The 57,212-nt window shown below is 53.8% G+C and carries 51 protein-coding genes; 5 read left to right on the top strand and 46 right to left on the bottom strand.

The genetic code is table 11. The features are described from left to right. Window positions 1-132 precede the first annotated feature (132 nt). The 7 genes from EDC14_RS21970 to EDC14_RS21945 all read right to left on the bottom strand — a co-directional run bounded on the left by EDC14_RS21970 (window position 133) and on the right by EDC14_RS21945 (window position 6,846). A complete protein-coding gene (locus EDC14_RS21970) occupies window positions 133-573 on the bottom strand; it encodes a hypothetical protein (RefSeq protein ID WP_132016466.1) in 441 nt (146 codons plus the stop codon). A gap of 277 nt (window positions 574-850) precedes the next feature. Then, on the bottom strand, window positions 851-1,927 hold the full coding sequence (locus EDC14_RS21965) for an efflux RND transporter periplasmic adaptor subunit (RefSeq protein ID WP_132016465.1): 1,077 nt from the start codon (window positions 1,925-1,927) through the stop codon (window positions 851-853). 24 nt (window positions 1,928-1,951) lie between these two features. Next, on the bottom strand, window positions 1,952-4,327 hold the full coding sequence (locus tag EDC14_RS21960; RefSeq protein ID WP_165908227.1) for an ABC transporter permease: 2,376 nt from the start codon (window positions 4,325-4,327) through the stop codon (window positions 1,952-1,954). Next, window positions 4,327-5,037, bottom strand: a complete 711-nt coding sequence (locus tag EDC14_RS21955; RefSeq protein WP_132016463.1) for an ABC transporter ATP-binding protein — start codon at window positions 5,035-5,037, stop codon at window positions 4,327-4,329. The genes EDC14_RS21960 and EDC14_RS21955 overlap by 1 nt, the downstream gene beginning before the upstream one ends. Window positions 5,038-5,062: 25 nt before the next feature. After that, on the bottom strand, window positions 5,063-5,695 hold the full coding sequence (locus tag EDC14_RS21950) for a TetR/AcrR family transcriptional regulator (RefSeq protein WP_132016462.1): 633 nt from the start codon (window positions 5,693-5,695) through the stop codon (window positions 5,063-5,065). Window positions 5,696-6,081: 386 nt separating this feature from the next. Continuing rightward, window positions 6,082-6,222, bottom strand: a complete 141-nt coding sequence (locus EDC14_RS26925) for a hypothetical protein (RefSeq protein WP_165908226.1) — start codon at window positions 6,220-6,222, stop codon at window positions 6,082-6,084. Between the two features lie 120 nt (window positions 6,223-6,342). After that, window positions 6,343-6,846: a hypothetical protein gene (locus EDC14_RS21945; protein ID WP_132016461.1), complete on the bottom strand. Its 504-nt coding sequence runs from the start codon at window positions 6,844-6,846 to the stop codon at window positions 6,343-6,345. Between the two features lie 257 nt (window positions 6,847-7,103). Between EDC14_RS21945 and EDC14_RS21940 the strand changes: the two genes are divergently transcribed. Then, window positions 7,104-7,412, top strand: coding sequence for a hypothetical protein (locus EDC14_RS21940; RefSeq protein ID WP_132016460.1), 309 nt, complete (start codon window positions 7,104-7,106; stop codon window positions 7,410-7,412). A 255-nt stretch (window positions 7,413-7,667) separates the two neighbouring features. Here the strand turns inward: EDC14_RS21940 and EDC14_RS21935 are convergent, their stop codons facing one another. From EDC14_RS21935 to EDC14_RS21920, 4 genes are all read right to left on the bottom strand, one after another. After that, window positions 7,668-7,895 (bottom strand): heavy-metal-associated domain-containing protein, encoded by a 228-nt coding sequence (locus EDC14_RS21935; protein ID WP_243663074.1) that lies wholly within the window; start codon window positions 7,893-7,895, stop codon window positions 7,668-7,670. A gap of 70 nt (window positions 7,896-7,965) precedes the next feature. Continuing rightward, entirely contained in the window at window positions 7,966-9,213 is a 1,248-nt protein-coding gene (locus tag EDC14_RS21930; protein WP_243663073.1) for an MFS transporter, read from the bottom strand. Window positions 9,214-9,386: 173 nt separating this feature from the next. After that, window positions 9,387-12,002: an ATP-dependent chaperone ClpB gene (clpB, locus tag EDC14_RS21925; protein WP_132016459.1), complete on the bottom strand. Its 2,616-nt coding sequence runs from the start codon at window positions 12,000-12,002 to the stop codon at window positions 9,387-9,389. A 48-nt stretch (window positions 12,003-12,050) separates the two neighbouring features. Next, the gene (locus tag EDC14_RS21920; protein WP_132016458.1) at window positions 12,051-13,001 is read right to left on the bottom strand and encodes a DnaJ C-terminal domain-containing protein; all 951 of its coding nucleotides are present in this window, start codon (window positions 12,999-13,001) and stop codon (window positions 12,051-12,053) included. Between the two features lie 600 nt (window positions 13,002-13,601). Here EDC14_RS21920 and EDC14_RS21915 point away from each other — a divergent pair. Then, window positions 13,602-14,015 (top strand): Hsp20/alpha crystallin family protein, encoded by a 414-nt coding sequence (locus EDC14_RS21915; RefSeq protein ID WP_132016457.1) that lies wholly within the window; start codon window positions 13,602-13,604, stop codon window positions 14,013-14,015. Window positions 14,016-14,035: 20 nt separating this feature from the next. On the opposite strand, the gene EDC14_RS21910 is transcribed toward EDC14_RS21915, so the two are convergent. The 14 genes from EDC14_RS21910 to EDC14_RS21850 form a co-directional block, all read right to left on the bottom strand. Beyond that, on the bottom strand, window positions 14,036-14,827 hold the full coding sequence (locus EDC14_RS21910) for a TIGR03915 family putative DNA repair protein (protein WP_132016456.1): 792 nt from the start codon (window positions 14,825-14,827) through the stop codon (window positions 14,036-14,038). 15 nt (window positions 14,828-14,842) lie between these two features. Further along, window positions 14,843-16,111 carry a putative DNA modification/repair radical SAM protein gene (locus EDC14_RS21905; protein WP_132016455.1) on the bottom strand — a complete coding sequence of 423 codons (1,269 nt, stop codon included), beginning with the start codon at window positions 16,109-16,111 and terminating at the stop codon, window positions 14,843-14,845. Between the two features lie 585 nt (window positions 16,112-16,696). Further along, window positions 16,697-16,945 (bottom strand): AbrB/MazE/SpoVT family DNA-binding domain-containing protein, encoded by a 249-nt coding sequence (locus EDC14_RS21900; RefSeq protein ID WP_132016470.1) that lies wholly within the window; start codon window positions 16,943-16,945, stop codon window positions 16,697-16,699. A gap of 210 nt (window positions 16,946-17,155) precedes the next feature. Then, entirely contained in the window at window positions 17,156-17,728 is a 573-nt protein-coding gene (locus tag EDC14_RS21895) for a TetR/AcrR family transcriptional regulator (protein ID WP_132016454.1), read from the bottom strand. 244 nt (window positions 17,729-17,972) lie between these two features. Then, entirely contained in the window at window positions 17,973-19,067 is a 1,095-nt protein-coding gene (locus tag EDC14_RS21890) for a serine hydrolase domain-containing protein (protein ID WP_165908224.1), read from the bottom strand. 430 nt (window positions 19,068-19,497) lie between these two features. After that, the gene (locus EDC14_RS21885; RefSeq protein ID WP_165908223.1) at window positions 19,498-20,538 is read right to left on the bottom strand and encodes an SIS domain-containing protein; all 1,041 of its coding nucleotides are present in this window, start codon (window positions 20,536-20,538) and stop codon (window positions 19,498-19,500) included. A gap of 25 nt (window positions 20,539-20,563) precedes the next feature. Then, window positions 20,564-21,715: a carbohydrate kinase family protein gene (locus EDC14_RS21880; protein ID WP_132016451.1), complete on the bottom strand. Its 1,152-nt coding sequence runs from the start codon at window positions 21,713-21,715 to the stop codon at window positions 20,564-20,566. 61 nt (window positions 21,716-21,776) lie between these two features. Continuing rightward, on the bottom strand, window positions 21,777-22,970 hold the full coding sequence (locus EDC14_RS21875) for an ROK family transcriptional regulator (protein ID WP_165908222.1): 1,194 nt from the start codon (window positions 22,968-22,970) through the stop codon (window positions 21,777-21,779). A 16-nt stretch (window positions 22,971-22,986) separates the two neighbouring features. Continuing rightward, entirely contained in the window at window positions 22,987-24,372 is a 1,386-nt protein-coding gene (locus EDC14_RS21870) for an FAD-dependent oxidoreductase (RefSeq protein WP_132016449.1), read from the bottom strand. Further along, window positions 24,359-24,928 carry a hypothetical protein gene (locus EDC14_RS21865; RefSeq protein WP_132016448.1) on the bottom strand — a complete coding sequence of 190 codons (570 nt, stop codon included), beginning with the start codon at window positions 24,926-24,928 and terminating at the stop codon, window positions 24,359-24,361. The genes EDC14_RS21870 and EDC14_RS21865 overlap by 14 nt, the downstream gene beginning before the upstream one ends. 31 nt (window positions 24,929-24,959) lie before the next feature. Next, complete coding sequence (locus EDC14_RS21860) at window positions 24,960-27,104, bottom strand: hydantoinase/oxoprolinase family protein (RefSeq protein WP_132016447.1); 2,145 nt, start codon at window positions 27,102-27,104, stop codon at window positions 24,960-24,962. A gap of 105 nt (window positions 27,105-27,209) precedes the next feature. Then, entirely contained in the window at window positions 27,210-28,589 is a 1,380-nt protein-coding gene (locus EDC14_RS21855; protein ID WP_243663072.1) for a C4-dicarboxylate ABC transporter, read from the bottom strand. A 521-nt stretch (window positions 28,590-29,110) separates the two neighbouring features. Next, window positions 29,111-29,248, bottom strand: a complete 138-nt coding sequence (locus EDC14_RS26920) for a hypothetical protein (RefSeq protein WP_165908221.1) — start codon at window positions 29,246-29,248, stop codon at window positions 29,111-29,113. A 340-nt stretch (window positions 29,249-29,588) separates the two neighbouring features. Continuing rightward, entirely contained in the window at window positions 29,589-29,816 is a 228-nt protein-coding gene (locus EDC14_RS21850; protein WP_132016446.1) for a hypothetical protein, read from the bottom strand. Window positions 29,817-30,453: 637 nt separating this feature from the next. Here EDC14_RS21850 and EDC14_RS21845 point away from each other — a divergent pair. The 3 genes from EDC14_RS21845 to EDC14_RS21835 all read left to right on the top strand — a co-directional run bounded on the left by EDC14_RS21845 (window position 30,454) and on the right by EDC14_RS21835 (window position 33,670). After that, window positions 30,454-31,755 carry an ABC transporter substrate-binding protein gene (locus tag EDC14_RS21845; protein ID WP_132016445.1) on the top strand — a complete coding sequence of 434 codons (1,302 nt, stop codon included), beginning with the start codon at window positions 30,454-30,456 and terminating at the stop codon, window positions 31,753-31,755. A gap of 129 nt (window positions 31,756-31,884) precedes the next feature. Further along, on the top strand, window positions 31,885-32,814 hold the full coding sequence (locus tag EDC14_RS21840; protein WP_132016444.1) for a carbohydrate ABC transporter permease: 930 nt from the start codon (window positions 31,885-31,887) through the stop codon (window positions 32,812-32,814). Window position 32,815: 1 nt separating this feature from the next. Further along, window positions 32,816-33,670, top strand: coding sequence for a carbohydrate ABC transporter permease (locus EDC14_RS21835; protein ID WP_132016443.1), 855 nt, complete (start codon window positions 32,816-32,818; stop codon window positions 33,668-33,670). Window positions 33,671-33,759: 89 nt separating this feature from the next. On the opposite strand, the gene EDC14_RS21830 is transcribed toward EDC14_RS21835, so the two are convergent. From EDC14_RS21830 to EDC14_RS21740, 21 genes are all read right to left on the bottom strand, one after another. Next, window positions 33,760-35,349, bottom strand: a complete 1,590-nt coding sequence (locus EDC14_RS21830; RefSeq protein ID WP_132016442.1) for a glycoside hydrolase family 43 protein — start codon at window positions 35,347-35,349, stop codon at window positions 33,760-33,762. Window positions 35,350-35,436: 87 nt separating this feature from the next. Beyond that, window positions 35,437-37,500, bottom strand: a complete 2,064-nt coding sequence (locus EDC14_RS21825) for a glycoside hydrolase family 65 protein (RefSeq protein ID WP_132016441.1) — start codon at window positions 37,498-37,500, stop codon at window positions 35,437-35,439. A gap of 116 nt (window positions 37,501-37,616) precedes the next feature. Beyond that, window positions 37,617-37,760, bottom strand: a complete 144-nt coding sequence (locus EDC14_RS26915) for a hypothetical protein (RefSeq protein WP_165908220.1) — start codon at window positions 37,758-37,760, stop codon at window positions 37,617-37,619. Next, a complete protein-coding gene (locus EDC14_RS26910; RefSeq protein WP_165908219.1) occupies window positions 37,761-37,925 on the bottom strand; it encodes a hypothetical protein in 165 nt (54 codons plus the stop codon). A gap of 703 nt (window positions 37,926-38,628) precedes the next feature. Further along, window positions 38,629-38,868, bottom strand: coding sequence for a hypothetical protein (locus EDC14_RS21820; RefSeq protein ID WP_132016440.1), 240 nt, complete (start codon window positions 38,866-38,868; stop codon window positions 38,629-38,631). 168 nt (window positions 38,869-39,036) lie between these two features. Beyond that, complete coding sequence (locus tag EDC14_RS21815; protein WP_132016439.1) at window positions 39,037-39,363, bottom strand: hypothetical protein; 327 nt, start codon at window positions 39,361-39,363, stop codon at window positions 39,037-39,039. A 1,528-nt stretch (window positions 39,364-40,891) separates the two neighbouring features. Continuing rightward, complete coding sequence (locus tag EDC14_RS21810) at window positions 40,892-41,134, bottom strand: AbrB/MazE/SpoVT family DNA-binding domain-containing protein (protein ID WP_132016468.1); 243 nt, start codon at window positions 41,132-41,134, stop codon at window positions 40,892-40,894. A 68-nt stretch (window positions 41,135-41,202) separates the two neighbouring features. After that, on the bottom strand, window positions 41,203-43,371 hold the full coding sequence (locus EDC14_RS21805) for a patatin-like phospholipase family protein (protein WP_132016438.1): 2,169 nt from the start codon (window positions 43,369-43,371) through the stop codon (window positions 41,203-41,205). 43 nt (window positions 43,372-43,414) lie between these two features. Beyond that, the gene (locus tag EDC14_RS21800) at window positions 43,415-44,707 is read right to left on the bottom strand and encodes a TolC family protein (RefSeq protein ID WP_207930771.1); all 1,293 of its coding nucleotides are present in this window, start codon (window positions 44,705-44,707) and stop codon (window positions 43,415-43,417) included. Between the two features lie 92 nt (window positions 44,708-44,799). Next, on the bottom strand, window positions 44,800-47,880 hold the full coding sequence (locus tag EDC14_RS21795; protein WP_132016436.1) for an efflux RND transporter permease subunit: 3,081 nt from the start codon (window positions 47,878-47,880) through the stop codon (window positions 44,800-44,802). Beyond that, window positions 47,877-48,854 carry an efflux RND transporter periplasmic adaptor subunit gene (locus tag EDC14_RS21790; protein ID WP_243663071.1) on the bottom strand — a complete coding sequence of 326 codons (978 nt, stop codon included), beginning with the start codon at window positions 48,852-48,854 and terminating at the stop codon, window positions 47,877-47,879. The genes EDC14_RS21795 and EDC14_RS21790 overlap by 4 nt, the downstream gene beginning before the upstream one ends. 332 nt (window positions 48,855-49,186) lie before the next feature. Beyond that, window positions 49,187-49,780 carry a TetR/AcrR family transcriptional regulator gene (locus EDC14_RS21785; RefSeq protein WP_132016434.1) on the bottom strand — a complete coding sequence of 198 codons (594 nt, stop codon included), beginning with the start codon at window positions 49,778-49,780 and terminating at the stop codon, window positions 49,187-49,189. Between the two features lie 254 nt (window positions 49,781-50,034). Continuing rightward, on the bottom strand, window positions 50,035-50,919 hold the full coding sequence (locus tag EDC14_RS21780; RefSeq protein ID WP_165908218.1) for a DMT family transporter: 885 nt from the start codon (window positions 50,917-50,919) through the stop codon (window positions 50,035-50,037). Window positions 50,920-50,933: 14 nt separating this feature from the next. After that, a complete protein-coding gene (locus tag EDC14_RS21775) occupies window positions 50,934-51,224 on the bottom strand; it encodes a TIGR04076 family protein (RefSeq protein ID WP_243663070.1) in 291 nt (96 codons plus the stop codon). Window positions 51,225-51,236: 12 nt separating this feature from the next. Beyond that, on the bottom strand, window positions 51,237-52,037 hold the full coding sequence (locus tag EDC14_RS21770; RefSeq protein WP_132016432.1) for a TrmB family transcriptional regulator: 801 nt from the start codon (window positions 52,035-52,037) through the stop codon (window positions 51,237-51,239). Window positions 52,038-52,320: 283 nt separating this feature from the next. Next, window positions 52,321-52,761 (bottom strand): hypothetical protein, encoded by a 441-nt coding sequence (locus EDC14_RS21765; protein WP_132016431.1) that lies wholly within the window; start codon window positions 52,759-52,761, stop codon window positions 52,321-52,323. Between the two features lie 234 nt (window positions 52,762-52,995). Beyond that, entirely contained in the window at window positions 52,996-53,427 is a 432-nt protein-coding gene (locus EDC14_RS21760; RefSeq protein ID WP_132016430.1) for a hypothetical protein, read from the bottom strand. Between the two features lie 401 nt (window positions 53,428-53,828). Next, window positions 53,829-54,479, bottom strand: coding sequence for an amino acid ABC transporter permease (locus EDC14_RS21755; RefSeq protein ID WP_132016429.1), 651 nt, complete (start codon window positions 54,477-54,479; stop codon window positions 53,829-53,831). Then, the gene (locus tag EDC14_RS21750; RefSeq protein ID WP_132016428.1) at window positions 54,476-55,147 is read right to left on the bottom strand and encodes an amino acid ABC transporter permease; all 672 of its coding nucleotides are present in this window, start codon (window positions 55,145-55,147) and stop codon (window positions 54,476-54,478) included. Before EDC14_RS21750 ends, EDC14_RS21755 begins: the two co-directional genes overlap by 4 nt. A gap of 1 nt (window position 55,148) precedes the next feature. Continuing rightward, window positions 55,149-55,940: a transporter substrate-binding domain-containing protein gene (locus EDC14_RS21745; RefSeq protein ID WP_132016427.1), complete on the bottom strand. Its 792-nt coding sequence runs from the start codon at window positions 55,938-55,940 to the stop codon at window positions 55,149-55,151. Between the two features lie 195 nt (window positions 55,941-56,135). Then, window positions 56,136-56,861: an amino acid ABC transporter ATP-binding protein gene (locus tag EDC14_RS21740; protein ID WP_132016426.1), complete on the bottom strand. Its 726-nt coding sequence runs from the start codon at window positions 56,859-56,861 to the stop codon at window positions 56,136-56,138. Between the last annotated feature and the right edge of the window lie 351 nt (window positions 56,862-57,212).

Genomic DNA, 57,212 nt, shown 5'->3' with positions numbered 1-57,212 from the left:
GCTTTTGCGGGCTCTGCGGAGCCCGCAATTTCTTTGTAAGCAAAAAAAGGGGCTGTTGGAAATGAACTTACATGTTCATTTTGCAACAGCCCCTTGCTTCGAAACACTATTTTCGCGGCGCTGAGGATCCGTTCAAGAGTTCGCCGCCAGGATTCCGCCCGCGACCACCAGCACCGCGGCGATGGACAGCCTGAACCCGTTGACGACCGACCATTCTTGAAAAAACACCAGACCCAGGCCCACGGCGACCAGTGTGTTCATGTTGAACAGCGGCACCAGTTTGCTGACGGGCATCTGAAAATGGTACATCGCCACCTGAATCAAGGTCGTCGCCAAAGCCCAGCAGACCCCGGTCAACAGCCCGATCCCGGCGTTGGGCAACGTAAGGGTGGACTCGCGGGTGATCCCCGAGTATACCAGACCCACCAGAATGGAACCGATCCCGATGAAGATCAACAGGGTTCCCGGACCGACGCCGCGCTCCGAGGCGTATTTTTGAATGATGCTGTAAATCCCCAGCAGGATGGCTGGAATAATTCCACCGATGATATAACCGAGCGATGATTGGGACACGCGTTTCACTCCTCAACCGGTTCGCCCCCAAGCAGAACGGCATAAGATGGAAAGATTCTCTGCGCTCGGTTTTCCTCCGAAACCCCGGCTTCCAAAGCGAAGCCGCGCCAATCTTTTGATCTTACGAACCGACAATCAAGCTACGGCTTTGAGAGTTTTTTGAAAAACTCCCTCCGCCATCGGCAACCCGCTGCAATGCAAGGACGTTTTCGAAATGCTTTTGCTGTTATTGTAGCAAAAAGCATTGTCGCTGTAAAGCTTCCCGGCCTTTACCCCATCACATTTTCACTGCCGCGACAGGCTGCTGGATCTTGACTTTCATCCCCTCTTTCAGCGCATTATCCGGTTTGGCCAGAACCCACTCCCCGGGTTTGAGGCCCGCGCGGATTTCGATCGCCTCATCGTTTTCGATCCCGGTTTGGACCGGCCGCAACCGGGCGCGCTCCTTTTCGATGACAAAGACGCAATTCTTCCCTCTCAAATCAAAAACGGCGCTGAGCGGAACCGCCACCGTCCCCGTCCGGGTCCGGGTCGTGATCCGCACATCCACATCGTAGCCGGGTTTCAACGGACCGGTGGCGCCGGTGAAGGCAATGGTCACGGTGGCCCGTTTCTGGTTGACCCCCAGCGAGGAGACGATGTTTTTAGCCATGGGAGCCACCTTGGTCACCACCCCCGGCAGCTTGGCGTCCCCGGCGGCCTGGCCGCTGATGGTCACCGCGTTCCCGGGTTGTACCTTCACCACGTCGTCGGCCAGGATATCCACCTCGACCTCCAAACGCTGCGGTTCTCCGATCACAAAGGCGGCATCGCCGGTGGCCACCACCTGGTTGGGATCGACCATCTTTTGGAGGACCATTCCCTGGAGGGGCGCACGGACGATCAGGTTCTGGCGTTGCCTGCCCAGGGCCAGTTGCGCCGATTCCCGAGAGGCGGCGGCCGTTTGATAGGCGGCTTGGGAATCGTCGCGTTCCTTTTTACTGATCGCGCCGAGCCGGTAGAGCTTCTCCGACTTCTCCCAGTCCCGCCGGGCCGTGTCAAAGGCGATTCCGGCCTGCTGGGCGGCGACCTCGGCCAAGCGGATATCGGTCGGATCTATGCGCAGCAGCAGATCGCCGGGACGGACCCGGTCGCCTTCCTTCACGAAGATGGCGGCGATCCGGCCCCCGTTTTCCAGATACACGCTCTGGCTCCCTTGCGATTTGACCACGCCGGTGTCCTCCACGTACTGCCGGATGATACCGTGCCGGATCCGCAGGGCCTCTACGGGAACGCTCTGGTTGAGCTGATAGAATAAAGCCAGGGCTAAGACGGCAACCCCCAAGCAGGAGAGCAGAATTTTCTTTTTGGTCATGCCAAGCACCTTCTCCGTTCGCAATTATTCGCTGCTTTTCAGGGCCTCCACCATGTTGACGGCATGCACTTTGCGCATGAGAATCAGGTTGGCGGAGACGGTAAAAGCGAAGATCAGCACCAGGGCCACGAGATAACTGGATTGATTCAATATCGCCGGAAAGCTCATATTGTCGGTGGCGGACTCCACCACGATCCAGTTCAGCAAGGACCGGCCCAGCAGCAAGCCGGCCCCGGCCGCCAACGCTGTAATGATCAGATTTTCATTGAAGATTAACTGCCGCATTTCGGGGTTGGTAAAGCCAAGAACCTTCAAGGTGGCCAATTCGCGGCGGCGTTCAAAAATGTTAATGGTCGTGATATTATAGATCACCGCGAAAGCCAGCGCGCCGCTGGCCAGGATCATAAACCCGATCGAAAAGGCCGATTGTTGCAGCGCTTCCTGGAGATTGGCCACGGCGTCGCTCCGGGATTGGATCGCGGCCACGGTCGGCATCTCTTTCAGTTTGGCGATGACTTTGGCCTGCTCGCCGGGGTGATCCAGTTGCAGCATGACCCCGTTGGCGATCTGGTCCTCCTCCAGCAGCCTCCCGCAAAAATCCGGCAGGCTATAGACGCTCTGCCCGACATATTGGGAGACGACCCCCTTGATCCAGACCTCTTTCTGATACCGTTCCTCGTTGCGGCCCGGCCATAAGGGCCGGAGCTGCACCACATCGCCCAACCCGGCGCCCAGGATCTGCCCCAGCTTTTCGGGGATTAAGACGCCGCCGGCCGGGATCGTCACCGGCGCGCCGCTGCGGTCCACCACCCGGTAGAGCCGGGAGTCCCGGATGAGGCCGGTCAGTCCGGCTTTCTTCGTCCGCCAGCCATGGCGGATTTCAACGCCGATCTCCGTCACCGGCTCCATCCGGGTGACATGCGGCAGGCTCCGGATATAACTCAGCTCAGCCGGGGCCAGCATGGTGTCAAAGGTCGCTTTCAGATCGTAGCGTTGAATGGTCGAATACTGTTGGTCCACCAAAAAGCCGATGGAGTCATTCAGGCCGACCGCGGTCAATAAAAGCGCGGTGGCGCAGATGATCCCGATGGAGGTGAGCAACGCCCGCCTTTTGTAGCGGAACAGGTTTCGCAGGATGATCTTCCAGCTGAAACTGAAATTCCGCCATAGCGGGCCGATCCGCTCGATCCAGGTTTTGGTTCCCGACTTTGGCGCTTTCGGCCGCATCGATTCGGCCGGCGGCAGCTTGAGCTCGTTTTTGCAGGAATTGTACCCGGCCAGCAGGCAAAAGCACAGTGTGAGCAGGGATGCCGGCAGGATCAGATCGTAATGAATCTTCATCTGTTCCAGGGGCAATTGATAGACTTCGTTATAGACCTGCATCAGCAGTCCGCCGAGGTAGATACCGGCCCCCGAACCCAAAATGCTGCCCGCCAGCCCGACCAGCACCGCATAGGACAGATAATGGACCATGATCGCTCCGTTTCCGTAACCCAAAGCTTTCATGGTGCCGATCTGCAGCCGCTGGTTCTCGATGATCCGGGTCATGGTGATGTAAATAATCGCCGCCGCCACCAGCAGGAAGATCATCGGGAAGACTCCGCTGAGCGCGGTCAACTGTTCGATCTCACCGGAAAACGTATTATAACTGAGTTGATCCTTTTTTAAGGTCGTCTCGATCAAGCCGTAACGCTCCAAGGTCTTCTCGAGCTTGCGCCGGACCGGCTCGGGGTCGACCCCGTCTTTTAGGAGCACCGACACTTCGTTTAAGGAGCCGTTAAAATCCAGCATCGCCTGACCGTAGGACTGCTTCAGATAGACGATGCCAAAACGGTCCGGATCGGGGATCATCTCGCTGCCGTCCCGGAGTTCGTAAACATACTCGGGACTCTTGACCACGCCGATCACTTTCAGTTTGACCCGGTTGCCGTTGATGATCGGTTCCAGATAGGAGCCGAACCGCAAGCGCTGCGCCCGGAAGAAAGCCTCGGAAACCAGGCACTGATTGCTCTCGCCTTCCGAGAAATAACGGCCGGCTTTGAGCATGACATCGTTCACGACCTCGCTGCGGCGATCCGGCAGGGTGATGATCCGGATGATGGCGTCATGTCCGGCGATCTCGATCTGCTGGTCCTTCACCACCCGGCCACTGGCCAGCTTCACTCCGGGCAGGCTGCGGATCCGCCCTGCCACGTTTTCCGGGGCTTTTTGAAAGCTGATCCAGAGATCGGCCAGACGGTAGGCTGTAAAATAGCGTTCACTGGTGAAACGCAGATTGCGCAAGGTCGAGTTCAGACTGGTGTAAAACAGCACGCCGATGACGATCACGACTAGGATCGAGACGAACTGGCCTTTGGCTTCCTTGACGTCACGCCATAATTTTTTGAACAGCAGTCCCATCACCATTCGATCCTTTCCACCGGCTCGGGATGGTCATTGCGGGCCACCCCTTCGACCCGGCCATTCTTGATCCGGATCACCCGGTGGGCCATGGCCGCCAATGCGGCGTTGTGAGTGATGAGCATCACCGCCTTGTTCATTTCCCGGTTGACTTTGGCGAGCAGTTTGAGAATGGATTTGCCGGTTTGGTAGTCCAAAGCGCCGGTGGGTTCATCGCAGAGCAACAATAACGGGTTCTTGGCCACGGCCCGGGCGATGGCCACCCGCTGCTGTTCGCCGCCGGAGAGCTGCGCCGGGAAATTGTCCAGCCGCTGCCCCAGTTCCACCGCTTCCATCACTTCTTTGATATTCAACGGCTCATCGCTGATCTGGGCCGCCAGCTCCACATTCTCCAGCGCGGTCAGGTTGGGCATCAGATTGTAGAATTGAAAAACAAAGCCGATCTGCTTGCGCCGGTAGAGCGTCAATTCCCGGTCGGAATAGGCGGCGATATTCTTGCCGTCGACCCAGATGGCGCCGGAGGTCGGACGGTCCATTCCGCCGATGATATTCAAGACGGTGCTCTTCCCGGCGCCGCTGGGCCCGAGCACCACCGTCAGTTCGCCCCGGTTGACCGCGAACGAAATCCCGGCGGCAGCCCTGATCGACACCTCGCCCACCCGGTATTCCTTGGTCACGTCGTCCAACCGAATGATTTCATTTTCATCCATGGATCAGCACCTGCTTCATGAATTGTTACAGTTCAACCTGCAAACTGCCGGGCGCCGCGCCCAACGCTTTCTCCAGTACCGCCAGACCGGCGTGAATTTTTTCTTGAAATAACTCCGGGTCAGTGCGGGAGACTTCAAGAAGACCATGAAAATATTGGCCCAGTCCGGGCAGGATGATCGCCAGGGTTTCACCGGGATACTTCAGATCGAGGAGTTGTTCCCGGATTCCCTGCTCCAAGATTCTCAAATATAACGGGACCAGTTTATCCAATGTCTTATGCTCCACCCGGTGATGCAACAATTCGTTGCTCTTTTCATGGACTACATAAATGATCTCCTCATTTTGCTTTTGAAACTGAAACATCGCTGCCAAGATGGTCTGGAATTTTTGAAGGGCGTTCAGCTGAGGTTCGGCCGCGATTTGTTCCATTGCGACGAGATAATCCTCGGCAAAATGCTCCACCACCGCGTCCAGGAGTTCATTCTTGGACTTGAAATAGTAATAAAACAGCCCCTGCGCCACTCCGACCTTTTTGACAATGTCACTGACCGCGGTCGCTTCAAAACCTTGGGTCAAAAAGAGTTCCCGCGCGGCATCGATGATCTCTTGCTTGCGGGTCTCCGGATCCTTGGGGATCGAATGGGGATTTCGGGTCATGTTTTTTCGCTCTCCTTTGGCAGACACTTGCTGTTATTCCTATTATAAACATCGACTGACTATCAGTCAATTGCCAAAAACACGGTAAGTCAGAGAGTAAACCGTAAATTCCCAACGGAACCGTAAAAAGAAAAATGCTTGAAAAAGTCTTTTCAAGCATTCATCCCGGTACCAGCCAATAGCTGAATTGAGTTCCCTTCGACCCGTGATAAAATCGGCACCTTACCAAAACAAATTCAACAGGATTCGCAACATTCGGGTTGAAGGAAGATGATTTGCGCCCACTTGACGCCGGCGCAAGAAATTTACCAGGCTTTCAAAAAAAGTCATGGCCAGTGCTCTATGGACTGATTGTTCAACCATGGGATCACATCCCTATCACAGCATTAAATCAGCGAATTTAACAGCGCCTTCAAAAATTTCAGCCCCGGTTTCCGCTTGAATTCCTGCCAACGCTCCACCCATCTCATAATGTTTTCCATGAAGGAAATAATCATTCGTTCCATCTCAACCATCGAATCGGCCATTCACTCGCACCCCTTCGCCTTCTCCCGTTTCGTGAAAAAGGTTAGCGCTTCAAGTCACTGATATCATACAGGTTTGGCGGTTAAGATGTTCAGAGATTTCGGCAGATTCTCGCTCCGATACTACTGATTAATGTCCAGCCCCAGCTTTAAACGGACTAATTTCAGCTCATCGCCTACTTTGGCGAAGTCCAGCTTGATATCGAGCTTATCTTTTTTAGGCGCATTCTGACTGTAACGGCGTTCGGTCTCATTCAGGAACAATTCCCGCCTGGGACGTTCCCGGTTTGCCTGGATGACTTGGACCGCGAAATCCCTGGCTCGCAGGGAGTGGTAGATCGCGTCCTGGTACCACCCATCATCATACAGTTGCCGGGCGCGTTGCTGATGACCGATGGCCCACCGCAAACCGTCATAGCGGCGGCCAAATTCAGCCGCGCGTTGTGCGTCGTAGATCGTTTGGGCCGTCCGGTGAATGACATAGCGGGCGTCTTCCCGGACCCGATGGTTGCGGCCGGCATAAGGTTTCTCCGGCCTCCCGTAAAATCGATGCGGTTTGGCCAAAACACTCAAAGAACCGGTCATCACCAAAGCGGCCACCAACAATCCCATCAGCCATTTTTTCATCCTTAATCCGCTCCATTCCATCATGAATTCGGCTTGGACCAAATGCTCTCGAAAAGTCCGGGTCGAAGCCGCGATAGTTATCACTATTTTACTCCATAGGATAAGGGTGAGAAAACCGGAAAAAACAGCCATTTTATGCCCCGGGCCAATTTTCCGGGGCCGGTTGTGCCTTTCGCACGAAAAGCATGGACTTCGAACCTTTGACATGAAAGGGTAATATTTATGAAACAAGGACTTTTGAATGAGGGGGTGAATGGATGTTGATTACCGGAGAAGAAGTAATGTTGAAAGTAGGCCACATTAAGTCCCGCTGCATTCTAACCGAGGTTTACCTTCGGTTTATGGGAACCGATGAACTGGGATTACGAATGAAAGGTAAAATTCCGGTATTATGGGTCAAAGATGAGCACGGGGTTTCCGGGCCGGATCTCTTCGATGATGTGCATATTTTTAAAGTGACTGACCTCGATTACGACCGGGGGGTCCTTTGGATTCGAGAACTTGTGATGGACTTCGGCAATATCGAGAATTCTTTAAAATTGGGCATGGTATGCTGTTCCGCTTAAAAGCGTTGTGATAAACCCTGTCCGAAGGCCAGAGTGAACACAAAAGCTCAGAGAAGCAAGGGATAAAGTCGTTTTAATTCCTTTTGCAAGCTGATTCCCGTTTCGAAAGACTTTATCACATGGCTTTTAAAAGAGCTGTGATAAACCCGGCTTAAAAAGCCGGAAGGATCACAGCGATTGGACCAATTGGAAAGAGATTTTATCACATGGCTTTTGACACGAAAAAAATAGAAGAGAGGCTGATCCCTCTCTTTATTAATCGTCGCCGCGGTCGGATACGTCGCACCCCTGACTCTCAATGGCTTCTTTCATCCGCTGGATGGTTACAAGTCCCGGAGTGTAGTCCACGCTGACATGGTTTTGCTCGGAGTCCACCCTTACTTTTTGGACTCCCGGCAATTCTTGAACCGCTTGTTCGATACTGGCAATTTGTTCACTCCGAATCTTGCCGACGATGGGAAAGTCCATGTTGAGATTGGCCACGGTGATCACCTCCTGTTTCTTGGATTAACAGAGTCCGAGGCATGAAATAGGAAACCTCAGCATCCCCGAATCAACCCTTTGACTGCGACGAACTTTGCTGTTGAATCTCTTTGGGGATGATTTTGGCCGGGTTTACGAAGAACAGAAACAGCAACCCCAACAAGACACACACTCCGGCGGTACTCCAAAAGACCGGCGGCTTTGAGATCTTTTCGGCATACCCAAACAGTGGAGGGCCGATCGCCACGCCGAAGAAACGCACGGTCCCATAAAGGCAGGTGATTAAACCCCGCTCCGTCTTGGGCGCGGCGGAGGTGATCAACGTATTCAGGGAAGGAAGAACCGCTCCGGTTCCCAACCCTAAAACCGCGGCGGTCGCGGTATACCAAACGACGCTTTTGGCCGTACAAAACAAGACGAGCCCGGCTCCTATCAAAAACAGACCGGTCACCGCCGCCCATTTAAGAATTTTCGCCAGTTGCTTTTGCATGACCGTTCCCAAAACATAGGCGGTGATCGCCATCACCAGGACCGGTATGGCCAGGATCAAACCTCTGGAAAAGACGTTCATTTTGAATTGTTTCTCAAGGATATCCGAATAAAAGCTCAGCAGCCCAAAAAGGGAAAAAAGCGCCAATAGCCCGCTTCCGAAGGAGACCGACAGCGGCAGCCATTTCTGTTTCAGGATCGTCAGCAAGTTTTTTAAATACTCCGGAATCGGCTGTACCTTCTCTTTGAGCTTCTGGGTGTCCTCCTTCACCAGCAGCAGGATGAGGAAGGCAACGGGAATGGCCAAAACTCCGTATACAAAAAATGGAGTATACCAGCTAATCAGAGCGACTGCCGCTCCGGCCAGGGGGCTGACGACTTTTCCAATGCCGTTGGCGGCCTCCAACAGACCCAATACTTTGGACCGCTCATTGGATTGGATCAGATCCCCCGCCAAGGCCATGCTCAATTGATAGGTTCCTCCAGCGCCCATGCCCTGTATCACCCGGGCCACCACAATCCAGGCGAATGCCTGCTCCTTGAACCATATCGCGAATAAGCCCGCCAGGATTCCGCCTGCCCCATAGACCAACAGCGCCGGAAACATCACCTTTTTGCGGCCGATTCGATCCGAGAGCATCCCGGCAAAGGGAATCACCATTCCCGCGGGTATGGAGAAGACGGTAATCAGCAGTCCCACCTGAACCAGATTCACATGAAGTTCTTTTTGAATGCTGGGCAATACCGGAATGAGCATGGAATTGCCTAAAACCATGATGAAAGGCACCAAACATAAAATCGCAATGGTGAGAGAGACCTTTTTGTCCAATCATTTCACCCCTACAGGTCGCCTAATGGACCTCTCCCCATTATTCTCCCGCTACTCCCCATTTATTCGACGGGTAATTCGTAATATCTGCCAGGCTGCAAGGGTGTCGTCCCCGGTAGAACCGGACCCGGAATCGCTCTGCCTCCGGGCCCGGAGCGTTTCAATTTTTCTGTTTATTCCGAACGAAAGGTCAGCTCCTCCCGGCCGGTGTCGTAATCCGCCACGACCCGCTGGCCGCTCAGGACCGTCCCTTGTAAGAGCAACCGGCCGAGCGGAGTCTCGATCTCTTTTTGAATGGCCCTTTTTAACGGGCGGGCCCCATATTGCGGGTCGTAACCGGTTTTGACCAAATACGTTTTGGCCGCCTCGGTCAGTTCCAGACGGATCTGGCGTTCGACCAGCCGTTGCCGCAGGTTTTCCAAATGAATGTCCACGATCGCTTTCAAATGTTCTGGACTGAGCGAATGGAAAACAATGGTCTCATCGACCCGGTTCAGAAATTCCGGCCGAAAATGATGGCGCATCTCTTCCAGAACCGCTTGCCGCATCCCTTCGTAACCGGTCCCCGCAAACGCTCCCTCATACTCCAGAATTCGCTGGCTGCCGATATTCGAGGTCATGATGATAATGGTATTCTTAAAATCAACGGTCCGGCCTTGCCCGTCGGTGAGCCGTCCGTCATCCAGCAGCTGCAGGAGAACGTTGAAGACATCGTAATGGGCCTTTTCGATCTCGTCAAACAGGACCACTGCATAGGGGCGGCGGCGGATCGCCTCGGTCAGCTGGCCGCCCTCTTCATAGCCGACATATCCGGGAGGCGCTCCGATCAGGCGCGCCACGGTATGTTTCTCCTGGTACTCGGACATGTCGATCCGGACCATGGTGCTGGCGTCATCGAAAAGGAACTGAGCCAAAGCCCGGGCAAGTTCCGTCTTGCCCACGCCCGTGGGACCGAGAAAGATGAAGGAGCCGATGGGCCGGTTGGGATCCTTCAATCCGGAGCGGGCCCGGATTACGGCCTCGGCGACCGCGGTCACCGCTTCATCCTGGCCGACCACCCGGCGGTGTAATTCTTCCTCCAGATTCAACAATTTTTGAACCTCGCCCTCCATGATTTTGGCCACCGGGATCCCGGTCCAGCGACTGACCACCTGGGCGATGTCTTCCTCGTCGACCTCCTCCTTGATCATCCGGGCCACGCCTTGTTCCTGGGAGAGCTGTCCCTCCGCGGCCTGAAGTTGCTTTTCCAAACCGGCCAGCTTGCCGTATTTCAACTCGGCGGCGCGGTTCAGATCGTATTGCAGCTCGGCCTGCTCCACCGCTGCCTTGGTGCTCTCGATGGCCTCGCGCAACTGCCGCAGCCGGTGCACCCCTTCCTTCTCCGTCTGCCACCGCGCCTTCAGCGCATCCGATTCCGACTTCAGATTGGCCAGTTCCCTTTCGAGCCGTTCCAGCCGCTCCCGGGAAGCCGGGTCCGTCTCTTTTTTCAGCGCTTCCCGCTCGATTTCCAATTGCATCACCCGGCGCAGCAATTCGTCCAACTCGGTCGGCATCGAGTCGATCTCCGTCCGAAGCTTGGCGGCGGCTTCGTCCACCAGGTCGATGGCTTTGTCGGGCAGAAAACGATCGGAGATATAGCGGTTGGAGAGTACCGCCGCCGCCACCAGTGCCGCATCTTTGATCCGGACGCCGTGATGGACTTCGTAACGTTGGTTCAAACCGCGCAGAATGGAAATGGTGTCTTCGACGGTCGGCTGATCGACCAGCACGGTCTGAAACCGCCGTTCCAGCGCGGCATCTTTCTCGATATGCTTCCGGTACTCGTCCAAGGTGGTCGCTCCGATACAATGCAGCTCGCCCCGGGCCAGCATCGGCTTGAGCAGGTTCCCGGCGTCCATCGCTCCTTCGGTCCTACCGGCCCCGACGACCGTATGCAGCTCATCGATGAAAAGGATGATTCCCCCGTCCGATTGCTGAACTTCTTTCAAGACCGCCTTGAGCCGTTCCTCAAATTCGCCGCGGTACTTGGCGCCAGCGATCAGGGCCCCCATATCCAGGGAGACAACCCGTTTCTTCTTGAGGCCGTCGGGGATGTCGCCGCGGATGATCCGCTGGGCCAGCCCCTCCACGATCGCGGTCTTGCCGACCCCCGGTTCTCCGATGAGCACCGGGTTATTTTTGGTCCGCCGGGAGAGCACCTGAACGACCCGGCGGATCTCGTCATCACGGCCGATCACCGGGTCCAGTCTGGATTCGGCCGCCAACTGCGTAAGATCCCGGCCGTATTTTTCCAAGGCTTCATAAGTGGCTTCCGGGTTTTGGGTGGTGACCCGTTGATGGCCCCGGACCTCTTTCAAGGCCCGCTCCAACCGGTCGCGACTGAGGCCGAATTCTTTGAGGAGCCGTCCGCTGGTCCCGCCGTCGGCAGTCATGGCCAACAGCAGGTGTTCCGCGGAGATGTACTCATCATTCAGCCGTTTGGCCTCGCTCTCCGCGGATACGAAGAGCCGGTTCAGGCGGCCGGTGATATAGACATGTTCAGCGCTGCCGCTCGTACCGCTGACAGTCACCTTCGGCAACCTGTCCAATTCCTGGCGGACCCGGCGGTTCAGCGCCGCCGGGTCGACCCCGGCCTTATTGAAAACCGCGGGCACCAAGCCGCCGTCCTGGTCCAGTAAGGCTTGAAACAGGTGTTCCACATCCACCTGCTGATGGCTGAGGCGGACCGCCATATTTTGCGCATCACTTATCGCTTGTTGCACTTTTTCAGTCATGCGGTTGATATCCATTGGTTCGAAACCTCCTTAAGGCTGCTGCTATCCACTTCCTGCTTTCAGTTACGGTCCATTGGGCCGCGGCTGGAACAGGGATTCCGCCGCCAGCCTGGTGAAAAGCTCTTGCTCCCGCGCGGTCGGATGGGTTGGCACCACGATCTTCAATTTCACGTATTGATCACCCCGTCCGCCCTGCCCGCGGCTCAATCCCTGGCCCCGCAAACGCATCCGCTGCCCGGCCTGGGAGCCGGCCGGAACGGTCAGTTCGACCCGTCCTTCAATGGTCGGCACCGCCACCTTAGCCCCCAAAACCGCTTCCCACGGGGCGACAGGCAGCTCGACCTGCAGATCGTCCTGCCCGCTCAGCGTGAAGCGGGGATCCGGTTGCACCTTCACCCGCAAATACAGATCACCCGCCGGGCTTCTTCCCAGCCCAGGCATTCCCATGCCGGCCAAACGGATGGTGGTTCCATCCCGGACGCCGATGGGAATATTAACCTCCACGGACTGGCGTTTCTCCCCGGTTTGATAGATGAAAGGGTGTGGTCCGCCGCGATGGATCTGCTGAAGAGTCAAAGGCAGTTCCGCCTCGAGGTTTTGGCCTCTGGCTGTGGGCCGGGCGCTGCCGCGGCGGCCGTCGCCCCTGCCCCCGAATACTCCGCCCCCAAACAGGGAGTTAAAAAAATCGCTAAAATCATATGTCCCGCGGCCGGAACCGAAGAAATCGTTCATATTTTCATACCGGACATCAAAACCTTCCCACCCCGGCGGCGGAGTAAAGTCGGCCCCGTTCTGCCAGTTGGGGCCCAATTGATCATAACGCCGCCGCTTTTCGGCATCGGACAGGACCGTATAGGCTTCATTGACCTCCTTGAACTTTTCTTCCGCCGATTTGTCGCCGGGATTCACATCCGGGTGATATTTGCGAGCCAGGCGGCGAAAAGCTTTCTTGATCTCATCATCCGAAGCCGTGCGCGGTACTCCCAAGACCTCATAATAATCACGAAACTTCATGACCGCTCACCTCAGTTCTCATTGCTTCATTCCGTCCCGGACACCCGCGGCCCATCGTCGTATCCTACCCGATGCTTCCCGGCCGGAACTGAATGAAGCAAAACTCCTACTCTTATATATGACGCGTTCCCGTCATAAGTTGAATTCAATTCCTAATGTCTCTAAAAGCATTGTGATAAGCCCTGTCCAAAGGCCAGGGTGAATACAAAAGCTCAGAGAAGCAAGTGATAAAGTCGATTTTCAAACCTTTTCGTACTGAATCGGTTGGAAAGAGACTTTATCTCATGGCTTCTAAAGCCGGTCGAGGAATGCAAATCTTTCGTCCAAAAATTTATTTTATCCTATATAGCATACGGATTGCATGCTCCGAACAAAAAACCTGGATCGATTTCCTTTATTTATGTAAACGTTCGGAAGCCTCTAGAGGTTCCGCCGGTCCGGTTACAAACTGGTTAATTTAGGGGCGAATGGTACCGGCTTCGTCGAAGCGCACTCCGCCTTCCGCAAACTGCCAGAATAGCGTATTCCGCAATGAAAAAGCTATAGACGTCAAAGACGGCCCATGGCTTAGGATTCCCCCAATTTCCAGAGGAGGCTCCGATGGAGTACAAAGACTGGTTCACCCGTCATCATGATATTTGGAACAGCCATGCCTTGCATTCTTTCACACCGCGCTTCTTCAACGACCTGCTCCAACGGGATGTCGCGCCGTTCATCGATTTGCACGAAAATGAGCGGGAAGTGGTGCTGATTGTGGATATTCCCGGAGTCCGGCGGGAGGATCTGGAGCTGTCGGTCAGCCCCTGGCAGGTCATTCTACAAAGCAGAATCAACGCATTTGAAAACCGCCCTTCGGAAGGCTTTTATCAGGCAGTGCAACTCCCGGCCCCAGTGGTTGCCGACCAGGCGGCACTCCGGTATCACGACGGCTTTCTGGAAGTCCGTTTGCCCAAAGTCCATTCCGAAGCCGGCCGCCGCGCCGGGCGGCGCGACAGCGCCGACCCGCTCCACTGAGGCGGGAACCGGGGCCCGGGTCAGTGCTCCACCACGTTTTCCACCAGACAGCGACAGTAGCGCGCCGGCATTCGCTGCCGCTGCAGTTTTTTATTGCGCCGTTCGGCGATGGCGATATGCTGAAAATACTGGTCCCACAACTGTTGATAATCGAGTTCGGCCGGGTCGAAAACCATCGCTGACAACCCGCCGCTCTCGCCCGCGCCGCCCGGCAGGAAGAGCGGCGCATTCTCGACCTCGGGAATATACCGGCAGCGCCGCATGTCGTAATAGATGCCGGAATTTCGTTTCAAATCATGAATCAGCCAGGCTTGATCGGCAAACCGGGCCGTGAAATGCTCCGCCAGGAACTGCACCACGTTATGATCGGGCTCGATGGGAGCGTAGTAGATTCCGCCGGCCAATTTACGGAACCGGATAAAACCGTGCAGCCGGTCGATCTCATGCGCCACTTGGCCATGGATCCGCTTGATCCGCAACACCGTCGCGTCGGCGAAATTGGCGGCCGCCCGGCCGCCGCTGGCCAACAACAGCCGCAGATAACTCAGGATGAATGATTCGGTTCCGGGCAATTCCGAGCAGAAACAGTAGATGATCTCTTCCAGCACGGTCCGGGAGAACCGCTCGGAGAGCCATCGGAAGAGCCGCTCCGCCGCGGCCGGATCGGTCGGCACGGCAACAGCGGTGCTGAAAAGATCGGGCTGTTCCGCTTCGGCAGCCGATATGTCGCAGTTTGCGGCGGTTTCTTTGAGCGCCCTGGCCAGCACCGTCAACAAGCCTTCGAAACTGCCGTCATAATGATAGTGAATCATGGCTGTTCTCCGTCCTCAGATCTCGCTGAATAAGGGGATTTGCAGCGTGGCGGGCCCAGAGCGGCCGGGCCGGCCGGATGGTTCCGCCGCCAGCAGCCTTTGCCGGATCCAGGCGTCATTGTCCGTTTTTTCCAGGTAGCGACCCTGGCAGGTGATGAAATAGCGGGCTCTTTTCATCACCACTCCCATTTTCTGAAGGTCCCCGAAGCCAAGCGGCCCGAAGCGCCGCGCCGCCACCAGCCGTTCGGCCGATTTCAAGCCCACGCCGGGGATGCGTAACAAGGTTTCATAATCCACCCGGTTTACCTCCACCGGAAAAAGGTGCAGGTTCCGCAATGCCCAACCGGTTTTGGGGTCGAGTTCCGGATCGAGGAACGGCTGCTGGGGACCGGCGATCTCGGCGGCGCGGAACTTGTAAAAGCGGATTAGCCAGTCCGCCTGATACAGGCGGTGCTCCCGCTGCAGCGGCGGCGCGGTCAGCGCCGGGAGCAGCGGATTGGAATTCACCGGAACATAGGCCGAATAATAGACCCGCCGCAGGTTCACCCTGCGGTAGAGCTGCTCCGATAATTGAAGGATCTGCGAATCCGGCTCGGGCGAGGCTCCGACGATCAGCTGGGTGCTCTGTCCGGCCGGAACGAAGGGCAATGCCTTGCGGTAGAGCTTCCGCTCCTCGGCGTTGGCCTGAATTTTGGTCCCGATATAGGCCATGGGCGTCAGGATGTCGTCCCTGCGTTTCTGGGGCGCCAACGCCTTTAATCCTTGTTCCGAGGGTAATTCGATATTGATGCTGAGACGATCGGCATACAACCCGGCCTCGCGGATCAATTCCCGGCTGGCGCCGGGGATCACTTTCAAATGGATATACCCGTTAAAGCGCTGCTCCAGCCGCAGGCGCTTGATCGCGCTCAGCAGCAATTCCGTGGTGTAGTCCGGGCTTTTCAGTATGCCCGAACTGAGGAAGAGTCCCTCGATATAATTACGGCGGTAGAAATTGATGGTCAGGTCGATCAATTCGTCCACCGTGAATGAAGCACGCGGGATGTCGTTGCTCCGCCGGTTGATGCAATAGGCGCAGTCGTGGATGCAGACATTCGAGAATAAGAGTTTTAATAATGAGATGCAGCGGCCGTCCGCCGCCCAGCTATGACAGATGCCCATCGGTGCCGCGGCGGAGTTTCCCAGCCCCTTGCCGTCATTGCGTCGGCTCCCCCCGCTGGAAGAGCAGGAGACATCGTACTTGGCCGCGTCGGCCAGGATCTTGAGTTTATCCAGTACCTCCATACCGCAAATCTCTCCCGGAAACAAACGTATGTTCTGATTCCGATTATAGCACGAACGTCAGTTCGATACAATTCCTATCATCCCCCGATGCATAAAAAAATTTGCGGCTGACTTTTCTTTTTCCTATATCGCCTCAGCCGTCCCCGTGATGGTAAATTCCGGTTTACTTTCTATACGCTAATGATCCGGTTCAAATACCAAGTCATCCGGCGGACCCGGAAACACACTTCATAAAATTCCTCGTCGGAGCGGATTGAGAAGAAGATTACCCTGGAATTACCCTCATGACCATCCCAGGTAGATACGATCGTAAACTCACTGAACTTTCGGTTTCGCCATTCAAAGGATACTGGCCGGATTCGCCCCTCATAAAACACCGCGAAAACTTTGATCGGCTCTTTGACTTTCTCTGTAAGCATCGCCCTTCATCCTCCAAACAGGTGTCCATATTCTCCGTTGCTCTTCCTGCCGGTTGTAAAATAACACCGGTTCAAGGCGACTCTCCCCTTCTGTTTCTGGAACAAACGCTCGACTGGGGGTCTCTTCTTCGAAACGGTTGCAGTCGTTGACATTCAGGGCCGACTATCAAAAAACAAGGTCTCGCAAAGCCCGGAGACAGGAAGCACAAATGTTTTTTTCCCTGATATTTTCTACTCCGTCGGGACTTCCGCAAAAGACGCAAGCCGGTTCATATTTTTTCATAACGATCATGTCGCGATCGACGTAAATCTCAAGGGAATCGGCCTCTTCAATCGTCATGGTCCGCCGTACTTCGCTTGGGATCACAAATCTGCCAAGACAATCCACTTTCCGAACAGCCCCGATAGGTCTCATCATGATAGGTCCCCTCTTTTCATTTCATCAGTACTTGATGGCTTCTAAGTCCTTGACCCTTTTGGGACGGGTAACAGGCGACAAAATCAGCCTTCATTGCCGGTTTTTTAAATCATAGCAAATGCAAGTACTTGCTTGCTTGATAAGTATGATTCATTATGCAAGTACTTGCATACATCATAAAAACAACCTTCCTTAATTATTGATCCTTTAGGCTCTGATTCCCTTTACGAAAATATCTACCATCTTATCCAGGTATACTTCGAGATCTTCTTTCATTTCAAAACCATCAAAAAAAAGACTTAACGTCATTCCGGCATTCATGGTCAGAAAATTGGTGGCCAAAATTTCAGGTTCTTCAGTGACAACTCCCTTTTCCTTCATTACCGAAAAATAAAAAATGAGTTTTTGTTTTGCTTCATGCGACATCCTGGTCGGAAAACTGTCTTCTAAAAAATCACCACTATCTCTGATATTCATTTGGAGTAATTTTGAGTTTCGGATGATGATATTATAAAAAAATGAGGCGATATTTAATAAATCTTTCGATAGATCCCAGGCAATTTGTTTATGGAAAACATCTTCAAAACTGGGTTCAAATATATATTTCGAAAAGACTTTATTATAAAGTATGCGTTTCGTTTCAAAATGCCGAAATAAGGTCACCTCATTGACTTGAGCCTTGGCGGCAATTTCTTTGGTAGTAACGGCGGCGTACCCTTTTTTTGAAAAAAGTTCCATCGCAGCTGCTAAAATAGAATCGGAAGTACTCATATCGGGCATTCACGCACATCTCTTTTCATGCAAGTATCTACTTGCATACATTTTATAACTACCATCTTTTTTTGTCAATCCTTGTCATTGCGGTAAATTGCCGGAAAACATCGGCGTTCCCTTGCCCGGTGTAAATTTCCGGCAGTGAATTACACGAACTGTCTCTTTGTCCGCGTCCGTGAGAGGGAAGTCACTCGATACGGTCTCAAGTAATTCTTTCAGCCGGCGCAATAACTCATCCTTATCTCTCAGGTCATCTTACCGCGGGCATAATCATTTTGCCGACCAGTTCCTGCGGATCATTACCCCTGAAACGCTGCTCCGCATCGGCGCTGATCACCACCACCATATCCAGCGCCGGGACCACCAGGATAAGTTGACCGCCCATCCCGCTCGCGGTATAGGCCGGAAAGCTCCGCCCCCGCGTGACGTCTTCCTGGTCGAAGTTCCACCACAGATAGCCGTATCCTTCGAGGCTATCGACGGCCAGGTGTTTCCGGGTGGACTGTTTAACCCAATCCTCCGGGATCAACTGCCGGCCGAACCAGTTCCCGTTCCGCAGGTACAAATAGCCGAACTTGGCCATATCCCGTGGCGTGAGAAAGAGGCCATGGCCTCCGCCATAATAACCCTTGGGGTCGGCCTGCCACCGGTAATTGGTGATGCCCAACGGCTTCAAAAGATATTGATCCGCGAAATCCTTAGTGCTCATCCCGGTGGCGCGGGTCAACACCCCGGACAAAAGATGGGCCAGTCCCGTATTGTAGGAGAACGTCTCCCCGGGGCGGTTCTGCAAAGGCCGCTCCAAGGCGTACTGAAACCAGTCGGCGCTGAAGAGCCAAGCATTAATGTTTTTATCGGTCGGTTCCAATCCTCCGGTCATGGTCAATGCGTCCCGGATGGTGATGGTTCGCTTCAACGGATCGCCGTTCCCGCCGAAGTATTCCGGCATAAAGTCGGCAATCCGCTGATCGAGGCTGGTCAAATAACCTTCCCTCAGCGCGATGCCGATTAAGGCGGAGATTAAGCTCTTGGTAACCGAAAAAACGGGGGTATCGGAAGCCCGATTCCGGCCTTGATAATATTGCTCATAGACCAAGCGCCCATGACGCACGATGAGTACACTATAGATATTGGGATAATTCTGCCGCACGAACGGGTCGATCTTTGAAAGCTCCGCCTCGTCTATCCCCTGTTGTCCCGGGGTTGACTCTTGCCATTCGAAGTCTTCTTTGCCCGGGGCCTGTTGAGATTGGTTTGCCCGCGCCTGTCCGCGATCGCCAAAGGCCAATGCGGCAAATCCCGCCAGCAGTACCAGCCAAACCAGCCAGCTTTTCCGAAAAATCATCGTTCTCCTCCTTTGTCCTTCCATTTTCCAAAATCATGGGCCCTCTTCCCGAACACGCCGAATATCCACAAACCACAAAACCAAGATGGCGCTCTTTCTTATTGGGCGATCGGAAACTCAATCATCCGGTGTCCCAGTTGGGACCCGCCCATGAAAGTCCGGCGTCTGAAATCACTCCAACGTCACTTCGCCAACTATTTGGGAAGAGATGGTAATATTTTTATTATAACCCAAAATCCCTTTTTGAAAAATACCCAAACAAAAACCCGGTTCATGGACCGGGATGAATCAAGGCAAAGCGATTGTTCTAGCTTTTGGAACCAGCGGTTCACCAAAAACACTGGATTCGCGCTGAATTAAGTAACCATAGGCTAACAATGTCGCTTGAGCCGATTCGGGGAGCCGCGCAATGATTCATCGATCATGGACTCTATTCCGCAGCGGTAATCTTGGAAGACCAGCGGAACTTGCCCACCTCCAAACCTTTGGCCTCCGCCAGATAATTGGCGATAAGCTGAACCGGCACAATATCGACGATCGGCATCAGCAGTTCCTCGCACGGTTCCAGCTTGATCACCAGGAGCCGCTCCGACGCCGGGCCGAACTCCCGGTTGGTGATAAAAACGACTTTGCCGCCCTTGGCGATGATATCCCGGGCCAATTTGTCATGTAGCCCATAGGTTGGACCCTGTGGCGCGAAGATTACGGCGTGGAAATCGGAATCCACCATCTCCAGCGGTCCGTGGCGAAACTCGGCGCTATCCAAGCTGATCGAGGGAAACTTGGCCACCTCCTTGACGAACAAACCTCCGGCAAAAATGGTGCTATAAGAGAAGCCCCGTCCTAACAGCAGTAAATACGACGGCATTTTCAAGAAGTCGGCCAGCCGGGTCTGTAAAGCTTGGTAATCGGCCACCACCTGTTGCAAACTTGCCAGACTGGAATCGATCTGCTTGAGCACCTGCTCATCCATTGCCGCGGCCATCATCTTGGCGATCAGGCTGAGCAGTATGAGTGTAGCCCCGTAAGTCCGGGTCGAAATCGACTCCTCGGGCGCGACATTCAGCAGGAAGGTGAAGTTACCGCGCCGGCCCAGCGTGCTTTGGGGATCGTTGGTAATGGCGACCACCGGGCAAGCGGACGGCAATCCTGCAATCAGATTCACGATCTCCGCGCTTTCCCCGGATTGCGAGACCAGGATCAGCAAGGTCCGGTCGTGGATGATCCGCGATTCATAATGCAACAGTTGCCCGGCCGAGTAAACCGCCGTCTTGAAGCCGCGCTGGTTCAGATAGATGCTGGCGCCATAACAGGCGTCATGGGAACTTCCCATGCCGGCGAAGATCACCTGATCAAAATCGCTGCTAGCGATCTGAGCCATTTTTTTCAGGTTCTCGGCCGTGATATAACTTTGATAGGCTACCTCCAGGCTATGGGGCTGATCCAAAATATCTCGCAAAAAATTATTCATGGCGAACCTCCGTTCTTTCCCGTTCTCATTTAAATTTAATTTGAACATTCTCTCGGGTCCGTTCCTTGACGCTCTCTTGCGCCAGAAAATTCACCAACTGCTCCCAGTCGGGACTGACCGCATGTTGAATGTAATAGGAAGCCGTGGCGTTGGCCAACATCAATGTCTCCTGCGGAGCCAAACCCAGCAGCCGGCCCAGACAAAATCCGGCGTTGAAGTTGTCTCCCCCGCCGGTGGAGATGCGGGGACTTGCGACATAAAATCCGGGCGCTTCCCATAGTTTCCGGCCGCGCCAGCAGAGAGCCATGTCCAGACCGTGGATGGTCAAGGTGTCGATCCCCAGCTTATCAAAGATAAACCGGCCCACCTCCGCCAGAGTCGCCCCGCTCCGGTCCATTCCCAGACCGTCGGCGACGCTCCGGGACTCCCGTTCATTCAAGCCCAGCAGAATTTGACAGTGCTTGGCAAGGTCAGTCAAAAGCGCCAGGAAATCCAGCAGATCCTCACGGGTCCGCCGCGAAGGGTCGGCAATATCGAAAAAGAGCACTTTGGCGCGGAGCAACTCCGGATCGAACCGGAGCAGGATCTCGTCGCGAAGCCCGGTCAGGATGGCATTCATCCCCTGGATCGAACTCCAATTCACAAAACTCAGCAATTGGCTGGCGACGCAGCGGTCGCGGAGCGTTTCCAGTCCAATGGCTTCTTTGATAGACTCCCAGCCCAACCGGTCCAGGGTGGCAATCTTGCCGAACATCAGTTTACCGTCATCGAACTCAAAAGAATAACTGTAACCGGGTTCCCCCACGCTCAGGAGCGCACAGGCCGGATGGACGTTTGCAAAGGCCGGATGCTGCTCCGGACTTCCGAAAGTCCCGATGCAACAAGAACGCACTCCCAAGCCGGCCAGGGCGTTGGCCATTAACGGGGCGTTCCCGCCGAAGCGGACCTCCCGCGAAAACAGCTCGGTATCGGAACTTTTGCCGGCCGAATCCCGGATATACTCTGAAAACTCGGTGATCGTTGCAAATAACTCATAATCATCGACAGCCTTTTTGGACTTGACCACCCGTAAAATCTCATCGATGTAACCGTCAAAACCAATGCAGGCATTCAAGGAACTGCTGATGCCCTGCCGTTCGGTTAAAGCGGCGATGAGTCGGTCGATCGTTGTACTCATCGTATCATTCCTCGTTGCATTGTTGGATTCAAGTTCTAGAGATTGGCGGATCCATTTCTGGTTAGGCCTTGGCGAGCGGCGGTTTCCAATGGGTGAATACCATTTCGCCGCAACCTTGATAGATCAGCTGTTCATAATCGGCGCTGCAATAGACGGAGATCTCGTGCAAGGAGCTGACAATGGTGCGGCTCCGGGCCTCGCCAATGATCGCCGGATAGAGATCGTTAAACAATTTTTCGGTGATTCCGCCGATATAGATCGCCTCCGGATCGAAAATATTAATCAAAATCGCTAACAATTTGCCGATTAAGACGCCGTTCTCGTGGATAACCGCCAGAGCCGCCTGCTGCTTGGCGGCGACCGCCCGCACAAACTCCTCCCAGGCTTCGCCGGTGAGACAGGGTTCTTTGCCAAGCTGCCGATGGTATTTTCGTAGAAAACCGGCCATGGTCAATTCCGTTTCCACGCAGCCCCGGTGACCGCAATAACATTCAAAACCTGCCTCCCCGATGGGAATATGGCTGATCTCGCCGCCCAGGCCCTTGCTGCCGGTAACCACCTTGCTGTCGCTGATGATCCCGGCGCCCAGCCCTTCACCGCAATAAATATAAATGAGGTCGCGGTTTTTGCTGGCGCCATAGCCGGCCAGGGCCGTTGCCATCACTAACAGGTTGGATTCGTTTTCGATAAAGACCGGGAGCCCGAAGAGGCGCTCCAATTCTTCCTTGAGGGGCTGGTCTTCATAGATGGGATTGGTGGAGTTGACCAGGTTATTGCTTTCTTTGCTGAAAATGCCGGGTGCTGCGACCCCAATCCCCAGGATCGCTTCGACGGCAAGGCCGGCTGAACGGCATAAGCTTCCGGTGAGCGTCGCGATGATCTCCAGCGCATCTTGCATACCAGCGGCCTCGGGGACTGCGGCCTCCGCGACCCGCGCCACCTCGTTTTTCAAGTTGATCAGGACCGCTTTGATCCGGTCCTTCCGAATCAGATCCAGACCCAAGATATACTTGGAAGCGGGATGGACCGCCACCAGCTTGGGGATCCGTCCGCCGTTGAACGCCTCGGACTCCGTCTCCAGCAAAAAACCGTCATGAATCAGCTGATTGCATATATTGGATACCGTGGCAAAGCTGAGGTCCAGACTTTCAGCGAGATCCTTCCGGGTGACCGGCTCGTGAAAACGCAAGGCTTCAATGATTTTTTTGGTGTTAAAGCTACGAATTTCAGCGGTATTCTGATATAACTTAGCCATCGATCTTCCTCTACTTTTATTTCGATGTTCCGGGCTCATACGCCCCGGTTATGCTTCGAGCCAGTCGGAGAAACATGCCGCCTTGTAATAATTCGGCACGTAAGGCCCGATAGTCCAGATCCGCCATGGCCCGATGATTGCGGCTGGCAAGCGCCGCGGCGGTTCCTCCGGCTTGCCCCACCGCCATGGCGATGGGCGAAACCCGGATCGCCGCGCAGGCCTCGTGGGTCGCCGAGATGCACCGGCCGACATTGATCAAATTGTCCACCCGCCCGTTAATGAGCGAACGGTATGGTATACCGTAGATCGCGCCCCATTCCAGATGACGCGAATTAGTGCCTTCGCCGTCGGGGCTGTGGACATCGACCGGATAGCCCCCGCAGGCGATCTCATCCTCAAAGGGGATTTGCTCAAGCAGATCGGCGGCGGTCAGGACGTATATTCCCTCAATCTTCCGGGACTCCCGTACGCCGACGTTGGGGCCGCTGCTGATGAGAACCGCGTCGGCAAAACCCGGTACCCGCCGCTTCATGAATTGGAAAAGCTCTAGCGTCTGGCGGCGGCCTTCCACTTCCGCCCCGGTCAATTCCCAGGCATCGGTCGGATTGACCTTCTGAATCCGGGTGGTATTGACGATCACCTCGCCGGGATTGTTGGTCTCAAATAATAGAATGCATTCACGGGTGAAGCTGATCTCCCCATTGCGACGGCCGGCGGCGAAGATCCCGGTAAAGCCGCCCATGGACAGCCGGGGTGCTTGGTCGAGCAAATCGGTCCGGGCTTCGGGGAACTCCTCCGGATGATTCCGGATATATTCTTTGACCATCCCGATGTCGACCCGGCCCAGTTTGAAATTCATCGTCAACGGCTGGCTCAGGTGATCGCCGGGGCGGCCCAATAAAAAAGGCACTCCGGCCCAAGCGGCCAGATCGCCGTCACCGCTGGCGTCGATGAAGTTGGCCGCCCTGAGTTCCAGCAGGCCGGACTTGGTGGCGACCGTGATCGCCGTGATCTTTCCCCCCACAGCCTCGACACCGGCGAGCATGCTGTGGTATAAAACTTCGCCGCCGGCTGCTAAATACATCTTTTCTAAAACATGTTTTAACAACTCCGCATCAAACGGGGTGACCGTGTAAGTATATCCGGTGCTGTCCACAATGTGCCCAGGTGAACCGCCGAGTTGTTGCAGGTTATGAACCACTTCATCAGCGATGCCCCGCACCACCTGGACCGAACCGGCATGGAAGGTCATCATCGGACCGACGCCTCCGGCGGTGAGCATCCCTCCCAAAAAGCCCATCTTCTCAACGATCAGGGTTCTGGCGCCCGCCCGGGCGCTGGCGATGGCGGCTACGCTCCCGGAAACACCTCCCCCCACCACAATAACGTCATAGGGCTTCATGATCCGCTTCCTCCTCTAAATTCAATAAAGCCTTGGTAAAGCCGTGCGCCCCGATCTCCGATAACGCCTTGATGCCCGAGGTGACCCGGAATGGGCCCCACTGGAGTACGATCAATTTATCCCGACGCGAAGTGAGACCGATATCATGGCACTCGATATGATGGAAGAGCTCATGGGCGATAAATAACGGCCGGATCGCGGCATAGCTCTCATAACGGCTGATTCCCTTGGCCTTGAGCTTTTCCAGCTCGCCACAAATGGTATCACGATAAAGAATGATCTGCCGCGGATTGCTGTAGTACTCGCTACAGATCCGGTACTCCGGTGCTATCCACCCCTGTTCCTGTTCGACGAGGGTCAGCCCGAGCCGCACGGCCAACTCCTCCGGATTGCTGGTGCCGTATTGACTGCTATAACGCAACGCGGCCTCCCGGCCGGTTTGCCACGCTCCCTCAATGAGCCCGGGGTAACGCTCCGGCGGGATTTTGCCGAACAATAGATCGTTTTGGAGTTCATGCAAACCCAATTCGGCCCGCGTCTGAAAGAAATATTCCATGTTCTTATCAAAGCCTCTTTCTGCCCCTTGATTACCGGTTATTCTTCCGGCAGATCAAGGCGTACACGAGACTATCCTCCGCAATTCCCTGGATCTCCACCCCGGCCACGGCGATAATCTGGGCCGCATCGACCAAGCCGGATAAATCGATAATCTTTTTGCCGTAAAACACGTACACATCGGGAACTTCCTTGCTGCCGTCGAAATAGCTGGTGCACTGATCGACCACCTGGCTCAACTCCTCCTCGAACCGGGCGACACTCAGTTTGAAAGCTTCTCCTTGATTCTTCTGGAGCCGGATGACCCCTTCACTGTCGATCACCCGCAACGCTTTGATCTCTTTTTTCAGCAGCCCCCAGCATTTCTTGGCAACGGAACGGCCCTGGACGATGTAAATGTCCCCGGTGCTCCCGATGATTGACAGACATTCCTCCGCCACTCCCAATGATTGGGCGGCGATGGCCCGGATCGCCGTTTCCGGCAGTTTCTTCTGGAGCAGGTTCTTGGCGCGGAGTTCGGTGGTTCCGGTGGCGATCACCCGGACAATGCTCCGTTGGGGATCGACCTCGACGTGGAGCTCGATGGACCCGGGTGCGGCGCCGGACTGAATCGCCGCTTGCTCGGCTTCCCTGCGCACTTTCAGGATATCGGCGTCGGTCGGGTTGGAAATGGTCCGTTCCACGACATCGCGGACCATCGCCAGGGCCACCCCGATCGGCGAAATGACCTCGGCGTTCTTGGCGATGCGGTGGTTCAGTTTCATATACTCGGCCAGATACGGCACGATCGCCGCCGCGCCGCCGCCGCCCCCCACCAGCGTGATCTCTTCCGGTTGCAGTTGGTAGTCGCTGAATAACTGCTTCAGGACGGCTTCATTCTTCTGTGAGGCCTTATCCATGATTTGTTTGGCGAACTCTTCGACCGAGATCCCGTATCGTTCGGCGAAGGGTTTAAAGGCGCGCACTGCCGCTGCTTTGGAACCGTAAGCGTAATGGCTGGCTTGGACATAACCCAGGATATTGGCGGCGCAGGATACGGTGATCGCGAATTGCTTGCCGCCGCAAGTAACGGTGGCATAATCAGCCGGATCGTCAGGCCGGGGTTGGAATAGCGCAATCTGCGGATCGTTAATCTCCGCCGGATCCGCGTAGACCGTGTAACCCAATCCGGCGATGTGGGCGCTGCGCGGGCCGACATCCACCACGCCTTCGGGGCCGATCCGGACCATGCTGCCCCCGGCGATCCCCACCGTCCGGACATCCAGAGAGTTCAAATAGGTTTTGTGCCCGCCGACCTCGGCGTACTCCACCATCACCTTGCCGTTTTTGATCACCGAAATATCGGTGCTGGTGCCGCCGACCTCCAGGAAGATACCGTTGGAAATCTTCTCATACATCAGCGCTCCGGCGACTCCGGCGGCCGGCCCGGAAAGCATGGTGAAGATGGGGCGTTTGCGGACTTCGTTGATATCCATAACTCCGCCGTCGCAGCGCATGATCATCAGCGGCGCCTTGATGCCGGTCCGCTTCACGCTCGACTCGGTCATATCAGCCGTCTCCATCATCTTTGGCAGAATGCTGGCATTGATCGCCGCCGTGCGGGTCCGGATCTTCAAACCGTACAGTTTCGATATTTCATGGCTGCCGACGCCGGGAATGCCCATGGCCGCGGTCTTCGCCATCACCGCCAGTTCGGCGGCGGGATCGTCCACCGCAAAGGCCGCGCTGGCGACGATAACTTGACAGCCTTCATTTTCAAGCTCATGGATCAATTTTTCGGCATCATGCTCCTTGGCCGTATCGAAATAGCGATGAAAGGTCTTTAAAAATTTGCCCGGCGCCAGCTCGATATCGCCCACCTGGGTGTCGTTCCTTGCCTTCAGCTCTTCCATCATGCCGCGGCCCATGCCGAGAATGCCCACCGGAACCACATCGCCTTCCAATAAGGCATTGGTAGCCTGAGTCGTTCCGTGCGCGATAAAAACGATATTTTCCGGAGCGATGGCATACTTTTCGATCACTCCGCGGATCACTTCCACGATGCCGGCGGCCACGCCCTCTTTGGCAAAATGGGTGGTGGGCTTTTTTAACGTGCCGACCAATTCATAGGTGTCATCATCGATGACCACAGCGTCGGTGAAGGTCCCGCCGACATCGATTCCGATTCTGTATTTCATCTTCCCGCTCCATCTTTCAGTGTCGAGGGGATTGAATATTTTACCGGCTCAGCGGTAAAATATTCAATCCGTCCAATTTACAATGAATCAATCCTTTAAACGCTCTTAAAACCACATAAAAGCGGCAATGATCAGGCCGACGACCGCCAGGCTCCAAATGTACGGTAAAACTTTTAAGAGGATCTTATTGACGTCCGTTCCGACATAGTTGGCGAACCATACGTTATGGGTATTGGTGGGATCGCCGATGGACTGCACCCGCTCCGTCGCCAGGAAGGCGCTGAAAACCGCCGGCGCGGGCAATACTTTCAAACCGATGATCACCGCGGCGACTCCGCTGCCCAACCCCCACATGTTCAACGGTCCGCGATACAGGGCCAGCGGCGCCAGAATCGCGAAGAACAGCACGTAGGCGACGGGATTGCCCGGGATGATCACTTTCAGGAACGGGCTGATGCTCTGGGACACTTGGGGATGCATGAACGAGTTTAAGACCATTCCGATGCCGATCATCAGCAGCACCGCCGGCGCGCTGTCGGTCATCCCCTCAAAGGCCGATTTGGTCAAAAGTGAGAGGAGCTTTCCCAAATCCTTCTGCGGCGAAAACAGCCAAACGGTTACGAAGCACCATAACAGGCCCATCAGGAACGCCGGCAGGATCGGCCATTTAAGTCCGATGACGAAAACGATCGGGATCAGCGGCGTTAGCAGCGAAAGCATCGGGGCCTTGACAAACTCCCCTTTGGGGATCCCCGGATTGGTCTGAACCGCCCAGGCAAATTTGGTGCCGGAGCGTTTGAACTCCACGATGGCGAAGATTAGGGCGACCACCGCAGTCAACACGGCCATCGTGACGGCGAAGGCCTGTACCTGGGACTGCTGGACACCGGTGGCGGTGGTGTAAAAAGCCCAGTTGGACATGTTGATAATCCCGCCGATGGCCATCGCGAAGATAAACATGCAGGCGCCGATGAGCGCCGGAACCCCGACCGAGATCATGATCGGCATGGCGATTGTGGCAATCATGATTACCGCACCGATGCCGTCAATCGTGGTAAAGAGGAGCGATACCGCTATCGTGACCAGGATCGTCACCAGAAACGGCCGGTCTCCTCCCAATTCGGCCGCTCCTTTGATAATGGTTTTCGAAATTCCGGTCTGATTCATAAACTGACCCAGCCAAGCGCCAAGGATCACCGCGCAATAGGCGACGCCCAACTTCGTAGCCCCGCCTTGAACCACGAAATTGAGCAACCCCGTATCGTTACCGTCCTTGCCGACGGCGATCAAAGGCACCCCGGCAATTGCGGCCACCCCTACCGCCAGGATGGGTAAAGCTAAAATGGTCGGCAATTTTCGAGTCACCATCAATAATGCGATAACTAGAAAGAGCAATAGGATAAAGATCGACGTCACCATCAATAAGCCATCTCCTTTCACCGCGTTTTGAGGTTCGGTTTGGAATTGATTATTGGGCTGTTTCATCACTTCCTTTGCCTATTCCATGAATCAGTTAATTATTTTAAGTCTTATAATAAGTATCTTAATTATAATTCCGAATACGCTAAATGTCAATGATATGGCACCTAATGATAATGAAATTCCTAAAATCTCACGGATTTATCGAAACCGTATCCGTTTGTTTACAATTCCGCACTTGTTTATTTCATTTCGAACGATTTCCCGCTAATGTCTCACATGAAACAGACACGAATGCCGTTTTTAAGCTGCATCCGACGAACGGCTCGGACCTGGGACGATTCGAAAAAAAGCCCGGACTCTCCACTAGAGCCAGGCTTTTCATGAAAAATGTCAATTTCCGCTGAAAAACCGGTATCACGACGGCAGCATCTCTTCGTCCCGTTTGATCCGCTCGCTCAAGAAGCGGGCAGGATCCCGTCCATCAATCCCCGGCTGTAGAGCAATTCATCCCTCCGGTTCATCTGCATGGTCCGGCTGACGTCAAATTCGTCGAGCAATTGCCGTTCGGCCGGTTCGAGCCTGGCTCAGAGCTGATCCAGCAGCGCCCGTTGTTTTTGGCCCCACTCCCAGTATTCTCCGTCGCGCGGCAGGAGTTCTTCATTGATCTTGTAGATCCGGTCGAAGATGAATTCATCCATTCCTTTGCTGTCACTGATTAGCATGGGGACCTCCTTGGTTGAAAGTGGGATGGGAGATGTGGGAAGTTGGATGGATCCTTCGGATCGGAAAGTCAAAACTTGGGTCTATCTTTTCGGCCATTCGAGAAGCTTTCAAAAGGCCCGAGTTTCAAGCTCCGTCATCCCTCTCCGCTGAATCCGCTTCTTCGCTTAACAACGCCGGAGAGGACCAGGGTGAGGTCGCCTTTGGACATCTCAGACTTAAAAGTGGCCTCTTCCCCGGCAGTTCCTCGCTGTCGCCTCCGTTGTGTTTCCGCCTGAAGGCGGGCAGGGAGTGAGTCCTACCAAGTTGCATTCTTTCATTTCAAATGCTGAACAAAAATCTCTACTGCCAGATATTTTGTTCAGCATATTTTTCAAAAAAGGATGAATGCAACTTGGTATCACTCCCTGCACCCGGCCGCCCAAGGGGACGATGCTTCCCCTTGGGCGGCCGGTCCATCCGTGGACCGGTAAGGTAAATGGACATTGATGGTTTGCCGCCGGCCTCCCTTACCGGCGGCTTCTGGGTCCGTTCCGCGCTGCCGACGGCGGTGATTTCATCCGCCATCAACGCCGCGTCGCCGCCCTCCTTGGCGGCGGGCCCGTGGTCCTCAGTTCACCAGAGAATAGAGACTTGCCGCGACAGTTCTTCCCTAAACTCCACTTGCATCTTCAACCCTTCCCTCATCCCATTCCGGAATCGCCGGTAATCATTCCGGCCTTGCATCCATCCATTTCATCATCGAAGCTCCCCATTCAATTCCCGCAGATTCTTTTTTCGCCGTTCCAACTGCTCATCCAATCCCAGCAAATGTTCATTTCCTCACTCACCATAGCCGCTCATCCGTCCCGCAATCTCACTCAGTTACCGCGCATCCTCACTCCGTAACCGTGCATGATTGCCCGGTTACGGAGCATGTTCGCACGGTTACGGTGTAAGCTCACACAGCAACTGTGCATCCTTACACAGTTACTGTGCAAGCTAACTCAGTCACCTTGCATCCTCGCACGGTAACCGCGCATGATCGCCCGGTTACGGAGTATGTTCGCACGGTTACGATGCAAGCCCGTCCAGTTACTGGGCTTCGAATCAAAAGTATCTTTTCCGGATTTGTCTTATTCCAGATTCAGGAATTGATTGATTTTATTTGAATCGCCCGATATAATAAATGATGTAAAATTTTACTAAAACCAAGGGAGGCCTGTTGATGAAGAAAAGTGTAATACGGTCCTTGATGATCACTTTGCTTGTTACCTTGGTTATTTCTGCTCCGGCCGCGATATTTTCGGCCAAAAAAGATACCGGGCCGCTCCGGATCATGTGGTGGGGTTCCCAAACCCGTCACGACAGAACTTTGGCGGTTTTAGACATGTTCACCAAAAAAACCGGCATTCGCTTTGAGTCGGAGTTCTATGGCTTTGACGATTATATTGCGAAGCTCAACATTTTAATCGCTTCCGGCGACGCGCCCGACATTATGCAATTGGGCGGCAATTTCCCAACCTACATCGACCATATCGAATTTTTAAACAAATATATCCGGAGTGGCAAGATCGACACCAAAAACACCGACAAAAGCTTTCTCGGAATCACCACGCTGGATGGCAAAACCATCGGATTATCCTCCGGCACGAATGCTCCGGCCATCGCTTATGATCCGGAATTGTTTAAAAAAGCCGGCGTTCCCCTGCCCACCTTCAAATGGACCTGGGATGAGTGGGAAAAAGCAGTCCTTGCGATTCACCAGAAACTGGGCATCCTGGGCTGCAGCCTGACCCGGGCCGATGAATTCTGGGCGCTGACCACCGTCGTTTCCCAGTATGGCACCAAAGAAAGTTTATTTCTCGAACCGTACCGGTTGAAATTAAATTACAAGAAAGACAGTTATGTCGCTGATTATCTTAAAATGGTCCAGCGAGTGACCAAAGCCGGGGCTTACCCCAATCCGGCACAAATGGCCGAGATCAAAGACATCGAAGGGAACCCGCTCGTTCGAGGAGAATCCGCCATGGCCTGGCTGTACAGCAACCAATTTGTGGCGCTGTCAAAAGCCGCCAAACGGCCGCTTGCCCTGGTCTGCATGCCCAGACGCACCAAAAACGGCCCGCTTTCCCAGACCATTATGTCCTCTCAAATGTTTTGCATCTCGAAAACATCCAAAAACAAAGACGCCGCGGCCCAATTTATCAATTTCTTCGCCAACGACGTGGCAGCCAACAAAATTCTCGGCGGCGAACGCGGCGTTCCGATCATGCGGCATATCCGCGAGGCCTTGTCGGTGAACCTGACTACTCCGGAAAAGGAAGTCTACAGCTATCTGACCAATCTTGGCAAGGAAGCTTCCACCAATATCCTTTTAGACTCACCGGTACAGGCTCAGATCAGGGACATTTATATCCGTCTATCCGAAGAAGTAGTACTGGGTAGAACGGCCCCGGATGAGGCCGCAAAACGGTTTAAATCCGAAGCCGAAGAGGCCCTTAAACGGTATTCGGCTTCAAAAAAATGACCAGCAACCGCTTTGGATACGATGTAGAAAAATCATCTTACCGGCCGCCATGCCCCAATTGCAGAGATTGGGGCATGTTCGCATGGATAGGACGATAACATTTTTGGGACTGAAAAGGGGTTGATTTGGATGCCGTCGCCAAAAATTCAAAAATGGAGTTTTCAAAAGTTGATTCATCATGAATCCGTCTGCGGCTTTATTTTTTCCTCGCCTTTTATCATCGGCTTTTTGCTTTTTACCATCTTGCCCATGCTTTATTCGCTCTATATCTCCTTTACCGATTTTAAGATCACCGCCGCGCCGCTATGGATCGGCCTGACCAACTATATCCGGATGTTTACGGGCGATCCGCAGTTTCTGAAGTCGATCGCCGTTACCCTTTATTTTGTTTTGGTATCGGTTCCATTGAAGCTTGCCTTCGCCTTGATCGTCGCTTACCTGTTAACCCGCAAAAACCGGTTGGACGGCTTTTACCGCTCGGTCTATTACCTTCCTTCCCTCATCGGCGGCAGTGTGGCGGTGACTCTGGTATGGAAGGAATTGTTCGCGACCAAAGGCGTGGTCAATAATTTCCTGTCCCTGTTCGGCCTGAAGACCGTTTTCTGGCTGGGCGATCCGGCGTACGCCATGTGGGTCCTGGTGCTGTTAACAGTCTGGCAGTTCGGTTCCTCGATGATCATCTTCGCCGCCGGCCTGAAACAAATCCCGGTCACCTACTACGAATCGGCCCAGATTGACGGCGCGTCCCAACTGCAGCAATTTTTCCGGATAACGCTGCCCTGTCTGTCGCCGGTCATTCTCTTCAACCTGGTGATGCAGACCATCTCCGGATTCATGAACTTTACCCAGGCATTCATCATTTCCAAAGGCACCGGAGGGCCGATGGACAGCACCCTTTTTTACGCCTTGTATCTGTATAAACGGGCCTTTAACTACTTTGAGATGGGGTATGCCAGCGCCATGGCCTGGATTTTACTGATCATGATCGCCATCGTGACCGCCCTCATCTTCAAGACGTCGGATCAATGGGTATTTTACGAGTCAAAGGAGGAGAAATGAGATGCTGAATCCTTATCGCACCCGACGGGTTTTATACCGGACCATTTTTCATCTCCTCATCTTCCTTTTGGGTTTTTTGATGGTTTACCCGGTTTTGTGGATGGTCTTCGGCTCTTTCAAAACCAATTATGAAATCTTGAACGAATCCCTCAAACTGTTGCCCAAAGTATTCAGCGTCGATAACTATATCAGAGGTTGGCGCGGTTTCGGCAATTTGACGTTCGCCCAATTTTTCTTGAATTCGTTCATAATTACAACCCTAGCTACGGCCGGCGTGACCATCTCCTCCTCATTGGTGGCCTATGCCTTTGCCCGGATCCGGTTTCCGGGGAGAAAGTTTTTATTTGCTTGTATGATGGCGACAATGATGTTGCCGGCGCAAGTGGTGATGATCCCGCAATATATCATCTTCCGCAACCTTGATCTGACCAATACTTTCGTTCCTTTGATCCTGCCATCCTGGTTTTCCAGCGCCTTTTTTGTCTTCCTGATGATGCAATTCATTCAGGGACTCCCGAAAGAACTGGACGAGGCGGCCATTTTGGATGGTTGCTCACGATATTCGGTTTACACCCGGATTATCATGCCTTTGATCAGTCCGGCCTTGATCACCACGTTCATTATTAATTTCTACTGGAAATGGGATGATTTCATGGGCCCGTTGATCTACCTCAGCCGGCCAAAGATGTTCCCCGTTTCTCTGGCGATCAAGCTCTTCGCCGATTCCTCTTCGGAAACCGATTTTGGGGCGATGTTCGCCATGTCCACCCTTTCCTTGTTGCCGGTCTTTTTCATCTTCCTATTCTTCAACAAATATCTGGTGGAGGGCATCAGCACCAGCGGTTTGAAAGGGTAATTCCCAAAAACAGCCGCGGGCTGAAACCCGTGGCTGTTTTTTGATTAACCGGTCCGTTCAATCCAATTCACAACTTTCCGGCGGGGAGGTCATTCGCGGCCCTCCTCCACATATTCGAAGAAATCGAAGTCCGCGTGTTTTCTCCGTCCGGTCAGGTCTTGGCAACATAGTCCGACAAAAGCGCCGGTAAATTTTCCTTCCCTGCAATAGTCATCGGAAAGGCGGCCGGCATCCAGCGCCGGTCCGATTGCGCGCCATTCCCGGTCATTTTGGGCATAGTAAAACTGCAGGCGGTCATAATCGACCCTGACCCGCAGATAGCAACGTTGCCAATCCTTGATCAGCACATCCCGGTCCAAAGGGTAACTGAAGACATTGTTATCGCAACTCCAGATCCCCAGACATTTGCTTTCCAGCTGATCGTCATATGAGATTCGTAGATAATAGAAGTTTTCGTGGTCATACAAACAAACCAGTCCAGCCATTTGTTTGTAATTTTCCGGCTCAAACTCCACGCATGTCGCAGCGGTATAGGTAAATGACTGCTGGCGGCGGGCAACCAAAGCTTGGTGATGTTTGGAGGATAGGGATTCACGGCCTTTAAGCCGTAAAAACCCGGGCCGCTCCGTCAGACTGAGCGAATCTTCGACCAGCGGTATCCGCAGCGTTTGAAAATGAAGGCTCAGCCTCGGACCATCGAAATCATCCCGTGCCGGCACCGCCGGGGCGGGGCATACCGGAAAACCGGGGGCCGGGACCTTGACCAGGGGTCGGTTACCGCCGGACTCCAACCTCAGCCAATGATCTTCCGTCCATTCCACTTTTTGGATCGCCGTCTCCCGGCCCAAGGGATACCTTCCCCGCGAGGGAATCGGCCGGGAGCACAGATGAACCATATACCATTGGCCGTTCTGGGTTTGGACCAGATCGGCATGGCCCGCTTTCTGTAATGCCAGCGTCGGATCATTGCGCGATGTCAGGATCGGGTTGGCCGGATCTACCTCATAGGGACCGGTAATCTCCCTGGAACGGGCCAGCGTGACCGCATGTCCCAGTCCGGTCCCGCCTTCGGCGGTGATCAAGTAATAAAACGCGCCCCGTTTGTAAAGATGCGGCCCTTCGGTGCAACCAAGCTCCGTCCCTTGGAAGATACGATATTCGGGCCCGGTCAAGCACTGGCCGTGGACTGAATACTCCTGCAAAATAATGCCGCCGAATGGATTTCTGCCTTTGCGGTGGTCGGTTACCATAGATAGCAGCCAGTGCCGGCCGTCATCATCATGAAAGAGCGACGGGTCAAAGCCGCAACTGTTTAAGTAAACGGGTTCGGACCAATCGCCCCGGATATCGGCCGCGGTCACCAAGAAGTTGTGCGTGTCTTTGGCCAATGTTTTGGAAGTTTTCACATCCGTATAAACCAGATAAAAAACGCCTCGATCATGGCTGAGACAAGGAGCCCAAACGCCACCCGAAGCCGGATTGCCCTTCATATCCAGCTGGGATGGGCGGTTTAACGGATGGGCAATCAACTCCCAATTCATCAAATCGCGGGAATGATGGATCTGAACACCGGGAAACCATTCAAAGGTCGAGGTCGCGATATAGTAATCGTCTCCCACCCGCACAATGGAAGGATCGGGGTTAAACCCCCGCAAAATAGGATTGGTGATCCAATTCATCGGCCGATTCCCTCTTTTCTCCCAGGTTATCTTTTGAGAGCAAAGCCAGGCCATCCAATGAAATCCGCAATCAATGGCTGGGCCGGGCTAAATCAACGGTCGCAACCCTTCCCAGCGCACCTTCCAGCCGCCATCCTTCGGGAATCCGGGGGTCTCCGTCCCGCATCCATCCCAACCCGCCGCCATCAGCGCCACCGCGGTTAACAGCCCTCCGTTCCCCGGGAGGTAGAGGGGAAGGTCCGGGCGATCCCCCTGGCAGTTGTGGCCATTGGGGAGGTAGGTATTTTTCGGTGAATCCATCAACAGGCAGGAGACCGCTATCTCCGGTTGACCGAGCCGGGCGGCGGTCATCGCCAACATCGGAAAGTCCCAGCCCCACATCGTTTCGAACCGCCATTCCCGTAATACCTTTCCCAGCGTTTGCCGCATCACTTCCGGTTTGGCCTTGCGTCCCGGAAGCACACCGCAGGCGCCCAACATCGAAGGATGATCTTCGTTAAAACGGGAAAAGGTCAACGGACAGTTTTCGTGGGCGATATAGACTCCCTCCTTCACCGGGAGTTCCGCCAACTTCGCAGCGATTTCTTCCCATTTTTGGTCGAGCGGCAAACCCAGGCGGATTCGCCATTGATTGGCGGTCGACAGCCCGAAAAGCCAGTATTCCAGCTCAAAAACTGGATTTACCGTCGTTTCCGGCGCATGATTCTCCTGGGCCGGAATCAGCGGAGGGCCCAGGACATACCGGTCATGGGCCGGATCATACTTGGCGTAGGAAGCCATGAATTCGGCCGTCTCGAAGACGATCTCCCGATAGGCCTCCAAAGTTTCCCGGGAAGGGTGATGCCTATAGCATAATTCCGCATAGTAGATGGGATGAGGTTGCTGCCAGATCAGCAAAGGGCCGATGGGCGACGGCGCGTCCTCTCCAGCGGGCCCGGCCATCTTCGGCCAGCGCGCCCCGGAGTAGCCTTGGGATCCCGCCAGTTCCCTCGCCTTGGGCAGAATCGCCCGGTACCACCAGAGGCTTCTTTCCAGCAGATGATGCCGGCCCCAAAACGAAAAATGGGCGGCATGCCACCAATGCATCTCCAGATGGAATTTCCCGTACCAGCTGTTGCAGGTGAGTCCGGTTTCCTGGGGCGGCAGCGAGCCCGCGCACTGAATAGCGGTCAAATATTGGGATAAAACGATTCTGCGCTCCAACTCAAACGCGCGGGGATCGCTGCTTCCGGAAAGCTCCACGGCGCCGCCTTTGGACCAATGCTCCCGCCAGTACGCTTCGGAAGCCGACTGCACCTCCAGCCAGGCGGGCAGGGTTCCCCGCGGCGGTTCGGAAGTAAATGAGACGGAAAACTCGATTTTCCCGGAACCTTCCGGAACGTCCATTTTGAATTCATGGTCGCCGGTTCGAAAGACTCTGCCGTTTTCCGGGTATAAGATCTCCACGGAGTAACGGTTGTTATCGAGCAGCCGCAGCAAACGCAACCGGTTGTCGCCCCGTTGCATGACGACTGTCCGGTGCTTTTCAACCGCTGACCAATCGGCGGCGGTTTTATCGGGCGCTCCATAGGGAAAGGCAAACCGGATCGTCAACCGGTTTTGCTGCAACAGTTCCGACTCAACCGAAAAGGCTACCACATCCCGAAAGGGATGGCAACAGCTTTTGACCGATACCGGAATGCCGGCCGTTGTAAATTCGCTATGCAAGATCCCGCGCCACAAATCGAGCTGCTGGTGAATGTCCCGAATGTCGGAGATTTCGGCCGGTTGCCCATCATCCATCATGATTTCCATGCCGATCTGGCCGAGATGAAGCCGGTGCGGATTGATTCTCAGCCAATCGTACGCTTCCTCCTGCCCTTCGCTCTCAACCGCATACCCGGCTTTCGCTCCGCCGGCATCGAAATATTTGAGTTTCAACTCATTTTTCTGGTAATGCCGGCCCCCCTCGGCCGGCTGGGTATGCCAACCCCATTGGGCCAGGGTGCACAGGGGAACTTTCTCCCGATAACTATCGGGGAAGCTTTGCATTCCGGTGATATCGGCTGTATAAGCGAATTCCCCATTGCCGATGGTCAAAGGCGATAAAGGGTAGCATTCTCTCAATACCGGATTATGCCGGGCAACCAATTGATACCGGTCTATCGCCATCGCTTGCCATCTCTCTTTCGCCGCAATTCCCTGCCAGAGGTTTTTATCGCCACTGTAAAATATTGTATAATATTACGCCGGCGTTTCATAGCCCCAGATTGCAAAAAGCCGGGGCTTCACGGCAGCACAATTTCCTCGCCCCGCCGGATCCGGTCGATCCACCAGCCCAGCAGGATCCCGTCCATCCGTCCCCGGCTGTAGAGCAATTCATCCCTCCGGTTCATCTGCATGGTCCGGCTGACGTCAAATTCGTCGAGCAATTACCGTTCGGCCGGGGCGAGCCTGGCCCAGAGCTGATCCAGCACCGTCCGCTGTTTTTGGCCCCACTCCCGGTATTCTCCGTCGCGCGGCAGGAGTTCTTCATTGATCTTGTAGATCCGGTCGAAGATGAATTCGTCCATTCCTTTGCTGTCGCTGGTTAGCATGGGGGGACCTCCTTGGGAAGTGGGATGGATGCCTTCGGTTGAAAGATTGTCAAAACACGGATCTATCTTTTAGGGCAATTCGATGAAGCTTTCAAAAGGCCCGAGTTTCAAGCTCCGTCATTCCTCTCCGCTGAATCCGCTTCTTCGCTTTAACGGTCTGCTTTCTTTAACTTCTTCTTTTCACAAACAGCAGCCCACCGCGATCCGCCCTATTTTTCTCCCCCAGAGATAAACGAACTGCCTTTTTGTGAGCCCTCATCTTTTGGTGAACTTATGCACCAAGGATATTCCAGTCCCGCCGCCAGGGAAGGCGGCGAGTGCTAACTCTGAAACAAAGATTTTTCATAGACCATTTGTTACCCTTACAGCCAACATAGAGGCTGACCGGCGCGGCGTTGCGAAGAACGCATAGCATTCGACAGGGAGAAATCGACCGAAATTCGGCTCTATCTTTTGGTCATTCGATGAAGCTTTCAAAAGGCCCGAGTTTCAAGCTCCGCCATCCCTCCGCTGAATCCGCTTCTTCGCTTGGTAACGCCGGAGAGGACCGAGGTGAGGTCGCCTTTGGACATCTCAGACTTAAAAGTGGCCTCTTCCCCGGCAGTTCCTCGCTGTCGCCTCTGGTGTGTTTCCACCTGAAGGCGGGCAGGGAGTGAGTCCTACCAAGTTGCATTCTTTCATTTCAAATGCTGAACAAAAATCTCTACTGCCAGATATTTTGTTCAGCATATTTTTCAAAAAAGGATGAATGCAACTTGGTATCACTCCCTGCACCCGGCCGCCCAAGGGGACGATGCTTCCCCTTGGGTATCCCCTCCAACGGCTGGTCCTTCCTTGGACCGGTAAGGTAAATGGACATTGATGGTTTGCCGCCGGCCTCCCTTACCGGCGGCTTCTGGGTCCGTTCCGCGCTGCCGACGGCGGTGATTTCATCCGCCATCAACGCCGCGTCGCCGCCCTCCCTGGCGGCAAGTCCGTGTTGCTCTAGAGTATAAAGGCCCTCAGAATGACGGTTTGTTTCTCCCTGAGGGAGAAAGATAGAATGAGGGGTGGACCCCAGCAGTCAGTCAAAAAACGATCGCTTTGGCAAAAATTCGGGGCTGATGAACCTTTAATCCCCACTTCCACTCTCCTCGCGGCCGTTTCGGGCCAGGATTCCGGCCAGTTCGGCGCCGTCTTCCAGGCCCCGGCGGTAGGCCAGCTCCTGGCAGCGGGTCGCCATGACAGCCGCGGTTTCGTTGATGGCGTCGAGGATCACCGCGCTGTCGGGCTGGGGCAGCAAATCTTCGAGGAGCTTCAGGAACTTATCCATCGCGGCGCGGTTCTTTTGGAGCTGCGGGTCGTTCGGCAGGACTTTGCCGCTGAACTCGGCCACCCGTTCCCTGACCAGGCAGTCCAGGTATTGAGCCATGGGTTGGAGATCCGGGGGTTGGGGCATGAATTGAGACTCCTTTCGACGAAAAGAGCTACAATATTTCCCTTTTGTTTCACTCCGCAAAAGGGAAACCGAAGGACATGAAGAATAAACTTAGTCAAGTGACCAAGCTCGGTCCCGAATATTTTTTACATATTCTATTTTTGAAGTTTCCTTTTAGGTAACTTCTTCTACTTTTATTATAAGTCGACAAAGATGAACTCAAATAGAGAACGCCGGTATGCAACGGTAATTTTTTTGTGACCAGCCAGCCGTCGATTAAGACCGTGCACGCTCCGGCGTGAAAATTTGCGCCCCCTTTCACCCGATTTTAGATGCAATACAGAGAATTTCAAATTACTATAACATTCCCTTCACAATACAATATATAGTGAGCAGCCCGGATATATCAATCAATATATTGTGTTGCGAAGCTTTTTTGAAGAGATTTGAAATTCTCTCAATAACATGATTTGAATCAAATGATTTGCGAAAAAACGATGAAGCGTTCGTTATTTTCGCAAATCATATACCCTTAAGGCTTAATATCGTTGCATATAGCTGCACTTCCCTGACTTATCCACAGCCAAAATTCATTAACCACATTCAACGATTCCATTTATCCACAGGAACAGATGACTTATTCACAAACAGAACTCTTTTATTCACAAAAAGAGCTTGTTCGACGACTGAATGAGCTCATTCTTCCGAAAAAGAGCTCGTTCATTCACAAAATGAGCTCACTTATCCACAAAAAGAGCTCGTTCAACGACTGAAAGAGCTCATTCATTCACAGAAAGAGCTCTTTTATTCACAAAATGAGCTTGTTGAACGACTGAAAGAGCTCTTTTTCCCCAAAATGAGCTTGTTGAACGACTCAAAGCGATCACGTATCCACAAAACGACTCCCACCCCCGGCTTCCTACGTCCCATCCGGGGTCGACCATCTATCGCACCAAACCAAAGTTGACCCGCGGCCCACACAGCAAGAAAATAACTCGTGGACGGAATGAACTCATCCGTCCCGCTTGCGGCTGATATCTGATCATTTTGGCATCGAAGGATCGGGGTTACCCTCTCTTTCGCAAAAAGAGAGGGCGAGGGTGAGTTTTTGTTTTACCCTTTTTTCCGATGATCCCGATGGGAGTGCGCTATCTCAGTTGCAAAAAATGAGTTATCAATGATGAATTCTCTCCATAAAAAAACCGGGTTCCCCGGTCAAAGAATTTGCAGTCCCCTTCTATAAACTGATAATGCGCGTCAGATGCCAGGTCATCCTGCGAACCCGAAAACATATTTCATAGGCATCCCCATCGAACAGAATCGCGAAAAAAAGCACCCGGGAGCTCCCTTCCGAGCCGACCCAGGAAGATCCGATTTTGAAGTCGCTAAACTTTTGATTCCGCCATTCAAAGGACACCGGCCGGACGCTCCCCTTATCGAATACAGCCAGAACCTTGATGGGCTCCTTGACCTTCTCGGCAAGCATTTCCTGCTCTCCTCCAAACACTTATCACTGTCTTTTCTGAGCTTTTGTATTGGGCGGGGTTTATCACAACGCTTTCAGCTCCCCGCGGCAAGACTCGCAAATGTTTTTCTCATAAATGCTCTTTACGCCGTCGGGACTGCCGCAAAAGACGCAGACCGGTTCATATTTTTTGATGACAATCATGTCCCGGTCGGTATAGATTTCGAGGAAATCGGAATCCTCGATATTCATGGTCCGCCGCAGTTCACTGGGGATCACAACCCTGCCAAGACAGTCAACTCTCCGGACAATCCCGATTGGCCTCATCACAATGACCGCTCCCCTTTCCTCCCAATATATCGCATCACTTTTGGAACTCCGGGAATTGCGACAAATTAAAACATGCGTCCTAACAAGAAATTAATCCTGGACTGATTCCCCTCGCCAAAACTGGTCCCCAGGTAAAATGTCCCGAAGATCGTGGGACTTACCAGTCCAAGCGAGAAGTCCGTCTTACAATGGATATCGGACCAATCATCGAAAACACCGCCATTTTCAAGAAACGTAGCCAAATACATCTTCTTCAGGCCCAAAGGTTTCCCAATATCCTTGATGATGCCGACCGTTCCCAATACATAATTGTCGCCGCGGAATTCATCGCTATCATAGGCGCCCAATCGCAGCGGCCCGCCCAAGGTAAACTGTTGCATTAGAGGCGGATTGCCGCTGGTCGCGGCGCCGGCCGACACGATGGTGAATACCGCCTTTCGTTCGTTCAGCGGGATAACCCATTTTACAGAAGTCTCGGCAGTGCTGAAGGGCTCCGAAGCATTCGGAGCGTCCGAATACCAATCGGCCTTTACGTCGCATAGGACCCCTCCCTCCAATACTCCCTGATTGGCATTCCGGTAGCTCCATCGCAACTCCGTTTTGCGGACCCGGCCGTCTTTCTCCCGCAACGGCGTCCCCACGATGGTATCGGTGCGCTGGTAACCGGCCTGATAACCCAATCTGGCCTCGGAAAACTTATTGAAACTGTAACCAAGGCTCAAACCGATGCCACTTTCATCCAGCGTAAAATGGTTCTCCTGTTTCCCATCAAGAAACAAACTGCCGCGGCTTCGTTTCACTTCCAAACGGGGCACCAGGAACCAGCCCTTCGTCGAGAAGGGCTTATAGAGTTCGACGCCCAGGCCGGGAGAGGTCCCGAGCGATAAATCAGTACGGAGTTCGGCTCCTTCCCCCGCCATGTTATACGCCGTGATTCGGGAACGAAGATTTACATCGGCGCGATCACCCACAAAATTCATTTGCAAAATATATCGGACAAAAGGCGGACCATAAGCGATTTCCCGTACAGTGATCACCAGTGTCGGCACCTGATCTTGAATCACTATTTCATACCGTAAACTCTCATAAAATGACGACCCCATGATATCGACCAAAACCACTTCTAATGCCGTTACATCGACGGGCTTGCCAATAAAAGGCCGGAGTCGGGCCGCGATTTCAGCCTGATTGATTTCATCGGTGCCCTGGATCTTGAGCGCTCTGGGAACCGGCGCTTGCAGCCGTTTCCGTTCGGAGCGTCTTTTCAGGTATTCTTGCCACGTTGCCGGATCGAGCGCCAATTTTTTTAATTCTTCCCCTTGCCTGGCGGCCGATTGGTATCCGGCCTCAATCAGCTCGTCGCACGCATTCCAATCAAAAGAGGATAGATTCCCGGTCTGAAGCTGAATGACGAAATCCGCCAGCTTCAAAGCTTGTCTGACATTTTCGTTGGTGAGCGTGTTGATTGAACTCATCAGGATCTCATCGATCCTGCGCAAATCCTTATTGGCGTTGCTTTGATTGCAATTTACCGCAATCACGAGATCCGCGCCCATTGCTTTGGCGACATCAGCCGGCACATTATCCACCAAGCCGCCATCCACCAATAGGCGGCCGTCCCGTTCTACCGGAACGAACGCTCCCGGTAGTGACATCGTGGCCCGCATCGCCTCGGATAACGAGCCATCCCCCAAAACGACCTTCTCAGAGTTTTGGATATCCGTCGCCACGCAACGATAGGGAATCGGCAATTCGTCAAAATCGCGAACGGCGGAATAAGGTAAGGCAATCCGGCTGAGCAACAGGTTCACCCGATAGATGGAGAGCCCGCTGGGGATATAAAGCTTATCCTTCAACCCTATCTCTATCTCTCCGGGGTAGTCGAGCTTGTCTTCTTTGCGCCGGAAATCCAGCGCGCGATAGGGCGGAGCGGAGTCAAACAGCCGGTCCCAATTGAGACTTTTCACGAACCGTTCGATTTCGGCGGGACTCATTCCCATGGCGTAACATCCGCCCATAAGGCCCCCCATGCTGGTCCCCGCCACATAATCGACGGGAATACGATTTTCTTCCAGCCATTGTAAAACCCCGATATGCGCAAAGCCGATGGCGCTTCCTCCGCCCAGCGCCAGACCGATTCGCGGCCGCGCCGGTTCCGCCGCCAGGACGGCGGAACCGCTGCAAAAAAACAGTATCAAAAAAAATAATAATCGATAAATCCATTGATTGTTCATCGTATCTGCGCTCCATCGCTATAGTCAGTGAGTTTCCTCAGACTCACATTCCCATCGCCTTTTGCAATTTGGCCAGGCTAATGTTGTAATCGTATAAAGCGTTGATATGATTGGTCTTCGCCAGGGTCAACGCCAGCTGGGTGTCGATGACGTCCAGATTTGTTCCCAGTCCGGCCCGGTAACGCGCCCGGACCAATTGATAGTCTTCATTGGCCTTGTCGAGTGCCAGTTCGCTGGCATGGATCCGTTGCTCCGCTTCATTCACATTCAAATAAGCCTGCCGGACTTCCAGGCCGATGGCCTCCCTGGCCTGGAGTGAGGCCTGGCGCGCTTTATCCTGCGAGGCTTTGGCCTGATCGATCCGCGACTTGGTCCGGCCGCTGTTATAAAGATCCCAGCTGGCGACCAGGCTGACCGACCAGTTGCCATTGTCGTTCCCCGGAAAATCGGCGTCGTTCCGGTCCACCGCTCCAACCAACGACACCGTTGGCAAGTAGCCGCCCTGAGCCACCGCCACCCCGCGCTTGGCAACCTCGTAGTTGATATCGTACTGCGCCACTTCGGGCCGTTTTTGCAGCGCCTGTTCGATACTGGCGTTCAATGTCTGATTCCACTGGCCATGGGATAAATTTTCCTCAACCGCAATCTCCGTTCCCAGCGGTATGCCCATCACATAATTCAGATTGGCCAGGGCCAGATCATAGCCATTCCGGGCTTTGATCAAGCTTTGCTCGGCATCGGCCAATTCCACCTCCGAGCGTAATACGTCGTTTTTGGTAATCAGTTCCGCGTTGAAGCGCGCCTGGACATTTTTTAAATGCGCCGCCAGACGTTCCACGGTCTCTTCGCTCAATTTCACGAGGCTTTTCGCTTGCAGCAGATTGTAATAGGCGACCGTGGCATCCAGTTTGACCTGCTGCTTGATCCGGGTGACATTCAGACCGGCGTTCTTCACTCCCAACTCCGCCTGCTGAATGTACCCCTCCAGTTGCCCGCCGGTATATAAAGGCAACGAGGCGGTGAGCTTATTCTCAAAATAGTCCGTGACGGGGGGATCGACTCCCAATAACTGAAAGGCCGGTTCCGAAGGGTTCGGCTTCAGCCGGCTGCCCGAATGGGTCAGATTGATGACCGGCAGCTTCTCCGCGCGCAATTCCCGCAAACGGCCCGCAGCCGCCTCCTGTTCCGTCTCGGCGATTTTGACAGCCCGGTTATTCTTCAAGGCCAGCTCGATACTTTTCTCCAGATTCAATGCCGTCCCGGCCGCCACCGCCATGCCGCCCGCCCCCAGCGCCGTGATCAGCAATACGGCCCAGGCAATCAGCTTCTTTTTCACCATGTACACCTCGCTCAAATCATTTCGTATTCTAGTCGTCTATAAAAATCACGGGTCCATTCCGGGAAGCATCCAAAATCCCCGCAAATGGCTCATAGCTTTAACGTTTGGGAATACCCGGCCTCTCGCCCCGGCTTCACCCGGTACCATGCCGCGTACATCGTCGGGAAAACCAGCAAGGTCAGAACGGTGGCCATCAATAAGCCGCCCGCAATGGCTATCGCCATCGGTCCCCAAAGGGCGCTGGTCGCAAGCGGAATCATGCCCAGGATCGCCGCCACGGCAGTCAGCATAATGGGGCGGAAACGCAATATCGTGGCGGTAACGATCGCATTCCAAACCGACTCCCCCTGCCTGAGTTGTTGCTCGATCTGGTCAATCAAAATCACTGTATTCCGGATAATGATTCCGGCCAAGGCCAAAATGCCCATGTAAACGACGAAACCTACCGGCCGGCCGGTGAGCAGCAGGGCCAAACTGGCTCCAATCAATCCCAGCGGCGCGGTCAATAAGGTTAAGATCATTTTCGGAATGCTTTGCAACTGAACCATCAGCAATAGGGTGATCGCCACAATCATGAGCGGCACCGGCTGCATCAGGTAGTCGATGGCTTGATTCATTCTTTCCACCATGCCGCCGACCTCAATACTGTAGCCTGGCGGCAAACTGCGACGGAGTTCTTGCAACGCGGCATACGCCTCCTTGCTCGCATCGACTCCGCTAACTCCCGGGACCGTATCGGCCTGAATCGTAATGGTCGGCTTTAAATTGCGCCGCCATATCAAGCCGTCTTCCGCGTCATAGCGGATCTTCGCGATTTGATCCAACGGTACAAACCGGCCATCGCCGAGCGGAACATTCAGATCTTTTACCTGCGATAGGTTGTTGCGATCCCGGATATCCATCCGGAAAACGATGCTCACCGTCTTGTCGTTCTCACGAAATTCCGTCACCGGTATCCCGGATAATTGCGATTGCAACGTGATTGCCAATCCCTGGCTATTCACCCCCAGCAGCCGCGCTTTATCCTGGTCGATTTCCAAACGCATTGTCTTGCTCTTTTCATTCCAGTCCAGATTGATATCGCGGAGTTTCGGATTGGCGCTCATGATCGCGCAGGCCCGGGCGACGATCTCCCGGACTTTATCATGAGCGTAGCCCGTTACCCGCAATGTAACCGGATAAGGGTCGGGCGGCCCCAGCTGTAACACTCGCAAGTGTCCGCGCACCTCGGGAAATTGCTCCTTGAGGACCCGGTTGAGCCTCTCGCTCAGCGTATTGCGGGCCTCAGTCCCCTTCGTCATGATCACAAATTGCGCAACATCGGAGCTGGGGAGCACCGGATCGGCGGTTAATAGGAAGCGGGGCGCTCCTTGACCCACGTAAGCGGTGTAATTGATCACATTGGGATCCCCATGGAGGGATTTAGCGAATCGTTTCGCCACCGCCTCAGTCGCTTTCAGCGACGCTCCTTCCGGCAGTTTCAAATCGACAATCAGCTCCGGACGGGTTGAGGCCGGAAAAAACTCCTGTTTGAGCAGCGACATGATGAAAACCGAACCGATGAAGCCGGCAACCGTCAGCCCCAGAACGAACTTGCGGTGATTCAGGCACCAGCTCAGCATCCGTTTGAATGAACGGTAGAACGGGGTGTCGTAAAGATCGTGGTTCTTCCCGGCTGCCGCCGGCTTAATGTTGATAAGCCGGTAGCCCAATAGGGGAGTCGCCGTTCCCGCCACAACCCAGGATATCACCAGCGCCATTGTCACCACCGTAAAAATGGAACCGATAAATTCGGACGCCGAGCCCAGCGAGAAACCGATCGGGATAAATCCGGCGCAAGTGATCAAAGCGCCGGTCAGACGGGGATAAGCGGTTGAGGTATATGCGAAGCAAGCCGCTTTTGTGCGGTCCCAGCCTTGTTCCAGTTTAACTATCATCGATTCCACCACGATGATCGCATCATCCACCAGCAAACCCAGGGCGATGATCAAGGCTCCCAGGGATATCTTGTGAAGATCGATTCCCGCCGTCTTCATCGCAAAGAACACTCCGGCAATGACTAACGGAATACCCAGGGCAACCACGATCCCGGTCCGCAGCCCCAAGCTAAGGAAGCAGACCAATAGTACAATGACTACCGCCAAGAGCAGCGTTTCCACAAACTCATTAATCGATTCTTTCACTACCTTGGGTTGATCGGCAACCTGAAGCAATTCCATGCCAGCCGGCAAATCTTTCTTAATCCCAACGACGGTCTGGCTCAAATTCCGGCCCATGGTGAGAATGTTGCCGCCCTTGGCCATGGATAAGGCGATGCCAATGACCGGTCTGCCGTTATAAAACATCTCCGGCTCCGGCGGATCGGCATAGCTCCGGTTGACAGTGGCGATTTCACTCAGGCGGAACGTGCCGCCGGCGGCGCGGATGGGCAGATTACGAATATCCGCAATATCTTCAAACATCCCGGAGATCCGCAAATATACATTGTCCGATCTGGTTTCAATCATGCCCGAGGGCGTCATGGCATTCTGGGTTTGAATCATTCCCATGATATAGTTGGGATCAATGCCCAGTTGCGCCAGTTTGCTGCTCTCCATCTCGATATAGATCTTCTCCGGTTGTACGCCGAGGAGCTGCACTTTTTTGACATCCTTGACTCCTAGTAGCATCCGGCGGATCCTTTCCGCCTGTTCCCGCATTTCTTCGTAAGTATAGCCGTCGGAGGTGATCGCATAGATCGAACCGAAGACATCATCAAAACGGTCATTAAAAAACGGGCCGGCCGTCCCCGCCGGCAGATTGGCCTTGATGTCATTGACCATATTGCGCACTTCAAGCCAGGTCGGCCGAACATCCTTTTCAACCACCGTATCTTTTAGGACCACATAGATAACCGACTGGCCCGGCCTGGAATAACTTTTCAAATAATCGAGTCCCGGCGTGTCCTGCAGTTTCTGCTCAATTTTATCGGTAACCTGTTCTTCGATCTGGCGGGCGCTGGCTCCCGGCCAGGCCACCGCGACGATCATTTGCCGGATGGTAAAATCGGGATCCTCCATTCGTCCCATTCCTTGGTAAGAAAATACTCCCATCGCAAATATCAAAATGATAAAAAAGGAAACGAGCGGTTTATGGTCGAGCGTCCATTCCGTCAAGTTGAATCGATTCATTGGGCGTCATCCCCCAACCGGACTTTTTGGCCTGCTTGCAGCTTATGGACTCCCGCGATGACCACGCGTTCTCCGGCATTGAGCCCCTCGGTCACCTGGACCCGGTCATCGCCAAATGAACCGAGGGTAACCTGGCGTAAGCGAATCAAACCTTCGTTTACTACCCATACACCCGGAGAATCTCCGGTTTGAATGATTGCGGACAATGGAATATAAAGCATCTTTGTTTGCTCATCATCGGCCATTCTCACGGTGGCGGTCATTCCCAGCTTCAGTTCAGCCGGAGGATTCATCAAACTGATCCGCATCCGGTAGGTACCCGAGGCTGGGTCGGCCATCGGCGCCACTTCCCGAATCTTCCCGGTTATCTTTACATTGGAGAGCGCCCAAAAGGTGACCTCCAGCCGCTTGGCGTCGCGTATTTCCTCCAGTCGGTTTTCCGGCACCTGAATCTCGAGCTCCTTTTCGCCGTCCCGTATCAGCGTAACCACCGGCTGGCCGGCCCCGATGACCTGACCGACTTCGGCATTCACGGCCGCGATCACGCCGGACGCGTTCGCGGATAAGAAACAATAGTTATATTTATTGGAAGCATCCGTATATTGCGCGCGCGCCTGATTTAGCCCGGCGGTGGCCATTTCATAGGCATTGCGATAGTTGTCGAATTCCGCCTTGCTGAGCAGGCGATCCGTATACAGCTTCTGAAAACGGTCCAGATTGTCCTTGGCGAGTTGAAACTGGGATTCGGCCGAGGCCAGTTGCGCTTTGGCGCTGTTCACTCCCTGCTGAATATCGATGGGGTCCAACTGCATCAGGATCTGGCCGGTTTTTACCGTACTGCCCAGTTCCACGTCACGTTTGATGATCTTCCCGTTAACCTGGAAAGCCAGCTGGCTTTCATAACGCCCTCTCACCTTTCCCGAATAGCTAAGTTCTTCTCCCGCTCCGGTCAGTTTAACGGTAGCGGTACGCACCAGGGGAATCTCTTGAGGAGTTGGTTGGGATTGAAAATTTCCTTTGACAGCCCATCCCGCAACGACGCAGAGCAAGAGAACTCCCAGCACCAACGCGGAATATATTATTCTTTTGTTTTTCATCGCTCATCGCTCGCTTTCCAAATGCCCGATAATCCATTGGTACTGTAATAGTATTGATGGTTTTACAAAAACAAATAAAGATTTATATATTTCTATAAAATTCCATAAATTATGTCATAATTAGCCTCCTTTATTATGCTATAAGATCAAACGGTACTGTGATGGTTTTCTTGGTACCAGCAATAAAAACCCCTTTCTTTCCGGTTTGATTATAATTGAGCGGTTTGGATGATTTTGTTCGGATTCACCATGCCCACCATGATAATCTCGTTTAATTGCGCGTAAACCTCACTAATGGTCATATCGTTTTCCGCCAAAAACCGCTCGTTCAACATTTCTTCGAGCGCTCCGCTGATCATCTTTTGGACGACGGCCAAATTGACGGGACGGATATAGCCGTCATTGATGCCTTCTTGCAAAAATTCTTGAAAAAGTTTCCACTGCTCCTCTTGAGCCCGTTTGGTCTTCGCCCAGGTTTCCGGCATATAGCGCCGGATATCCTCGACCAGCCGCCGCTCACTGGTAGCGTTGAATCTTCCTAATATTTTCGGAATGAAGGTCTGCATTAATTTAAACTTTTGATAAAAACTCAGATTCGTGGCATTAATGATATTGATGTGTTCCTGAATCGCACCATTCAGTTCATCATCGATAATCGTCTCCACCAACACTTCCTTGGAAGGAAAAAATTCATACAAAGTCCGTTTGCTGACCGCCAATCGCGCGGCCAGATCACTCATGGTAAATTTGAGGCCGCGCTCAATCATCTCCTCAATTGCGGCCGCCTTAATCCGTTCGAGCATTAAAACCTCTCGTTTCTCCGGTACTGATTTGGTTTTGCTAGTACCATATATTATATATATATATCCTTTTGCCAATGCTTGTCAATGTTTTTTCTGAACAATTTTTTTTGCAATTGCCCACGCCTCCCGGCGAGTGGCCGCTCCCCGTCCCGAGGATGCTCTCACTTTGGGGTTTCTCCCTTGCTGGACGCCCAAAGAGAAAACGCCCACCGTTTCGGGAAGGGCGTTTTCGGTCCTTGGCAGGGCGTATTCTCTCACTTGGTGGTCAGATAGGTTCCGAGAATGATGAGGACGGCCCCGGCGACCACCGACAGGCCGATCCGCTCATGAAGGACGACGGCGGCGATCCATCCGGTCAGCAACGGCCGGAAGTACAGGTAGCTTCCCACCGTCACCGCGGGCAAACGCTCCAAACCCCGGTACCAGGCCAGATACCCGTATACCGAAGCCGCGCCGCCCAGATACAGCAGATTCAGCCACGTCAGCCAAGTCCACTGGGCCGGCCGCAGCGAGGACAGTTCCGGCAGAGCGAAAGGCACCAGCAAGACAGCGCCGATGATTGTCGTAGCGGTGATGAGGGTCAGCGGTTGGTACTTGACGAGCATCCGTTTGCCCCAGACGCTGTACACCGCCCAGGAGACCGCGGTCAGAAGGATCAGGCAATTCCCCCAGAGCCGCGCCGGAGGCTGGCTCCCCAGCGCCTTGCCATTGCCGATCACCAGGATCGCTCCGGCGAGGGCCAGGACCAAGCCGGTTCCGCCGCTGGCTTTGAGTTTTTCTCCCAGCCAGAGCCAGGAGATGATGCCGATAAAAACGGGCGACAGGCTGATCAGGACCGCCGCATCGGAGGCCGTGGTCAAGCCGATCCCATAATGCTGCAACAGATAGTAGAGAGTGACCCCGGTCAGACCCAATCCCAGGAAGACCGGATAATCCTCGCGCGCCACCCTTTCCCGGTTTCGCAGGTTGAAGCCGACGAGGATGGCGGCGGCGATCACATAGCGCAGCAGCGCCGAAGCGGCCGGCGGGATCTGGGCCAGCACCATCTTGGTGGCGACAAACGTCCCGGCCCAGAGCGCCACCACCCATAGCAGTTCCAGATGAATCAGGTAATCATGCGGTTTTCCCGTTTTCCGCAAAATCGGCGGCCCGCTCATGTCTCGGTCAAGGCCTTGATCTCGAATAGCACCGTGCCGCCGGCGCTATGGGGCGGTCCGGGATCGATGCATTGGACCAACCGCTCGCTCAGGCCCAGGTCTTTGAGGTCATGGCCCAGCCGGGCGGCCATGATCACCGGATAGAGACTGGCAAAGGCAAAACCGCAAACCTTGTCGGATTCATCCAACGCGATATTGGCGCCCCGCAACACCACCCGGTCCCCTGCGCGGATCCCGGCCGAGCAATGCCCCTTCACTTCCTTGGCAGTAATCACCAGATTAACCACAATATCTCCTCCTTATCGGTTTTCGATTAAAAACGCCAGCAAGGCGTCATCCCCGCAGAGCTTTTGGAAGGCGGACTCGCCGAGCGCATTGATGAGGACCCTGCCCCAGAGATCGTGCTTGATATACTCCTTGGCCACCAGCACCACCCCGGGCGTGGCCGTCCAGATGCCCATGCTATCCCCGGGGTCCGCGATCTCGGCAATGACCACTTCGGCGGAGTCCGCCACCACCACCGTCAGGTGGGAACCCAGCCGTTTGGAAGAGGTCGCGCCGCAGTTTTCGAGATTGATCCGGTTGGGGCGGGCCGGGCCGCACTCGCCAAAGATGCCGGCGATGACCCGGACGCCGCGCGCCTCGGCGGTGTCCAGCGCCGCTTCCAGCAGCCGGTACTCCGCGGGCCATAGCGAAACCATCAGTAACTCGGCGGCATTCTCGATCAACTGGTGAAGCTTGTCGAGGACCGCCGGATAACCCATGAGATTCCAGGCCAGATCGATCTGGGGCAACGGCTGAATCTGCCGCAGCTCGGCTCCGAGCTCGTCGATGGTCGCCACATAATCCTGGCGCAGCTGGTGCAGCAACTTTTCGTGAGGAATGGGATAATACTGCACCGGTTCGATCTGCTCATCGACGATGACCATGCCTTTATGCTTCAACTTGCTGAGGGTCTCATAGATCTTGGAGGGCGGGATCCGGGCCAGTTTGCTGATCTCATAGCCGTTGGCCGGATGCCGCTGCGTCAGGGCAATGTAAGCCTTGGCCTCGTACGGGGAAAGACCCAGTTTCTCCAGTTTCAGCAACACTTCGTTCATGATTTTCTCCCTCGCGCGGTTCGGTTTTATTTATCCTACCGCATCCGCCCCGTCCGTGCAATATTCACCGTACCCGGGTAGAGCAAGTTTTTTTCGAAAACTTTGGACACCTAAAAAAACCTCCGAGCGAAACTCGGAGGCTAAATGCAACCATCGTATTGTCCGAACCGGGGTTACATGGGTTACAAGTCATGCCGTTACTGTCACAAAAGCTTTCATCGAAGATCCAAAAACACCCGTCCCAAGCGGTTCCGACGCCCGGAGCGCCGGTACGTATCATCTCCTAACAGCAACCGCAGCGGCTGCGCAGATTGGATGTACCGCAACAGTCTCTCTGCAAAAACGGAAAGATCGCGGTCAAAAAGCTGAAGGCCCGTAGCTTGAGAACTGCCAATTCCAAAAGGGCGAGGATGGAATTGATCTGCTGGACTGTAATCACGCCCGCTGCACTGGCGCTGTTATTAATGGCTTCAGCCTGATTCAGGACATTGATGACCTCGTTCCGCTGCACTGTCGTCAAGCTGGTCAATCCCGCCACGTCCAACTTAATGAATTCAATGGTGTTGGTGATGGCTGCCGCATAGGTGCTATTATAGGCGGCGGGATTTCCCAGCAGCGCCGCCACAGATTGCGAGAGGTTGACAATGGCCTGGATCGTCCTATTCACGGCGAGCACAGCCGAGCCGGCACTCGTAAAAACCGTTGAAGAACAACAACTACTCATGAACCTCACCTCCCATTTATCGTATGAGCGCTTCGACGCATAGGAGATTGAAACGTAAGATAAAGTGATTGTGTAAGAAGAAATTCTGTTTTCATACTATCCGAGAATTGCATATCCGGGTCTCCCCGCTCTGGCGTGGCAGCCGGACCGTGTCGTAGGATTCACGGGCGGCGCCGTCGCTTTTCCCTCAGCAATCAGCCTCCGCCGGATGGACGGAGGCTGATGAAATCATCACTAACAGCAGCAGCTGGTGCTTCGGCAACTGTTACAACTGAAGGTCTGCTTCGGTCCTCTAAAACAACCCTTTTGCAAAGGGCCGAAGAAGAACGGGGCGATAAAGACATTGATCTTTTGAATTGCCAATTGTAACAGGTTGAGGATGGAATTGATCTGTTCGATGGTGATCGCGCCGGCGGCATTGGCGGTATTAATGATATTTTCTGCTTCATTCAGCACAATGATGATCTCGTTCTGTTGCGCGGTTGTCAACGGCAAAGCCGCCACATCGGCCTTGATCAACTCGATCGTCGCGATCAGCGTCGAAGCATACGTGCTATTAAAAGCCGCAAGATTTCCCAACAGCGCCGCCACCGATTGCGCCAGGTTGACGATGCTCAAAACCGTCGCATTGACGGCGAGAACGGTGGAACTGAAACTCAAAATCATCGATCATCACCTCCCGTTTTATCTTATGTATGCCTCGGCGCATAGTAGATTGAAACGTAAGATAAAATGATAGTGTTTGAAGAAATTCTGTTTTGATAACATGAGAGATTCGCCCGATTCCCAAAAACGTCTCTTCGCTTCGCGGTGGGCTTCAGGGCCCGGGCCCGCCCAAGCGCTGTCCTAAAAACGAAAAGGGCTCCTCCGACACCGGGAAGAGCCCCTCTTTTGAAAGCCATGTGATAAAGTCTTTTTCCAATCAATTCGCCTTCCAAAAAATTTTTAAACGACTTTATCCCTTGCTTCCCTGAGCTTTTGTGTTCACCCTGACCTTCGGACAGGGTTTATCACAACGCTTTTAAATACCGCGTAGGTTATCGTTTCACGCCTTTCTTCGTTCCCGCTCAGCGTCCCTGGTGAATCATTCGCTTTTGCTGCTTGCGGGCGAGGATGGAGAGCGTATAATTCAATGCGAAATAGGTGATGGCAATGATGCCGAAGATCGTAAAAACCTGCACCGTCTGGCCATACTGCCCCATCAGGATCATTCCCTTGCCCGTCAGCTCCTCCGTGGCCACCGCCCAGACGAAAGAAGTGTCCTTAATAACCGTAATGAACTGGGAGACCAGCGGCGGGATAATATTCCGGAACGCCTGCGGCAAGATAATATGGACCAAAGTCTGAAAATACCCGAATCCCTGGGAACGTGCGGCCTCCCATTGCCCGCCGGCGATGGAGTTGAGGCCGCCCCGGACGATCTCGGCTATCGCGACCGTCGTGAAGATCGTCATCGCCACAATGCCCGAATGGACTGGCTTGAGCGGCGTCATAAACCGGATCGCCAGAATAAACAGCAGGTTGGGAATATTGCGGATCACTTCAATGTAGAGCCCGGCGGCCTTGCCGAGAATCTTGTGCTTGGAGTAGCGGGCCACCCCCAAAACCGTCCCAAAGATGGAACTGAAGAAAATGGTGGTGATGGCGATCTCCAGCGTGACCCAGAGTCCCTGCGCCAAAAAGAGCAGGTTCTGAGGTGTTAAAAGTCCCTGCATCATGCCGCCACCTCCGCTTTTTGCTCAAGATGCCGCGCATAGCGGGCCAGGGGCAAGCAGAGACAGAGGTACAACAGTCCGGTAATTACATACGCCGGCCCGTAATACAGGTTGTTGCTCGACCAGGAATCGGCCCGGTACATCAGATCGCCGCCGGCGATCATCGCCATGACCGAAGTGTTTTTGATCAAATAGACCGCTTGATTAGTCAACGGCGGAAAGACCACCTTTTTGGCCTGAGGCAGAATGACGTACCGCATCGCCTCCCAATAGGAGAAACCCTGGGAATAGGCGGCCTCCTTCTGTCCCTTGGGAATCGCTTGGATCCCGGCCCGGATCACTTCCGCGATATAGGCTCCATGGTAACCGCCGACTCCCAGCACGCCCACGGCCATGGTCGGCAAATTGATCCCCAGATGAGGCAGAGCGTTATACAGGATAAATACCTGGATAACCAAAGGCGTGTTTTGAATCAGTTCCACATACCACCGGGCAATGATTCGCATGCTCTTCCAGTGGGAAGTACTGAACGCGCCAAAAACAATACCTAATGCAAGGGCCAGCCCTAGGGCCAGGATGGCCACTAGGGCGGTCGTGCCGAGACCTTCGGCAAAGACATGCCATTCTTTGAATAAAGCTTCCCACTTGAACCAGGCGAATGGACCTACCATCTTATTTGAGCTTCCATTTCTTGATCAATTTATCGAGTTGACCGGATTTCTGCATAGCGGCGATGGTTTCATTGACCAGAGCCGCCAAACCGTCATTGCCCAATTTGGAAGCTACGCCGTAATCCTGCGGGCTGAAACGCTCCGGCAACAGCAGGGTGGTCCGGTCCATATAGCCCCCGAGGATCGAGGTATCCACCGAGAAGCAGTCCACCCGGCCGGAGTCGAGTGCCGCTTTGATCTCGGGATAGGTCGCGAATTCCAAAAATTCGATTTTGACACCGAGCTTATCGGCTTCTTCCTGAACGGCCTTGCGGCTGGTGGCGCTCTGGGCGACGCCGATCTTCTTGCCGTTCAGATCTTTCAGGCTCTTGATCTTGGCCGATTTTTTGACCATCAGGCCGACACCGTCAACGAAATAGGGTTGAGAGAAGTTATAGCTTTTCTTGCGCTCTTCGGTGATGGTAAAGGTGGCGATAACCAGATCCACCTCGCCGTTGTCGAGCAACGGGCCCCGGGTTTTGGCGGTTACGCCCTGCAACTCGAGCCTATTGGCTTTGCCCAAGATCTTTTTGGCAAGCGCCTTGGCGATATCCACCTCAAAGCCGTCGATCTTGCCGCTTTTCGGATCCTTGTAGCCAAACTTGGGCACGTCCACCTTGACTCCGACTTTCAGCACGCCCCGGTCCTTAATCGCCTTGATATCCGGAGTGTCCTGAGAGGCCGCTCCGCAGGGTACCAACAGGAGTGTAGCGTACAGCACCAGACAACCCAAAATAACCATCCATTTTTTCATACCGGTTCCTCCTTATAACTTTAGTCTTGTTTATTGAGAGAATTGCATAATTTATAAAATATTCTTTAGTCCACAATATATTGATAGATATGTCCGGGTTTTGCACTATATATTGTGGCCACAGGGTTCGTTAAGGTAATTATGCAATTCTCTGTATTGGAAAACCCTTAACAGCTTCATTGAAGTAAGACCGGCTTAACGCAGTATCCTGCTGAGGAACTGTTTGGTCCGCTCCTGGGTGGGATTGTTGAAGAAATGCTCCGGAGAACCTTCCTCCAAAACCACCCCTTCATCCATGAAGATGACCCGGTCCGCCACATTCCGGGCGAAACCCATCTCATGGGTCACCACCACCATGGTGATTCCCTCATGGGCCAAGCCGGTCATGACGTCCAGCACTTCCTGGATCATCTCCGGATCCAAGGCCGAAGTCGGTTCATCGAAGAGCATGATCTTGGGGTGCATATTGAGCGCCCGGGCGATCGCCACCCGCTGCTGCTGTCCTCCCGAAAGCTGGGAAGGATAGGCGTTGGCTTTTTCCTTCATTCCGACCCGTTCCAAATAGGCCATGCCGGTCTCCTCCGCCTCTTTCTGAGGAACCTTCTGAATCAGAACCGGGGCCAACGTCAGGTTCTCCAACACCGTCTTGTGGGGGTAGAGATTGAATTGTTGGAAGACCATCCCCACCGATTGCCGGACCTTTTGGACCTGGGCTTTATGCGCGGTGATCTCCACGCCATCCACCACCACCCGGCCATGGCTCGGTTTTTCCAAAAGGTTGATACAGCGGATCAAGGTACTCTTGCCCGAGCCGCTGGGACCGATTACGACCACTTTTTCTCCGGAAGCTACCTGAAGGTTGATATCTTTCAAGACATGAAGATGGCCAAAATGTTTATGTACCCCTTCTAATCGAATCATCTTCCGCGTCACCTTTCATCCCGTCTAAACGAGAGATCTATGTAAATAACTTGATTGGAACACTCTGAAATGCCGGATAAAAAAATCCTTTTCACATCAGATATAACATATAAGTTACGTCAAAACTTTTGTTTTTCCTTCTAGTTAAGGTTAATTTTTCGAAAAAAGCCCCGTGAATACAAAATACACTTAGACAATTCCCATGGATGTCAGATTTCGTCTTGAATCTTCAAAACAAAAAACCGGGACGATAAGGGAGGCCGCTGAAAAAGGTTTAAATTTTCAGTGCACGCCCACAAAATGCTAAACACAAAAACCCGATTTAGAAACTTCTAAGTCGGGTTTTACTTT

Origin of the sequence: Hydrogenispora ethanolica, from assembly GCF_004340685.1 — a bacterium.
GTDB classification, from domain to species: Bacteria; Bacillota; UBA4882; order UBA8346; family UBA8346; genus Hydrogenispora; species Hydrogenispora ethanolica.
This window is presented reverse-complemented; position numbering and strand designations above follow the sequence as displayed.

Excerpts from the sequence above, each read along its gene's own strand:
- EDC14_RS21965 (WP_132016465.1), bottom strand. The coding sequence starts at position 1,927 with ATGACCAAAAAGAAAATTCTGCTCTCCTGCTTGGGGGTTGCCGTCTTA.
- EDC14_RS21960 (WP_165908227.1), bottom strand. The coding sequence starts at position 4,327 with ATGGGACTGCTGTTCAAAAAATTATGGCGTGACGTCAAGGAAGCCAAA.
- EDC14_RS21955 (WP_132016463.1), bottom strand. The coding sequence starts at position 5,037 with ATGGATGAAAATGAAATCATTCGGTTGGACGACGTGACCAAGGAATAC.
- EDC14_RS21950 (WP_132016462.1), bottom strand. The coding sequence starts at position 5,695 with ATGACCCGAAATCCCCATTCGATCCCCAAGGATCCGGAGACCCGCAAG.
- EDC14_RS26925 (WP_165908226.1), bottom strand. The coding sequence starts at position 6,222 with ATGGCCGATTCGATGGTTGAGATGGAACGAATGATTATTTCCTTCATG.
- EDC14_RS21945 (WP_132016461.1), bottom strand. The coding sequence starts at position 6,846 with ATGAAAAAATGGCTGATGGGATTGTTGGTGGCCGCTTTGGTGATGACC.
- EDC14_RS21940 (WP_132016460.1), top strand. The coding sequence starts at position 7,104 with ATGTTGATTACCGGAGAAGAAGTAATGTTGAAAGTAGGCCACATTAAG.
- clpB (WP_132016459.1), bottom strand. The coding sequence starts at position 12,002 with ATGGATATCAACCGCATGACTGAAAAAGTGCAACAAGCGATAAGTGAT.
- EDC14_RS21920 (WP_132016458.1), bottom strand. The coding sequence starts at position 13,001 with ATGAAGTTTCGTGATTATTATGAGGTCTTGGGAGTACCGCGCACGGCT.
- EDC14_RS21915 (WP_132016457.1), top strand. The coding sequence starts at position 13,602 with ATGGAGTACAAAGACTGGTTCACCCGTCATCATGATATTTGGAACAGC.
- EDC14_RS21910 (WP_132016456.1), bottom strand. The coding sequence starts at position 14,827 with ATGATTCACTATCATTATGACGGCAGTTTCGAAGGCTTGTTGACGGTG.
- EDC14_RS21905 (WP_132016455.1), bottom strand. The coding sequence starts at position 16,111 with ATGGAGGTACTGGATAAACTCAAGATCCTGGCCGACGCGGCCAAGTAC.
- EDC14_RS21900 (WP_132016470.1), bottom strand. The coding sequence starts at position 16,945 with ATGAGACCTATCGGGGCTGTTCGGAAAGTGGATTGTCTTGGCAGATTT.
- EDC14_RS21895 (WP_132016454.1), bottom strand. The coding sequence starts at position 17,728 with ATGCCCGATATGAGTACTTCCGATTCTATTTTAGCAGCTGCGATGGAA.
- EDC14_RS21890 (WP_165908224.1), bottom strand. The coding sequence starts at position 19,067 with ATGATTTTTCGGAAAAGCTGGCTGGTTTGGCTGGTACTGCTGGCGGGA.
- EDC14_RS21885 (WP_165908223.1), bottom strand. The coding sequence starts at position 20,538 with ATGAATAATTTTTTGCGAGATATTTTGGATCAGCCCCATAGCCTGGAG.
- EDC14_RS21880 (WP_132016451.1), bottom strand. The coding sequence starts at position 21,715 with ATGAGTACAACGATCGACCGACTCATCGCCGCTTTAACCGAACGGCAG.
- EDC14_RS21875 (WP_165908222.1), bottom strand. The coding sequence starts at position 22,970 with ATGGCTAAGTTATATCAGAATACCGCTGAAATTCGTAGCTTTAACACC.
- EDC14_RS21870 (WP_132016449.1), bottom strand. The coding sequence starts at position 24,372 with ATGAAGCCCTATGACGTTATTGTGGTGGGGGGAGGTGTTTCCGGGAGC.
- EDC14_RS21865 (WP_132016448.1), bottom strand. The coding sequence starts at position 24,928 with ATGGAATATTTCTTTCAGACGCGGGCCGAATTGGGTTTGCATGAACTC.
- EDC14_RS21860 (WP_132016447.1), bottom strand. The coding sequence starts at position 27,104 with ATGAAATACAGAATCGGAATCGATGTCGGCGGGACCTTCACCGACGCT.
- EDC14_RS21855 (WP_243663072.1), bottom strand. The coding sequence starts at position 28,589 with ATGAAACAGCCCAATAATCAATTCCAAACCGAACCTCAAAACGCGGTG.
- EDC14_RS26920 (WP_165908221.1), bottom strand. The coding sequence starts at position 29,248 with ATGCTAATCAGTGACAGCAAAGGAATGGATGAATTCATCTTCGACCGG.
- EDC14_RS21845 (WP_132016445.1), top strand. The coding sequence starts at position 30,454 with ATGAAGAAAAGTGTAATACGGTCCTTGATGATCACTTTGCTTGTTACC.
- EDC14_RS21840 (WP_132016444.1), top strand. The coding sequence starts at position 31,885 with ATGCCGTCGCCAAAAATTCAAAAATGGAGTTTTCAAAAGTTGATTCAT.
- EDC14_RS21835 (WP_132016443.1), top strand. The coding sequence starts at position 32,816 with ATGCTGAATCCTTATCGCACCCGACGGGTTTTATACCGGACCATTTTT.
- EDC14_RS21830 (WP_132016442.1), bottom strand. The coding sequence starts at position 35,349 with ATGAATTGGATCACCAATCCTATTTTGCGGGGGTTTAACCCCGATCCT.
- EDC14_RS21825 (WP_132016441.1), bottom strand. The coding sequence starts at position 37,500 with ATGGCGATAGACCGGTATCAATTGGTTGCCCGGCATAATCCGGTATTG.
- EDC14_RS26910 (WP_165908219.1), bottom strand. The coding sequence starts at position 37,925 with ATGCTAACCAGCGACAGCAAAGGAATGGACGAATTCATCTTCGACCGG.
- EDC14_RS21815 (WP_132016439.1), bottom strand. The coding sequence starts at position 39,363 with ATGCCCCAACCCCCGGATCTCCAACCCATGGCTCAATACCTGGACTGC.
- EDC14_RS21810 (WP_132016468.1), bottom strand. The coding sequence starts at position 41,134 with ATGAGGCCAATCGGGATTGTCCGGAGAGTTGACTGTCTTGGCAGGGTT.
- EDC14_RS21805 (WP_132016438.1), bottom strand. The coding sequence starts at position 43,371 with ATGAACAATCAATGGATTTATCGATTATTATTTTTTTTGATACTGTTT.
- EDC14_RS21795 (WP_132016436.1), bottom strand. The coding sequence starts at position 47,880 with ATGAATCGATTCAACTTGACGGAATGGACGCTCGACCATAAACCGCTC.
- EDC14_RS21785 (WP_132016434.1), bottom strand. The coding sequence starts at position 49,780 with ATGCTCGAACGGATTAAGGCGGCCGCAATTGAGGAGATGATTGAGCGC.
- EDC14_RS21770 (WP_132016432.1), bottom strand. The coding sequence starts at position 52,037 with ATGAACGAAGTGTTGCTGAAACTGGAGAAACTGGGTCTTTCCCCGTAC.
- EDC14_RS21765 (WP_132016431.1), bottom strand. The coding sequence starts at position 52,761 with ATGAGTAGTTGTTGTTCTTCAACGGTTTTTACGAGTGCCGGCTCGGCT.
- EDC14_RS21760 (WP_132016430.1), bottom strand. The coding sequence starts at position 53,427 with ATGATTTTGAGTTTCAGTTCCACCGTTCTCGCCGTCAATGCGACGGTT.
- EDC14_RS21755 (WP_132016429.1), bottom strand. The coding sequence starts at position 54,479 with ATGATGCAGGGACTTTTAACACCTCAGAACCTGCTCTTTTTGGCGCAG.
- EDC14_RS21750 (WP_132016428.1), bottom strand. The coding sequence starts at position 55,147 with ATGGTAGGTCCATTCGCCTGGTTCAAGTGGGAAGCTTTATTCAAAGAA.
- EDC14_RS21745 (WP_132016427.1), bottom strand. The coding sequence starts at position 55,940 with ATGAAAAAATGGATGGTTATTTTGGGTTGTCTGGTGCTGTACGCTACA.
- EDC14_RS21740 (WP_132016426.1), bottom strand. The coding sequence starts at position 56,861 with ATGATTCGATTAGAAGGGGTACATAAACATTTTGGCCATCTTCATGTC.